The following is a 57,671-nucleotide window of genomic DNA, read 5'->3' on the forward strand; positions in this document are numbered from 1 at the left end:
TGGACTTCGCCCTCAAGGCCCTCGCGAACGCGGTGCCCCTGGACAGAGCGGCGTTGATGCGACGGTTCCCCGGTGTGGACGTCGACGCGGTCTTCGGAGAACAGCTGGGAATCGAGAACAGGCTCGAAGGCTTCTTCGACCACGATTCCGGTACGGGGTTCATCCGGCCACGGCTCGGGATGGCCGAGTTCATCACCGTCGTGGCACACGAGTTCGCGGTGCACGGCCTTCAGCGACCCTCGTCTCTCGTCGTCGAAGGAGCGGCCGCGCGGGCTTGGGCCGACGTCCTGTTCGGCGCCGCCCATGAGTTCCAGGGGCGCAGCGGGGAAATCCTCGTGACCGACGTGCTGCGTGCCGAGGCGGAGAAATCGGTCATCCCCCAGGATTCGCGCCGCGGCGGGTGGGACCGGCCGCGGCTGTCGCCGATGGCACGGGACGTGGACCAGCTGCACCGCGTGATCGAGATCGAGTACGGCGCGCTCCCCTTGACGTACCAAGCCGCGTTGCTGCACCAGCTGCTGGCGATCGGGGTGAGCCACGAACGAGACCTCGCCCGGATTCGCGAAGCGGTGGCGAACGACGACGCGAAGATCCGCAATCCCGTCGCCGACGCGTTCGAAGCCGATCCGCGCGGATTCGCGGCCAGGTATCGCATGCCCGAGCCGCCGGAGGCACCGGAACCACCGCCGTCGTCGCCGGGCCCGTCGGGACAGCCGGATCCGTCCGGGCCGGTGACCCTCGGCGGACAGCCTCCGGAACCGAATGCGCCCGGCGGGACAACGAGTTCCGCCCGGTCCGCCGCCCCCGTGCCGCCGCCCGGCGTGACCGCCGACGTGTGGCAGGCGCTGACCCCGCGCCAGCAACGCGCGCTCGCGGACATCCAGTCCAGGGGACTCAACGCGGCAGGAACCTTGGCGGCCACAGTCGCCCAGGTCGGCAACAAGACGAAGGTCCCCAAGACCAAGAAGCTCCCCAAGCTGCTTCGCGACTTGAGCGCGATGCAGCGCGTCGAGCTGACCGAACGGCTGCAGACCTTCGCGGCCGGATCGGGAATGGCCGCCGATCCCGCCAATCTCCCCGCCGTGCCGACGAAGAACTATCTCAGCCCGTCGGCCGACCTCGCGGGCCCGGCGGAGTTGACGGCCACCGACCAAGAGAACCTGGAGCGGGTCGTCGCGCTCCACCGGGAAATCGGCCGGACCCGGCTGAACCCGCGGCGACGCGCGCTGCTGGAGAACGAGATGCGCGGCCTGCTCGGCGCGCTCGGCCTCGATCCGAACCAGCCGGACTACGTCTACCGGGCGGTCACGCTGGCCGGGCATCCAGCCGGACCGGTGGTGTGGCGGTATCTCCCCGCCTTCAACGATGCAGCCGGCATCGCGACCACCAGGAACAACCTGGCCAATCAGATGCGCACCGGCTTCTTCCCGGTGGCGGCCCCGAGCCTGACCTTCGTGGCCGTCGGCTTCCCGTCCAGCGGTGTCGCGTACGCGGTCACCGGCCTCGTCGCTTCCGTGGTGACCGGGCTCCTCGCCCGCGGCCACGAGATCGGGGACGACGCGGCGGTCGCCGAACGCAAGAAGCACCAGGACGCGCAGCGGCAGTTCGAGAACGCCGTCAAACCCGTCGACCGGTGGCGCGCCCGCAACGCTCGCCTCGGCCTGCCGCCGGACCATGGCCCGGACCTGGCCGCCGAGGAGCGTCCGGAGGGAACCGAGTCCGCCGGTGTCCAGCCGTTGCCGAAGTTCTACCGCCGGTACGGCCTCCCGCCGACGATCGGCACCACGGTGGGCATCATGGCGACCCTGGAGTACGGCCCCGCGCTGGGATTGCACCTGCAGGCGTCGACGTCGTTGGGCATCGGTTTGAGCGGAGCCGCCGCGGCCGTCCTCATGCCGCTCTTCCAGTGGAAGCGCGCGAAAGCCAAGGCGAAGGCCGAGTTGATGGCGGCCGAGCTCAGCATCCGGGCACTGGACGAGAAGGCAGCGCGCGCCGACGAGCGGTTCGACCTCGCGCTGGAACAAGCACTGACCGGTCGCCCGATCCCCGAGCCGGACCGCACGGGCACCGGATCGGCTGCCTCCCGGCCGTCGCTTCCGGTGGCGGCCAGCGCCACCGAATCCGTCGACGGGTTCTCCCAGATCGCGAAAAGAGCACCGACGCCCGGATCCGGCAAACTCGATCCCGACGCCCCGCTGGACCTCAGCCTCCACGCCGCCTTGCTCCTCTACGGCGTGATCCGGGGCTTGGTCACGCTTCCCGCCGTGCTGTTGACCAGCGGACTGGACAACACCGAACTGGTCAACAAGCTGGGCAGAAGCCACGTCGACCGGCAGGCCCTGCACGAGGCGACGCAGGCACTGCTGCAGGTGCCGCGGGCCGAACTGCTGGCCGCGGTGACGGAGGCGCAGCGGAACGCGGAGGCGCAGCGCAAGCCGGGCTTGCTCCGCCGTCTGTTCGGCGCGCGACCCGACCAGGCCACCCCGGCACCGGATCCGGTGGGGGAAACCGGGATCGTGCCCTCGCCACTGCCGTCCAGCAGGCCGGGGTCGGCGTCGGAAGCGGAATACCGCAAGACCACCACCCTCATCGCGGCCATCGGTGGCGCCGTCCCCGCGGTGGGGATCGGCGTGCTCGGGCTCGATCCCGCCTATCTGGTGGCGCTGCTGGTGAGCGCGCTCCTCGGGCCGAAGGTCGGCGAGCACAAATGGCGGCACCGGCAGGTCGAACTGGCCGCCAGGAACAAGAAGGCCGACGCGGACGCGGTGGCGGCCCTCGCCGCGTTCGGCCAGGAGGCCACCGCCTTGACCGAATTCCTCACCACCCGGCTGACCGAGCCGTTCCAGTCGGTGGCGGCCGAGGCGAAGCGGACCGGGCAGTGGGGTGCGCTCGACCTGCTTTCAGGCCTGTTGGAAGGGTTGAACCGGGCCGGGCTTCCGTTGCCCGGCCTCCGGAACGAGGCCGGGACACCCCCGGCTTCGGCACCCTTCGAAGAAGTCGCACCGCTTCGGATCGACGGCGACCAATGGGCGACTCCGGCCGCCCGGGACGCGCTACGTGCCGCGTTGGACGACGTCCGGCGTTCGACCGAGGCGGAACAGGACAGGTTGGCGGGTCCCTGGGCGGCTTGGTCGACACTGGGCAAGCGAGTGACCATGCTGGCCTCGGTTCTCCGGCTGGTCAGCCGGGCCGAGACGCACCTGGACGGCTACCACCGGTCCGGTGCCGGACCGGTGCAGGTGACGGTCGCCGGCCTGAACCGGGCCGTCCACGACTATCAGCAGAGCGGCCCGCTGCGGCGTGAGCCGGCCGAACAGGTCAAGGCCGCCCGAGAGGCGTTGTCCAAAGTGGACGGCGCGGTGGACCGTTATCTGTCCAGGAGCGACCCCGGACGGCGTCGTCCCCGTGCGAGGGACCTGCGGGCCGCACTCGACGGCGTGGACGAGGCCGTCCGCGACTACCGGCGCCCGAGTGCCCCTGACCGGCGCTCGACCGGCGACGAAGCCGCGGTGCACAAGGCGATCGACCGCTATCAGGACCTGCAGAACCCGAACCGTCACGAGCCGAGGACCGAGGTGATGAGAGCGGCGCTCACCGAGCTGAAGAACGCGACCGCCCACCATCGTGACCAGACCGGCGCGGGATGGCGCAGGCCGGACTCCGCGACCGAAGAGGTCCGGAAGGCTTTGACCGCGCTGAAGGACGCCATCGACCGGCATCAGCAGTTCAGCGCGCCGTTCGGGCACGAACCCGGCGCCCGGAAGGTCAGTGCGGCACTCACCGAGATCGAGCAGACCGTCGACCGCTACCGGCGGCTCAGCGCTCCGCGGTGGCGCGAACCCACCGGCCACGAAGCCAACGTGGCCGAGGCGGCACTCAGCCAGGTGCTCGCCGACCTGAACCGGGCCATTCACCACTACTGGCAGGTGAGTAACCCGGACCGGGCGGCGCCGGCCCATCGCGGCAAGGCGATGAAGGCGGTGGACACGGAGCTGCAGCGGGCGATGTACGCCTGCAAGAAGCTGGATGTCCCGGGGATGCGCGAGGCGCCCATCGGGACGGCTCCGGTGCCCTTGCCGAGGGAGCACGCGCTGAGTACCGGCGAACTCGTCTGGTACGCGCCGTCCGGAATGGCGGTCGGTCCCGCGATGGCGACCCGCAAGGCACACCTGCGCACCATGCTGACGAACCGGCCGGATCCCGCGAGCCCGTACGTGGTGACGCTGCACGACGACGGCGCGCTTCCCAGCCCCGAGGAACTCGCCGAAGTGACCCGGCGAAGCGAGTACTACCCGCCGGGCCGTCCGGTGCGACTGCACTCGTGCGGCTCGGCGTCGTGGGCGCGGCGGTTCGCCGTCGCGCTGGGCGCCCCGGTGGTGGCCCCGCTGGCCGACCTGCACGTACTGGGACGCCGGACCGAACTGCCGGACGGCACCGTGCTGCCGTTCGGGCAAGAAGTCGTCGAGGGCTACGCCGTCGGAGGTGGCTGGGCGGAGTTCCCGCCGGACGGGAAGAACCCGATCGTGCTCCGTTCTCCCGCCGGCTCCCGTCCGATCACCCTCGGCGAACTGGCAGGCGCGAACCCGGTCGCGCTGGGGGACTTCCCGGAACCACAAGGGAATGCCAAACCGCCGGAGCGGCATCCCGCCTACCTCAGGTACCCGGTCTCGCCGGGATCCGGGCACGGGGACGGCTCGGGATTGTTCCGCGCGACACCGCTTCACGCGCTGCCCGCGATGGACGCGGACACCGTGGACGGCCGCTGGAAGGACGCGGTCGCCTTCGTCACGGCGCATTTCCCCCAGCTGCCGGAAACCAATCCCGGCTACTACGCGCCCTGGGCCGACCAGCTCGGTTACCGGACGAACTGCACCAGGTCCGTCGTGCATTACGTACGCCGGTCGCTCGGCGAGGAAACCACCGCACCGCCGGTTCCCATCGCACTCATGAACGAACTGGCCACCCTGGGTTATGTGATGGACCAGCTCGGCGGGAAGTGGGTGGAGATCGACGACGCGAGCTACGACGGCGTCATCTCGGCCATGCTCGCCAGACCACAAGGCGCGCTGGCCGCGGTGAACTTCCTTTACGAGGGCGACAGAGGGACGATCGGCTCGCATGTGGCCCTGGTCGCGCACCACCGGGACGGAGTCGTTTTCCTCGATCCGCTGACCGGCTGGCTGACGTTGCTGGAAGAACGCCCTCTGCAGATCATGCTGCTCCCCTTTCCGGAAGAACGAGGCTGGTAGTGGAAGCGCAGGAAGCGGCCGCGAGGGTCGGGGAATGGCTGGCCGGTGGCGAGCACGCGGTCCGGGTCGATCACGCGAACGTCGTGCGGGTGCCGGAGGGCTGGTTCGTGCCCTACGACACGGTTCGCGCACTGGACGGCGGCGAATGGATCGCTTCGCTGGTACCGAAACCCGCACTGATCGTGTGTGAGGACGGCGAGTTGCAGCGGCCGGACGCCGGACGGGAGGGTACCGGCCCGAGCAGTCCGGTGCCCGTGGCCGGGAGGGACGAGTGGCGGGAGATCCTGGAACCGGAGTTCCGGGAAAGCGGCGTGGCGTACCTCGGCGTCCACTCCGCCGCCGTGATGGCGTGGCGGAAATTCACCCCGGACGGCGCCGCGACCGGCGAGGTCCGGGTCAACCCCGGTTACCGTCCCGGCCCGCGACGGCTGGGCCACCGGCCCATGGACACCCCGCTGGAGCACCTGCTCGGTTACCTGGCCGCCGGACAGCATGACCGCGGGCGCTACCTCGCCGGTCTGCTGTCCTCGGAGGTCCTGCTCCCGGTCGACTTCCGGACCGAACGGCCGCTTCCCTCGCTCCGGCAGGAAGAACCACCTGCGCTGCGGGTGTTCAGCTCACGGAGGAGACTGCCGCCCGGGACGGCGAAATGGGTGCGGGCCGGCGTTCTCTCCCTCCTCTCGGAGTTCCCCGGTGTCGGTTTGTCGATCAATCCCGGCTCGGACCTGCCGGACGTCGTCAGCGCCGCCGAGCTCGCGGCGGCGGTGTCGCGGTGGCCGAAGCTGCGGAGTTCCACCCGGGTAGTGGAAGTCTCGCCGGAGTACTCGGAGTCCGTGTCGCGCACCGCCGAGCGGATCAGGGCCGACTTCGGGCTCGCCGGGCCCATCACCGGACTCCCGGAAGCCGCGGCGAAGGCCCGCTCCGCCGGATTCGAGCTGACGGCCCGGGAATGCGAGCGGTTCCTCCTCGGCCGGGCCTGGGAGCAGCGCAACGGCGTCACCCCGGCCGCTTTCGAGTCCCCGCACGACGACCTCACCGGGCACCGGTGGCCGGACGACCTCCGGGCCAACGGGCTCACCGCCGGTCATGACGCGGCGGGCCGGGTCCGGCCGCACGCGGCGACCGGCGGCAAGTTCTTCCGCCGTGACATCGACTCCAGGCACAGCGACGGCGGCGACTTCGCCTGGCACCGCGTCACCGGCGCGTTCGTCGGATCAGCCCTCGGTGAAGCACTCGGCACCGGACTGGCGGGCGTTCTCGAGATCGGCCCGCTCACCCGGCACCTGCTGTTCTGCACCGAAGGCCTGCTGCGGGCACTTCCGGCTCCGTACCGGGGTTCGGTGCCGAGCGGGTTGATGACGATCGGCGTACAGGCCAGGCGGCGCCAGTACACCGGGAACGACGGCTGGCTCTCCCGCGTCCGGGGACCAGGCACGGTCCCGGCGGACGAGCCGGGTGCCGTCGGTTTTCTCGTGCCGGGCATGGTGGCCGCGCTGTGCGGCGGCCGCACGGCCGCGCGCGTCGCGCGTCTGCTGGCCACCGGTGACGGCGCCGACGAGGTGACCGCCGAGGCGGCGTCGGTGGTGGCGAACTTGTTCAGCCACCTGTTCCAGCGAGCCGATCCTCCGCGGGTGGTCGTGCAGCGGCTGCTCGACTCCGGCACGACCTCCGGGCCGGTGGCCGAGGCCCTGGCCACCGCGCTGCGCGCCGGTGCCGGGGAGTCCGGCCGCGGCGCGTTCACGGGGGCGTTCGCCGGAGCCGTCGCCGGGTCGAGGGCAGGGATCCCCGGCCTGCCTCAGGAATGGCTCGACCGGCTCGGGGGGCGTGATCTGGTGGAGACCGTGGCCGGTGACGCGTTCTGGCACTTCTCGGCCCAGCCGCCGTCGGGCGACGGACGTTACGCCGCCGGGTGGGCCGTCCGGTATCCGCGTGATCTCTGAGGGCTCAAAGCGTGTCCGGCAAGGCGAAGTGCCGAAGCACGTCGGAGAGTTGCTCGTACGGGGGACGGCGTCCACCGTTCAAAACGCACCAGACGGCGCTCCGGTCGCCCGAACCGAAGCCCACCACTCGGGCGGCCGGTGCCTGTCCGGCGTGAACCGTCCCGCGCGCGGCGACCATCTCTTGTCCGACAAGGAGTCCGTAGGGCAGGGCGGGACGGCTGGGTTCGCTGGATCGGACACCTCCCCGCCTGCCTGGATGGACGGCGACGAGCATCATCCGCGCGGAGGCGGCGAGCCGTTCGGCGAGGGCATCGGCTTGTTCCGGGCGCAGTGTCCCGACGGCGGGGCCGCTGAGCTTGGTCTCCTCGATCGTCCCGGCGTCCGCGGGCGACACGTGCACCTGCCCCACCACTCCGTGCCCGGCCACGATGACCTGGGTGCGCCCCGGCGCCCGGTTCCGGCAGTGCCAGGTGAGCTCGTCCGCCGACCATGGCCGGGTGACGGGTTCGGCGTTTCCCCAGCCGGTGGGCTCGCGACCGGTGAGCGCCCGTAGCGCGGCTTCGGCGCCGGCGCCGAAACGGACCGGTTCCGCGGCCGGATGCACGGTGGTGATCCGCACTTCGAGGTCACCGGAGGTGATCGCGGATTCCGCCGGGGGCGGGGACGGCCGATCAGGGTCGCGGACGAACCGCGTTCCGTTCCATCGCGAAGGAACGCCGTCGAACCCGCGGCGAAAGCGCTCGTCGTCCTCCTGCACGATCCATTCGGCCCCGGCGTCACGGAGCAGCAGTTCCATCGGATAGGTGAGCCCGCTGTGCTCGGGGGTGAGCAGTTGAAGCACCCTCGCGCTCCGAGAGGCGGAACGAGCCGCGTCGATCAGCCAGGAGGAAGCGGGGACCACGCCCCGGGACTGCTCGACGACCAGCGCGTCCGAGGTGGCCCAGTCCGCGGCGGGATGCCCGGTCACCTGCTCGACCACGACAACCCTCCGGTGACGGCCACGAGGGCGTCGGTGAACGCCCTGGCGACGGTCTCCGCCTCCGGATCGTCTTCGGGGGCCCGGCACTCCACCCACCACACCGGATCGGGCACTTCGGCTTCGCCGCCGATGCCGAGCAACCGGTGCACCTCGCCGGGAACCCCGATCAACCGGGTCTCCTCGATGCTCAGCAACAGACGGCCGCCGGGATGGAACAGCTGCACCAACGGGCGGCCGTCCACGGTGGACGCGGTCAGCCCGCCGCACAGCGGCAGGACCGCGCCGACCGCCACGCCCTGGTCCGGCGATTCCGCGCACAGACCGATGATGTCGAAGGTCACGAAGGTCATTAGACGTCCGGTCCGATGGCTGTTCCCGCCACTGGCCGGAACCTGCCGTCAGTAAGGCGCCATCCGGTACCCCGACCCGCGCACCGTATGGATCAGCGGCGGGTCCTTGAGCTTCCGCCGCAGCCGCGCGATCACGACGTCGAGCACGTTCGACGCCGGATCCGCCATCTCGTCCCACGCGTACCGGATCAGCTCCGGGCGGGAGACCGGCCGCCCAGCCGCGGCCATCAGCCGTTCCATGACGAGATACTCCTTGCGGGTCACGGTGAGGAGCACACCCGCCCGCGAGATCTGGTGCCTTCCGGTGTCGAGTTCGACGTCCGCACAGCGCAGCACTACCGCTTGCCCCGCCATGTCGCGGCGGCACAGACTCCGCACCCTCGCCACGAGTTCGGGCATCGCGAACGGTTTGACCAGGTAGTCACCGCCGCCGACGCGCAGCCCGTCGATCCGGTCGGCGACACTGTCGCGCGCGGTGAGGAACAGCACGGGCATCGGCCACCCCACGCCGCGCCGGCCGCGCACGTACGCCAGCGCGTCACCCGAGGGCAGCATCCGGTCGAACACCGCGCAGTCGTAGGCGTTCACCATCAGCGCCTCGTCCGCGGCAGGCAGGTCGGCGGCGGTGTCCACCGCGAACCCGCCACCGCGCAGGGCGAATTCCAGCGCTACCCGTAGGTTCTCGTCGTCTTCGGTCACCAGCACCCGCACGCCTTCACGTTAGCGCTCCGCGGCGACCACCAAGTCGGCCACGTGCAACCCGCGCAGTTCCCCGACGCTCGGCATCCGGCCGAGCAGCCGCAACCGTTGCGACTGCGCCTTGCGCGCGCCCTCGAACAGCCGTCGCGCGTCGCGCGCGTTGCCGAAGTTGACGCCGCCGGAGACCCTTCGGAAGTATTCGAGAAGAACGAGGTCAGCGCTCTGGTCGAGTTCGTAGTCCCCTGCGGCGGCCATCCGGCCGAAAATGGACAGCAGCTCGTCGGGGCTGTAGTTCTCGAACTCGATCGTTTTGCCGAAACGGGACGCGAGGCCCGGGTTGGCGGCCAGGAAGTCGACCATCTCGCCGGTGTACCCGGCCACGATCACCGCCACCTCGTCGCGATGCTCCTCCATCAAGGGGACCAGGGTGTCGATCGCCTCCTGGCCGAAGTCTCCGCCGGACCCGGCGAGCCGCGAGAGTGTGTACGCCTCGTCGATGAAAAGGACGCCGCCCTTGGCTTCCTCGAACACCGTCGCGGTCTTTTCCGCCGTATGGCCGATGTACTGCCCGACGAGATCCCGGCGGGAGACCTCGCGGAACTGACCTCGCGGCAGAATCCCCAGTGCCTTCAGCAGTTTGCCGTAGATCCGCGCGACCGTGGTCTTCCCGGTGCCGGGCGCGCCCGCGAAGATCAGGTGGTGGGCGGCGGCGCCGATCGGCAGCCCCGCCCGGCGCCGCCATTCGTTGACCTGCAACTCGTCGACGAGCGCGCGCACCTCCGCCTTCACCTCGGGCAGGCCGATCATGGCGTCGAGTTCGGCCAGCATCTCGTCGAGTTCGATGTCCCCGGAGGAACCGGGGGCCGCCGGATCCGCCGCGGTGACGATCGCCGTCGCGCTCTCGGCGATCGCGATCCCCGGTTCGGCGGTGTTCACGACCCGGCACGCGGTGACCGAGCCCCCGCAGCCGGACCCGAACACGATCCCGGAACCCCGCACGTCGGTGACCGTGCACCGCTTGAGCTCCGGTGTGCTGTGGTGCGCCACCGCGATGCCCTCGTGGCCGGTGTGCGAGACCACGCAGCGCTCGATGACGGGCCTGGCGTACTGATAGACGTAAAACCCCCGCAGCCCGCAGCCGGTCACGGTGCAGTCGCGGATGACCGGATCGGCGCCGAACCCGATGGTGATCCCGTCACCCGCCACGTCTTCGACGGTCGTGTCCTCGATCCGGCCCGGCGCGCCGTCGACGACGATCCCCTGTTCCGCCGCCGAGATCACGCAGCCTGTCAGGGCGAACGGTGCCGAACCGCGGAGCGCGATCGCCGGCCCGCGACCACCGGAGACGGTGCAGCGGTCCATCGTCAGTTCGGTGTCGTCGGTCACCACGGCGGACGACGTGTCGGCCAGCAGCTCGATCCCGTTCAGGACGAGTGCTCCCCCGGTCGCGCGGAGCACCGGGCGATCGGCGCCGCGGCCGTCGATGATCACGCCCGCGTCCTTCGCCGCGGCCAGGGTCACCCGCAGCCCGGTCAGTTCGACCGTCTCCGCGTAGTCACCGGCCGCGATGGTGATGACGGCGCCGTCGGTCGCTTCCAGCAGGGCCTCGCCGATGGTCGGGTAGGCGCCGGGCCGCCGGGCGACGAGGAGGGCGCGGCCGGGGATCGAAGTGGTCATCAGCCCGCCTTGGCCATCAGCCAGCCGCGATCGGCGGCCTTGGCCCCGGCCTGAAACCGGCTGCGGGCACCGAGCCTGTTCATGATGTCGGCGACCATCCGGCGCACCGTGCGCACCGAGATCCCCAACCGGGCGGCGGCGGATTCGTCCGTCGTCCCGGACACGAGCAGCGTCAGCAGTTCGCGCTCGCGGCACGTCAGCATCGAGGCGTCCTCCTGTTCCGGGAGGTCCAGCGGGACGAGCGGGGCGGCGGCCTGCCAGATCCGCTCGAACAGGCCGACCGTCGCGGTGACGACGCCGGGCAGCCGGAACACCGCGGAACCGGTCGTCCTGCCCTCCGCGGGCAGGACGACCGAGGTCCGGTCGATCACCAGCGCGTCCATCGGGACCTCGGCGTCGGTCCGCACCTCGGCACCGGCACGCGACATCCGGTTGAGCGCGCCGGACATCCGCGCGGAGTCGGGAAAGAGCACCTTGCAGCGCACGCCGGGGCGCACGTTCGCGAGCGCGATCCGCTGGAAGGCGGAGTCCGTTCCCGTGCTCATCACGAGCACCTCCCCGGTCGCTTCCGCGAGCAGTTCGCCCAGCCCCGCCCGGTCACGAGCCGGGCCCGTTCCCATCACCAGGCTGAGCTGGCCGGTCTGCACGGTCATCGCAGGTACCTCCCTCTTCCCCGGCGCGGTGCCGACGACGTCCTGTTCATGCCAGTTACCGCCGTCCGGGCGGACCGGGACGCCCGACGCGTTAGCGTTCAGGGGCACCACGGCCGTCGCGGCGGGCCGGTGGAACTGCATGCGTCTACTTTCGCTGTCCGAACATGAGGTTTTGATGACACGGGTGATGGTCGTCGAAGACGACGAGAATCTGCGGCTCGCGCTGGTCACGCAGCTGCGTGCGGCCGGCTTCGTCGTCGACGAAGCCGGCGACATCGCGACAGCGGACCGGCTGCTGCGCGGAACGCACCACGACTGCGTGGTGCTGGACCGGATGCTGCCCGACGGCGACGCCATCTCCTACGTCCACATGCGACGGCAGCTGGGCTGGCGGGCACCGGTGCTGTTCCTCACCGCCCGCGACGCGCTCGCCGACCGGGTGGCCGGGTTCGAGCACGGCGGCGACGACTACCTCGTGAAGCCGTTCGTGATGGCCGAGCTGACCGAGCGGGTGAGCAACCTGTGCCGCCGGTCCGCGTTCGACCGGCCATCGGTACTGCACCACGAAGACCTGGTGATGGACTGCGCACGGCGCGAGGTGCGCCGGGCCGGTGTGCTGCTCACCTTGACCAACAAGGAGTACGCCGTGCTCGAATACCTGCTGACCAGGGCGGGGCTGCCGGTGCGGCGGGCGGATCTGATCGAGCACTGCTGGGACGAGCAGGCCGATCCGATGTCCAATGTGGTCGATGTGGTGGTGAAGCGGTTGCGCCGCAAGTTGAAGGAGCCCGAACTGATCCACGCCGTCCGCGGCCTCGGCTACCGGCTGGGCGTCCGATGAACACCCATTCCTCAGCCGATCGGCTGCGCAGGTTGCGCTGGACGCTGACCGCGTTGTTCGTCGTGATGAACACGCTCGGGCTGGTCGTCTTCGCGTGGCTGCTCATCAACGAGGACGGTGACCAGGGGGAGCAACGGATCGACGCCGAACTGACCCAGGTCACGTCGTCGGTCAGCAGGCTGGTCGCCTTCGACGGCACCATCGACTTCGGCTTCGTCAACACCGACGTGCTGAACGACCGCTGCCCGCAGTTCGCGATCCTGCCCGGTGGCGCGCCCTCGTTCCAGGCGCACCTTTCGCGGGCCTCCTGCGTCCCGATGAGCACGCAGTTGCTGAACGGGCTCGCCACCGAAGCGGTACGGACCGGCAAGCTGGTGCAGGGCTACCAAAAGGGAACCGGCGGCGAAGTGGTCAAGGTCCGCGCCGAACCGTTGCGCGACTCCGACGGCAAGGCGTTCGCGGCCGTCGTCGCGGTGAAGTCCACCGAGGCCGACGACGCCGCGCACACCCAGTTCACGCTGCTGGTGATCGGCGGCACCGTGCTCCTGATCGCGGTACTGGGTTTCGCGGGCCACCTGCTGTCCGGCCGCTCGATCCGGCCCGCGGCCGCGGCCCTGCAGCAGCAGGAAGTCCTGCTGGCCGAGACCGCGCACGACCTCCGCACCCCGGTCGCCGCCCTGCGCGCGCTCGCCGAAACCGCGATGGCCAACCCCGCCCAGTCCGCGGAACTCCTGCCGCGGACCGTCCGCCTCGCCGCGAGAATGGGCGGGATCATCGACGACCTGCTCGTCCGCGCCCGGCTCGCCGCCGGTGTGGAACAGCTGAGTATCCAGCCGATCTGGCTCGACCAGCTCGTGGTGGGCATCGTCGAGGACACCGCGACCGACGGCGCCGAAGTCACCGTCACCGCCGCGCCCACGAAGGTCGACGCCGATCCCGCGCTGCTGCAACGGGCGATCGGCAACCTTCTCGACAACGCCGTGCGTTACGGGCGCCAACCGGGCGCGGCGAAGGCGTTCGTGCACCTGACCGTCGCCGGCGGCACCGTGACCGTCGCGGACCACGGCCCGGGTATCGACACCACGATGGCGGGCGACGCGTTCGACCGGTTCGCCAGCACCGGCGGGTCGTCCGGGCTCGGGCTGTCCATCGTGCGGTGGGTCGCGCAGGCGCACGGCGGCACGCTCGCGGTGTACAACGCGGATGAGGGCGGCGCGATCTTCGAGCTGAGGCTGCCCGTCAGCGGCTCGTGACCGCCGTCCGGGTTGGCCGCCGGATCGGCGTGATGGCCGCCGGGGTGCGGGAAGTCCGCACCCGGCGGCCCGGACCGCGTGTCCCCTCAGCCACCCAGTGTCTGGCGCCGGGCCGCCGCCGGATCCAGGCTCGGTCCTTCAGGCAGCCGCGCCACCAGCCCGGCGGGCATCCGCACCGGACGCGCCGACGGGTACCCGAGCATCTTGAGGACATCCGGCGAAGCCAGCGGATACCGCCGCCCCATGTCGGTCACCACGGTCAGCGTCCCGGCCGGGGCCTGCGCCGACGGCATCGCCTCGACGACGATCGCGCTGCCCGGCGGCACGTGGACGCGGTCCGCGAGCGGGGTCCCGGCGGCGGTCCGGCGAGCCGTGGTGGACATCGGATCGGCGGGCGGCAGGGCGGGATCGACGGCCAGTGAAGGGGCCGCGGCGCCATCGCCGAAAGTGGCGCAGACGGTGGCGTCCTGGTCGCGCAGGCGCGCGATGGCCGGACGCGTGGCCGGCGCCGCGCCCGCTTCGGCCCTGATCGGGTCCAGTTGCCGGGACATGGTCGCCAGTGACGGCGGCAGCGGCAAGGTTTTGGGTTCGGCGCCGGGATAGGCGGCGAGCATCTGGGCGCTCGCGCGCTGGACGTCGTACTGCAGTTCGGTGATCGGCCGCAGGGCGTCCCGTTCGGCGAGGTAGTGCTGCCTGCCGCCGCCGGAGGTCTGCACCATCAGCAGCATCCCGTTCCGGATGTCGGTCCGGCCCGGCACCGCGGTGGACACCTCCCCCGCCGCCGCCACCGGCAGCGGGCCGATCGGCGCGCCTTCCGGGAGCACGTCGAGCCACGCCCGGCCGACCCTCGCCCACGGCTCGGCGGTGAGCGCGAGCCCGGTTCCGACGGCTCCGTAGTCATCGATCTTGTGCCGGTGGCCGCGCCACACCAGGAACCGGTCGCCGGTCGACGTCGATTCCACCAGCAAGGCCCCCTCGCCCAGTTCCGCACCGCCGGACGGCGAAGCTCCCGCCAGCAGCACCGACTCCTCGATCCGGCCGCCCGCGAGATCGCTGGCGGGCGCCGAGCACAGCGACCACGAGCCGGTCAGCAGCTTTTTCTTGTCGGGCAGGGCGTCCGGCGCGTCGGCGATGCCGATCCTCGGCCCACGCGGGACTCCGGCGAGCGAGTCGCGGGAAACCCGTTCCGTGGCACGGTGATCGCCGAGCAACAGCAGCGCCGACGTGTAGTTGGCGACGGGGTGCAGCCTGCCGTCCAGGAAGACGTACCTGGTGCCGGTCTCCTTTTCCAGGATGACCGCGGCATCCTTGCGCCAGGCGTTGTTCCCGCCGGGCACGATCATCCCGTACACCCCGACACAGGCCAGCGCCACGATCGCCAGCGCGACACTGGCGAAAGCGGCACCGGAGGGACGGCGGAACGGCGGCTGCTCCGGATCGGTTTCCCTGGTCACCAGCGCGGAAATCGCGCGCTGCACCAGGAATTGGTACGCCTGCAGCTGATCTCGTTTGGACGCCATGGTTTCAGCCCCCCAGTCCGCGCACGTAGCCGTACAGGCCGAGCACCGAGCACGCCACCGGGACGACGGCGATCATCACCAGGATCTCGAAGTACTCGGCGATCCTGCCGAGATACGGATTGGCGGCGCGAGTGCTCAGCACGACGCCGGAGGCGACCACGCTCGCGGCCACCGCCAGGGACAACGGTCCGGCCAGGACGAGCAGCATCGAGCGATCGGCCATGAGTGGCCCCGCGAGCAGGCAGCCGGCGCCGAAGATCCCGGTCACCAGTACCGGCAGCCGCTGCCGCAGGATCGGATACAACCTCGCCCGCACCAGGAAACCGGCCGCGAGCAGGGCGACGAGGATGACCGCCGCTTCACTGTCGCTGCGGATCAGCAGCAGCTGGCAGTACATGACGACGATCGCCGCGCCGCCCAGCATCCCGGTGAGCAGCGCGTCCGCTCTGGCCACGGCGGCGTGCACGAGGGCGAGCGGTGGCTGGGGATCGTCGCGGACGAGGTCCGCGGTCGAGCGCGGCAGCACCGGCATCGGCACCCGGCCGAGCCGCAACGCCAGCGGCGCGAACGTGGTCGAGAGCGCGAGCACGCCACCGCCGATCACGGCCGCCGACCGGTAACCCGCCAAGTCGTCGAAGGTGGCCAGCCAGCCACCGAGCACTCCGAGCAGGCCGATGGTGGCCGCGCCCGCGAACAGTTCGGGCGCGGCGGCCACCCCGAGCCGGCCGACGACGGCCGCGAGCAGCAGGGCCGCGCTCGCCACCAGCAGGTGACCGGCGGACAGCGCGCCGATCGGATCGTCACCAGCCAGCAGCAGACCGCCGCCGGTGAAGGCGAACGGAAGCGCGACAGCGGCGAGAACCGCACCGGCCCCGGCGTCGCGGAGCGCCCGCGCGAGCAGTACGCCCGCGGCCAGCAACAGCGCGGAAACAGCCAGTGCCCAGAACGCGGGGGTCGTCCACGGCGGACCGGCGCGCAGCACCGCGACCAGACCGAACGACAGCGCCACCGCACCGGCCGCCAGCCCGGCCTGCCGCGTGTGCCGCGGTCCCCAGGCCTTGCCGGTGCGGCCGGAACCGGTGGCGATCGCGTCCACGAGGTCGTCGTACTCGGGTTCGGGCCATTCGGCGCGGCGCGGCGTGAGATGGAGGATCTCCCCGTCACGGACCCGGTGCGCGCCCAGCGTCCGGTCCAGATCGAAGGCCGTCCCGTCGGCGCGGCGCAACTGCCAGCCGCCGCCTGCGACCCCGTCGTCGGCCATCCCCTCACCCGCCCGCGCGAGCAGGCCGGGGAGGATTTCGGCGACGGAGGCGTGTTCCGGCAGCGCCATGTCGATGCGCCGGTGCGGAGTGGTGATGGTGACCCTGACCAGGCCGGCAGTCTGCATGGGAAAAGGGTCGGCCAGCGACCGGGCCGCCGGGCCGCCACGGCAGGAACCTGCCGCCGGGAAAGTACGCCGGATCCAGCCTTCTTGCGCGACAATGGACGCATGAGCATCGAGGCAGGCGTCGGCAGACCGAGGCTGCTCGCCCAGGGCCCCATCGCCACCGTGTACGCGGGCCGGGATCCCGCTACGGGCAACGACTTCGCGGTCAAAATGTTCCCCGGCTCCTTCGACCGCGAGACCTCGGCCTGGCTCGAGCGCGAACGCAAAGCGCTGGCAGGCGTGCGGTCGACGCGGTCGGTCCTGCAGATCGACGACGTCACGGCGTATCCCGACGGCCGCTCCGGTCTCCGCCGTGAACTGTGCCAGGGTTCGCTCGCCGGACTCCTGGATTCCGGTATCCGGCTGGGGGTTTCCGACGTGCTCGCCCTCGGCGCCGCGGTCGCGTCGGCGCTCGCCGCGGCGCACGGAGCGGACGTCCTGCACGGCGGGGTGAGCCCGCACAACGTGCTGTACCGCGCGTCCGGCGAGTTCGTGCTCGCCGACTTCGGCGTGGCTCTGCGGCGGCGATTCCCGCGCGACCCGATGTACGCGGTCGAGTACACCGCTCCGGAAACCCTGCGCGACGACACGCTTTCCCCCGCGTCCGACCTTTATGGACTCGGCGCGGTGCTCTACACCGCGTTGACCGGCGCACCGCCCTTCCCCCGGCACACCGGGCAGCAGCCCGGCGAGCGGATCCTGCAGGTGCTGCGGGAACCGGTGGCGCCGATCCAGGACGCGGGCGTCCCGAGGGAACTCTCCGGCACGATCCTCCGGTTGCTGGCCAAGGAGCCGGCCGACCGGCCGCAGGACGTCGCGTCACTGGCGCGGCTGTTCACGAAGCTGCGCCGTCCCGGCGGCGAGGTCGTCACCGGGGAATCCTCTGACGTGTCAGGCGAAGAAGAGGACGTCGACGTCGAGTTCGACGACTTCGCCGAAGTCCACCGGCCCGCCACGCCGGTACCGGCGCTCCTGGCACCGGTCCAGGTGGTGCAGGCGCCGCCGTCGGGCGGGCGCACCCTGATCCGCGAGTTCAGCGGTCCCCTCAAGTCCGGGCGCGGGGTGCACTGGCGGCCCCTCTCGTTGGCGGGCGCGGGAGTGCTCGTCGCCGGGCTGGCCGTGGTGCCGCTGTTCCTCGGTCCGGCGGAGATCGGCGGGCAGGCCGTCCCGATGGCGGCCGCGATCCCGCCGCCGTCACCGGCTTCCGTGCCGGCACCGGACGTCAAGCTGGCCCTCGCGCCGCCGCGGGATCAGAGCGACCACGTGCAGCTGACCTGGACCGCGGAGGGCGAACTGGACTTCGTCGTGGTCATGGCGGGCGAGCGGCTCGAGACGAAACAGCTCGTCGCCCACCGCCGGCGCAGCCTGGACGTCCCGGTCGACCCGGCACGCCGGTACTGCTTCCAGCTGAGGGCGACCGACGGCCGTCACGTCTACACCACCGACCCGATCCCGATCCGCGGCGCCCGCTGCAACCCCTGAGCTGAAGGGGACTTTCCCCGCATGTCACGCGGGGCTCGGCAATCCGGATCCGACCCCGTCAACTATCCAGGCGGGTAGCGGCGAGGAATTCGCTTGAGGGGCAAAGGCGGCGCGTCCGATGTTCGGTTGAATTGTCCGATGGCTAGTGTTTGACGCCTTCTCAGGTACAAGAAGGCGTGAAGGCCTCCTTCCCTACTTTCAGGGCAGGGCTCCGGCAAAGTCGCGCAATTGCCGTTTCGGTGTCGCGAAAGCCACTTTCGGGACCTCTGGTGTCGCGAGAGTGGCTTTCGTGACACCGGGGGGGCGGCCGCGCTTGACGTCTGAGTCACGTTTGGTCGGGGGTGGGTAAGTCGGGTGGGGGCGGATCGGTAGTTGCTTGCCCACGTGAATCAGCCCGACGGGCGCGGGGCCTCGGGTCTTGATTGACGGAGGATGGGGGACACTCGACGTCCCCGATCCTCCGTCGATCAAGGTCAACTCGGTCGAGTGGGGAGGATGACACCGTTTTCAGCCAGTAGGCAAAACGGGTCGGGCAGAAACCGAATCGCCACTCACGATCCGTTTGACCAGCTCTGCGACCCTGCCTTCAGGGTAGGCAAGGAGGCCTTCACGGACCAGAGCCTGCCCTGCGGGGAAGTCCCCTTCAGCCCCCTTCGCGAGACTTGATCGGGATCAGGGTCCGCGGCTCGAGTGCCGCCAGCACCCGAGCCGCGAACGGTCTGGCGGCGAGGCCTTTGCGCACCTCGCCCACTTCCTGCCAGGCCCGCCGGACGGCGCCGTCGCCCACCGGGACACCGGACCACAGCGTCACGTCCAGCACCTTGGCCAGCCGCGCGACCGGCTCCCTGATCTCTTCCCCGGCAAGCGAACCCGCCGACTCCGCGAGATCGCGCGGGGTCATCCCGATCCGGAACGGCACACCGTGCGCGCGCAACCGATCACGGATCTCGTCCCAGGCACCGAGCACGCCTTCGGCACCCGACCGGCGACGCCGCCGTCGAGCTCGGACGACCTTCGCCAGCGGGACCCCGAAGAGCCAGAGGAGTCCAAAAAGGACGATCAAGGTGGCGAGCGCGAGCCACCACCAGGTCGCACCGGCGTCGGCGCTCTGGCCCTCGGCGGCGTCCGGTGGCGTGCCCGGTGGAAGCTGCGGCGGCCGCAGCTCCTGCTCGGCGGGCAGCTGGGCCCTCGCCCGCGCGACAGCCTTGCCGGGACCGCCTTGCCCCTGCTTCGCCTTGCCCGCCGTGGCGGTCGGGTCGAGCGCCACCCATCCCGCCCCGGCGACCGCGACTTCGGGCCACGCCAGGACATCGCGGTTGCGGACGACGTTCATCCCGCCGTCGGTCTCGGCCGAACCGCGGAAGCCGACGACCAGCCTGGCCGGAATACCGCTCATCCGCGCCAAGACCACGTACGCGGCGGCGAACTGCTCACTGGACCCCCGCTTGCTCTCCACCAGGAAGTGCCGAAGCTGCGGCCAGCCGTGCCCGGTCGGCAGGTCCTCCTTGCCAACCGCGACCTGATAGTTCGTGCTGAGGAAACGTTCCAGCTGCAACGCGGACTGGAACGTCGGGCGCAGACCCCGCACGGCGTCCTTGGCCATCCGCTCGATCTCGGGCGGCACCGCGCCGAGACCGCTGAGACCGCCCGGCGCCCTCGCGTCCACCTCACCGGTACCGAGGTCGACGTCGGGTGAGGACCAGGTGAGCCGGTACTCCCGCGCCGGCCCCGCCGAAGGCGATTCCATCAGCAGGGTGCCCGCGGTCTCGTCCACCAGCGGTGTCAACCCGTCCACACCGGTGAGACCCGGATGACTCGGCAGCCACGGTCCCGCGAGTCCGCGCACCCGCAGCTCGGCGCTGCCACCCGCACCGTCCGGCGCGCCGTCGAGACCCGCGCCGAGCCGCCGGAGCCGGGAATCGGCCAGCCAGTTCGCGCCGTCGAAACCGTTCAGCACGATCAAACGCCACTGGTCGACCGGTGTGTCACTCCGGTAGCGGAAGACCTCTTCGTCCGGCTGTGTCAGCCGCTGCGCGATCTCGTCCAGCGGATTGCCGAGCCTGCCCTTCGGCGGCGGCGCGGCCTGGGTGTCCTTGAGTGTCAGCGGATCGCGGCCGACCGGGTCGAGCCCGGCGAGCGCGACCGACCCGGCGAGCAGCGCGACCACGGTGGACAGTGCCGGCCACACCGCCGATCCCGTCACCCGCCACGAGAACCGCGGCCCGCCGGGCACCCGGCTCACCGATCGGGTGCGACGTCCGGTCCAGAGCAGGAGTCCGGCAGGCAGTGCGTACGCCAGTGCCGCCGCCACCGCGCCGATGCCCGTCAGCGCCTGATACGCCTGCGCGAGTCCGGCGACGGCCAGGCTCGGCACGAGCGCCACCAGCGGTTTCTTCAGGCGCAGCACCAGTTCCAGTCCGACCACGACGGCGAGCAGCACCGACAGCGGGACGAACAGCAACTGTTCGGGGACCGGCCGCGCTGGCCAGGTGGACTGCAGGGTGAGCCGCCAGCCCTCGGTGAGGCCGCGTGCCACCCCCCGCAACGACGCCCCGGTGGGGAGAGCGGCGAGCGTGGTCGAGGTCAGCACCGTCTCGATCAACCCGAGCAGGCAGGCCAGCGCCACGAGCAACGGCCTGAAGGGAGTCAGCTTGGGGAACTTCGCGGTCAGCTCGACGCAGCCGTAGCCGACGAGGACGACCACGAGCACCGGAACGAGCAGCGGTTTCCAGCCGAACACCGGCGTGAACAGCAGTCCGGCGACCCCGGACGCGCCGAGCAGCGCGGCGACCGCGATCCGGTCGAATCTCGCGCTCATGCCTTCCCCGCCAAGGAATTCCATCGTGCCACGGCACCGGTCGCGTCGACCGCGATGATCAGGCCGTTCGCCCCGGCCGACGGCCTGAGGTCACCGAGCCGGAACACGGTGTCGGGTTGCCAGCGCGCGGCGTGGCCGAGATCGGCGTCCGGCCCGGTGATCACGACGAGCACGCCACCGGGACGCGACGCGGCGGCCAGCGCCGAGGGCAGCAGCGGTGCGTCGTCCGCCGCGTCCTGCGTGACGAGCGCGAGTTCGTCCAGCAACGTCCTCGCCGCGCGTACCCCGCTGTCGGTCAGGGTGTCCGCGCCGGTAGCGGTGATCAGGCGGCAGTGCTGCCCCGCCGACGCCGACGCGTAGAACAGCGAGGCCGCCACCTCGACGGCCTCCTCGAAGACGGCCGGGTTCATCGACGCGCGCCGCGTGTCGAGTACGGCGGTGAACCGCGGCTGGGCCGGATCGGCGTACTCGCGCACCATGAGCCGTCCGGTCCTGGCGCTCGCCTTCCAGTGCAGATGCCGGACCTCGTCGCCGATCACGTACTCCCGCACCGCGCGCAGATCCGCCGACCCGCGCAGTGGCGGGTCGGTGATCGGGCCTTCGTGGTGGTGCCGTGGATGGCCCGCCTGCGCCGCGCGCACCGCGTGCCGTCGCGGATGCACCCACAACCACGCGGTGCCCCCGACGGTCAGGTCGCCGCGGGCGAGGTCGAACAGATCCGGCCGGTGCACCACGAGCGGCCCGACCCGCAGCTTCCCGCGGGTCGTCGTCGGCAGTTCGTAGTGGTACGTCGCCTCCGCTCCGGGGGCGAGCGGGCGCACGCGCAGGTGATGCGTTTCGGTCCCGATCCCGTCTCCCGCGGCGAAACCGCCGTGACGGCGCGAACCGGTGTTGCGCACCACGAGCGAGGCCAACGCGGGTTTCCCGCACTCGACCCGGTCCGGCTGGACGGTCCGGCCGATCTCCACCTTCGGCCGGAACCTGGTGGTGGCCAAGGCGATCAGCACCGCGCCCGCCGCGATCCCCGCGAAGGCACGGAAGAACGTGTACCCGGCCAGCTCGCCGAGGGCGTAGAACCCGGCGGCGAAGGCGAGCACGATGACGCCGCGGCGGGTGAGCCGCACGCCTACCTCCCCATCGCGGCCATGGGCGCGGCCGTCGCGCCCAGGAGTTCGTCGACGATGTCGGCGGTCCGCCGCTGGTTGAGTTCGGCGTCGGGCGTGAGCACGAGACGGTGGTCCAGCACCGGATGCGCGACGTCCTTGACGTCGTCCGGCGTCACGAAGTCACGGCCGAAGGTGGCGGCGAGCCCCTGTGCCGCCCGGATCAGCGCGATGCTGCCGCGCGGGCTCGCGCCGTAGCGGACGTCCGGATGCGACCGGCTCGCCGCGGCCAGCCGGACCGCGTAGTTGACGATCTCCGGTGCCAGATGGGACTTCCGGACCTCGGTGATCACCTGCTGGACATCGGCGATGCCCAGCACCGGCTTCAGTTCGTCCGGGGTCACGCCCGCGCAGTCCCCCATCACCACCCGCATCTCGGACTCGAGATCCGGGTAGCCGACCGAAATACGCATGAGGAACCGGTCCAGCTGCGCTTCGGGCAGCCGGTAGGTGCCCTCCAGCTCGATCGGGTTCTGCGTGGCGACCACGAGGAACGGCCTCGGCACCGCCTGGCCGACCGAATCGACGGTCACCCGGCGCTCGGCCATCACCTCCAGCAGCGCGGCCTGCGTCTTCGGCGTCCCCCGGTTGATTTCGTCCGCCAGCACGACGTTCGCGAAGATCCCGCCGGGGTGGAACTGGAAACGCTCGGCGTTCTGGTGGTAGACCATCACGCCGGTGATGTCGCCGGGCAGCAGGTCGGGGGTGAATTGGATCCGGCTCCACTTGCCGCCGATACTGGCGGCGAGGCAGCGCGCGATCGTCGTCTTCCCCACGCCGGGCACGTCCTCCATCAGCAGATGCCCTTCGGCGAACAGCGCCGCCACGGTGAGCCGGACGACCTCCGGTTTGCCGCGCACCACCGATTGCACGTTCTCGGCGATCTGCTCGTAGGCGACCCTGGGTGTGAGCGTCACAGAACTTCCTCGTCCTTTCGTCGGCCGGTCACGACGGCACACCCCGCCAGGTGTCCGTGGCGGTACCCGCGGAGGTCTTGATGTACGCGGTGATCGTGATGGCGCCGACCCAGGCGACCTCCGGAATGACCAGGGTCGTCGCCCCGGAACAGGCCACCGGGTTGGTCTTGCCGAAGAACTCCGCCTGGCAGGTCGCCGGCGCGCCCTTGCCGTCCGCGACCACCGAAACGAGCAGCGAACCGTTCTTGCCCCGTACCTGGGTGATCGTGATCGTCGGCGGCCCCGAAGCCACCGGCACGGTGACCTTCCTGCTGCCGGCGGCCCCGGTGAGCGCGGATCCCGAACCGAACTTCGTGACCGCGCGGACCGTGATGGTGGCGGTGCCGGTGACCCCGGTGAATTCCGTGGACGTGGCCGAAAGCTTGCGCTCGCCCTGGCCCGTCGCGCTCACCAGGTAGTGCACCAGCGTGCCGCCACGGAGGTCGGGCTGGGTCCAGCTCACCGACACCTTCCCGTCGGCACCGGCTTTCGCGGTGACGACCGGGGCCGCGGCGGGTCGTGACGTCGGTCCCGGGACGACCGCCTTGGCACTGGCGCCCGCCCCGACACCCGCCGAGTTCTCCGCGACCACGGTGATCACGTACGCGGTTCCGTTCTTCAGCCCGGAAACGGTGGTCCCTCGTGCCGATCCGCCCACCCGCGTCGAACCGCCGGGCCAGGTCAGCCGGTAGCCGGTGACCCGCGCGCCGTTGTCGGCGGCCGGGCTCCACGAGACCTTGATCGAGCCGTCCCCCGAGGTCGCGCCCACGTTCCTCGGCGCGCCGGGCGGAGTCGCCCTCGCCACCGGCGGCGGAACGGGCTTGCGGGTGCTCGGGGGCGCCTGCTGCTGTTGCTGCTGTTGCCGCTGCTGGGGCGGGGGTTCCTCGCCGGGCGGCGGTTCCGGGGCGGACGACGGCTCGCTCGCGGTCTGGCTGTTGGCCGCCTTGTCGACGTCGACGTCGAGCACCGCGCCGTTCTCGCCGTTGACGACCAGCACATGCGAACCGTCGGCACTGTCGACGTAGATTCGGTTGTCCTCGCCCTTGGCCAGCCTCGGCGGAGTCCCCTCACCAGGCACCTTCGCGGTGGACTTGAGTGTGCCCGCGAGATCGTAGGTCAGCACTTCCCCGCGGGTTTCGTCGACCATGGCGACGACGTTCGACGAGGAGACCGGGCCGTTGAACCGGCTGCCCTTGGTCAGCTCGACCGAAATCGGCTTCGCGGACGGGCGGTCCTGGTCAAGCCCGCTGATGTCGATCAGGTGGAGCTGGTTGCGCTCCGGGTCGGCGATGGCCAGCCGGTCACCGACGGCGCTGTTGGCCACCTGGGCCGACGGCGAGAGCTTGATGCCGAGCGGGAGGCCTTCACCGAGCCCGTCCATGCCGGCCCGGTGGAGGCTGTCGCCGGTGGTGTCGAGCACTACCGGCCGGTCACCGACCAGCGTGAGCCCTCCCCCGTGCGTCGGCGGGAGGTGCGCGGTGCAGGTCAGGACGGCGGCGCCCTTGGGCAGCTCGCAGATCGCGCCGTTGTCGACGCGGTGCACCCACACCGTGCCGTCGAGGGTCGCGACCGGCCGGGACAGTGGTCCCCCTGCGGGCACGGTCGCGGCCGGATCACCGAGGCGCACGAGCTGACCGGCGTTGCGATAGACCAGGTACGGCCCGCCCGCGATCTCCATCACGAACGGGGCCTCCGGCGCGGGCGGCGGGGTGGACTCCTCCACGCTCAAGGTCGACTTGTCGAACTCCGTGATGCGGTTCCGCTCGACCACGTAGCCCGAATCGTCCCCCTGCACGACCTGGCTGCCGCGTCCGGCGCTGGGCACGTTCGCGCGCGCGTCGACGCGGTTCGTCGAGCCGTCGACGTGGAACGCGGCCTGGGCGGCGTCGTTGTAGACCCAGTGGCCGACCTGGACGAACTCCAGCCCTTCCGGGGTCGACGCCTGCCCGGTCACGGCCAGGCCGACCAGCGCGAGGCAGCCGGAGACCACCAGCGCCACGGCCATCCTGGTCCTGGCCACCACGCTGAATCGCTTCGCGCCCCGCTCGTCGGTGTTCACGCGATCAAACTAGAGAGCGACCATGAAATTTCGATGAAACAGCCCGTCCAGGGCCTGACGGCCCCTGTCATCGAAACCTCATGTTCGCGGGGCACGCTGGGGCGCACACCCGGTTGAGGAGGCACGACGATGACCGATCCCGGCGCGGCCAGGACGGGCGGACGGTTCCCCGCGCCGCCCCCGCCGCTTCCCCAGGCGGCACCGGCCGTACCGCGAGCCGGTGCCCTGCCCGACCCGCTCGCCTACGCCGCGCCCGCCGCGCGAGCCGCCGCACGCGAGGCCGCGCTGGCCGCACTGACCGCCGCTCGCCAGGCGGAGCAACTGCCGCGATGGTCCGCGCAGGTGCCCGCTCCCACCCCCGTGCCCAGTGCGCCGCCGTCGCATCCACCGGTGCCCGCTTCAGGACGGCGTCCTGGCCGGTTCGGCGGGATCGGGGTGCTGCAGATCGTCTGCTGGCAACTCGTCCTTGTCTCGCTCGTGCTGGTGGCGGGACGGCCTTGGCCCTTGGCGGCCGTCGTGGTCACCGCGGCCGTGCTGGTCGTGGCGCTGGCCGCCGTGCGGATCCGGGGACGCTGGCTCTACGAATGGCTCGGTTCGGCGTCGGGATACCTGACGCGCGACCGCGACCGGGACCTCCGGAACGCGGGTGAGGCCGGCCGGGCGCTGCTGCGCCTGCTGTCGCCCGAAGCGGCGGGGACCACCGGCGAGATCGGCGGCGAATCGGTGTTCATGGTCAGCCGCGCCGACGGGATCACCGCTGTCCTGCAACCGAAATCGGCCGCGCGGGAGCAGCCGATGCCGTCGCCGCTGACGTTGCTGCCGCCGTCGCGGGAACAGGCCTTGGACGTCGCCGCGCAGGTCATCCACCACGTCGGCGCGGACCGTTCGCGGCCACCGCGTGGCTGGGTCGCACTGCAGGCCCTGCGCACGGTCGACGTCCACCGCGACGCCGATGTGCGGCAGGCGCTCGGGAACACGGTCCGGCGTGTGCGGCGCCAACTCCGTCGCGACGGGCTTCCGGTGCGGGCGCTCGCCGAGAACGAGGTCCTCGGCGCGCTCGCGTCACTGGCGCACGTCACGGCTGGCCGGGCCCGCATCCGGGAGGAATGGCGGTTCTGGCACAGCGGCCCGATCTGCCAGGCGACCTTCCACCTCGACGGCTGGGCCGCGCTGTCCCCGGTGCTCGCGGCCCAGCTTTCGCGCCGTCTGCTCGACGCCGCGCCTCGGGCCGCGGTGACACTCGCCGTGACCGCGCGCCGCACCGCCGCCGAGACCGAACCGCGGGTCAGCGCCGCGATCCGGGTCGCCGCCGCGGGCGCTCAGGCGACGGAGCACGCGGTACGGGATCTGGAACTCGCCGCGCGCCGGGGCGGGCTCACCTTGGAACGTCTCGACGGCAGGCACGCCAAAGGGGTGGCCGCCACGCTGCCGATCGGGGTCAGTTGAGCACGACGATCGCGAGGTTGAGCGCCGTCGCGTACAACGTCCAGACGAGGTACGGCACCAGCAACGCGGCCGAAACCCGGGAAGACCGGCGGAAGTGGAACGCGGTGACGACGATGGCGACGTCGAGCAGGACGATGTCGGCCAACGCGAGCGCGTAGGCACCGCCGGCGAAGAACAGCGGAGTCCACGCGGCGTTCAGGACCAGTTGCACCGCGTACCAGACCAGCCCGCGACGCTCGCCGCCGGATTTCCAGTACAGCCAGCCGGAAACCGCGATCCCGAGGTACAGGACCGTCCACACCGGACCGAACAGCCAGGCGGGCGGCGCGAACGGCGGCAAGTCAAGTCCACTGTAGACGGAGCGAGCGTTCGCGGCGGCCAGCCCGCCGACGACCGCGGCCAACGCCACGGCGGCCAGGAACGGCACCAAGGCCAGTGACGTACGACGTCGCTGGGGGATCGTGGTCATGGATCGAGCGTAAGGCCGTGGCCAGGGTCTCGCGCGCTCAAAAACCCTTGACGCACGCCCGTAAGATCGACTGTGTCATGAACGACGAGACCTTCCTTGCGCACGTGGCCGGCACCCTTGCCGCGCTGCCAGCCGTACACGCCGTCACCCTCGGCGGATCCCGCGCCCAGAACACGCACGATTCCGGCAGCGACTGGGATTTCGCCGTTTACTACCGCGGCGGCTTCGACCCGGCGGACCTGCGGGACGCCGGCTGGGAGGGCGAGGTCTCCGAGATCGGCGCCTGGGGCGGCGGGGTGTTCAACGGCGGCGCCTGGCTCACGATCGACGGCAGGCAGGCCGACGTCCACTACCGCGACCTCGACTCCGTCGAACACCACCTCGCCGAAGCGCGGCAGGGCCGGTTCCACTGGGAGCCGTTGATGTTCCATCTCGCCGGGATCCCGAGCTATCTGGTGGTCGCCGAACTCGCCGTCAACCGGGTACTCCGGGGTGATCTGCCTCGGCCGGACTATCCGGAAGCGTTGCGAGAGACGGCTCCGGCGATGTGGCGGGGCCGCGCGGAACTGACACTGCGGTACACCCGGGGCGCATTCGTCCCCCGAGGGCAGACCACGGAGGTCGCGGGCGCGCTGGCCGTCGCCGCCATGGAGACCGCGCACGCGGTGCTGGCGGCCCGCGGCGAATGGGTCACCAACGAGAAGCGGCTGTTGCGGCGAGCGGGCTTGCGCGAGATCGACACGATCGTCGTCGGCCTGCGCGCGGATCCCGGCGTCCTCGCCAAGGCCGTGGACGAGGCGGAAGCCCTGTTCCGCTTCTGAGCACGCGAGATCGGCATTGGCGGACGGACCGGGAAGGTCGTTTCGCCACCAAGTAGCCGGATTGTCGAAGTGGTCCGGCAGGGATCGGCGGGCTCTGGTTGCCGCCATGTCCACGACCGATGCCTCCGCCCTCGCACGGACCACACTGGCGGCGCACCAGTCGTTCTCGTGCTGGAAGAACGGGGCTGGTCCCTGGCCGCGCTCCGGCGTGACCCGGTGGGCTCGGTCATCGTCTCCACCGGTTCACCCGCCGACCCGTCCTCCAGGCGATGGTCCGCGCCGAGACGCGTCCAGCACGCCCACGACCTGCTCGTGGCGAAGGTGCCGTACGCGGCGCCGTTCCTGGATACGGACCTCGCGGCCGACTGTCACCGGACCGTGTGGCGGGCGTCACGGAATGACCGTCGATCTTCAACGCTACAGAGAGGTGAGACCCGTACTCACCCAAGGGAGTGACATGTCCGCTACCGCCACGCCGGAAGAGACCGCTCTGGCCGTCCCCGCGCTCGACGACTTCGACTTCCCGCTCACCGACGGAGCCGCTTGCCGCATCGACGACCCCGACTGCGAAGCCTGCCAGTAAGTACAGGAAGGCCCCCTTCCTCGCGCTAGACGCAAGGAAGGGGGCCTTCCTGTACTTGGTCCAAAATCACCGTGGGTCGGCGAGCCGCCCACGCAGGTCGTGCAGGATCTTCGTGAGCAACCGCGACACGTGCATCTGGGAAAGGCCGACACGCTCGGCGATCTGCGACTGGGTCAGACCGTCGAAGAACCGCATCGTGACGATCGCCCGCTCCCGTTCCGGCAGCCGGTTCAGCAGCGGGACCACGGTGTGGCGGTCCTCGATGAGCTCGAACCGGGCATCCAGCTCCCCCACCACGTCCGCCAAGGGAGCCGAGCCCTCGCCGTCGTTGACCGGCCGGTCGAGGGACGAGGTCTGGTAGCTGTTCGCGGCGAGCAGGCCCTCCCGGACGGTGTCGACGTCCATGTCCAGGTGATCGGCGAGTTCACTGGGGGTCGGGGCCCGGCCGAGGACCTGCGTGAGTTCCGTGGTCCCCCGCGAAAGCCGGGCACGCAGCTCCTGCATCCCACGCGGGACGTGCACCGCCCAGCCGGTGTCGCGAAAGAAGCGGCGTACTTCGCCCATCACCGTCGGCACCGCGTAAGCCACGAAATCCACACCCTGGCCTGGGTCGAACCGGTCCACGGCCTTCATCAGCCCGATCCGGGCCACCTGGATCAGATCTTCCCGCGGCTGACCTCGTCCGCTGAACCGCACGGCGATGTGTTCGGCGATCGGCAGGAGTTCGAGAATCAGTCGTTCGCGCAGGTGTCGCCGATCCGGGTGATCGGCGGGCAACGCCACCAGCTCGTCGAAGAGGGGGCGGCAATGCGAATAGTCGTCACTCCGCCGTGTCCTTCCAGCCCGCGGGGACGGCACAACGCCCTGGTCGTCGACCAGGGATGAAGTGCTCACCACCGGCATGACTCTGCTCCCGTCGTCATGCTCGCTAGTACCCGGAGTTCCGGTCCGGCAAACATCGACGGGAGCTACTCGGCCATCTTCAGCGTCGACAGCAGACCGGTGAGTTCGATGGCCCGGTGCACGACCTTCGAGGGGGCGATGCTCAGCTCGATGCCCGACTCCGCGCAGTGGCGGTTCAGCTGGATCAACACGGACAACCCCGAGGAATCGCAAAAGCCGACTCCGGTCATGTCGATCACCGCGACGCGGGCCCCGCCCGCCAGCAGAGCGCGGGTCTCCGCCAGGAGCCGAGGACTGGTCGAAATGTCGATATCGCCCGCTACTCCGATGGTGACGGCATCGTGCGAACGCTCCGCCTCGGTCACGGCAAGTGGAGCAGGTTGCCCGAGCTCGGTGTTGAACGCCATTTCACGAAGGTAAGAGTCCACAGGCCGGACCGCAACCGCCGGGCGGCGAAGTCGATCGCTCACGACTTGAGAACCTGCTTAGTGATCTCCTCCTTGTCCATCTTCGACGTACCCTCCACACCCGCGTTGCGGGCCTGAGTCAACAGTTCCTCCCTGGTGGCTTCGCCGGGCCGGTCACCGAGGTGGGAGGTCCGGCTGGCCACGAACGCGTCACCCAGCTCGCGGCGCCGGGGATCGTCGAGCTCCCGCCGCATTTTCGGCAGGATCGTGGACTCTTCTTCCTTCACGTGATGGGTGACGGCCTCGACCAGGTCGGAAAGCACCTTGTCGAACTTCTTCGAGGCGGGGTCGGCGGCGTTCAGCTTCGCGAGCAGCAGCTCGGCTTCGGCGTGCTCCTTCTGACCGTGCGCGACGTCCTCGGCCTCGGCCGCCTCGCTCTTCGCGGCCGGGTACACCTCGGCCTCCTCGGCCCGGCTGTGCGCGGTGAGCAGCGACGAGAGCACCGGCACGAGCAGTCGCCGTTTCTCCGGATGCTTCTCGAGTTCATCGAACAGCCGCTCCACTTCCCGGTGGTCCTGCATGATCAAATCCACGACGTCGCCTGTCACGGCCGTCTCCTCGGTTCGGGATCGCTCTTCGCCGGGGGTATACCCACGTCTGGCCGGTTCACTCCTCCCGGGCTCGGGAGTACCGGTTATCCTCGCCGCATGGCCTGCCGTATCACCGAACTCGTACTCGACTGTGCCGATCCGGTCCGGATGGCGGCGTTCTGGTGCGAGGTGCTCGGGTACGTCGAGCTCGGCAAAGAGGACGACGACATCGAGATCGGCCCACCCGGAACCGGGTTCGGCGGTCCGCGGCCCACCCTGATCCTGAGCCGCAGCGACGACCCGAAGCCCGGCAAACTGCCCCTGCACCTCGACGTGAACCCCACCGACCGCGATCAGGACGCGGAGCTGCAGCGTTTGCTCGCCGCCGGCGCGCGGCCCGCCGATGTCGGCCAGACCGGGACGGAGTCGTGGCACGTGCTCGCCGACCCCGAAGGAAACGTGTTCTGCCTCCTTCGCAAGCGGCTCGACCCCTGACGGACCGTCCACTTCGGACTCTCGGGCCGGTCCGGAAGGAAGGCCGGTTCTGTCGTCGCCCTCCAGCGGCTAAGCTCGACGCGATCCGTTGAGCCCGAGCGGTTCGTCGCGGGACGACCGTCGGTGGCCGGCCCCGCTCAACCGGTGCAGGGAACGGAGCGGACCACGATGACCGAAGAGTCCCCGATGAACGGGCAGCTGGACGAGCTGGCCTCCGCCGTGACGGAACTGGCGCGCACGTTCGAAGCCGATTCCCACGACGGGGAGATCCTGGCGACCATCTGCGCGGAAGCGGTGCGCGTCGTGCCGGGCGCGGACATGGCCAGTATCACCGCCATCGATTCCGGAACGGCGGAGACCGCCGCGAGCACCGACGACCGCGCCGTCCGGATCGACCGGATCCAGTACAGCACGGGTGACGGCCCCTGCCTGCAGGCGGCACGCAGCGGGAAGATCGTCCGCCTGTCGGTCGGCCCCGCCCAGCGGATGTGGCCGGACTTCACCGAATCGGCACGGGCGCTGGGGGTGGGCAGCTATCTCGCCGCGCCTTTGCACGTCGACGACCGGCTCAGTGGCGCGCTGAACCTCTTCGGTTTCGGCGACCACGGATTCCGCGACAGTGACGCGCACCTCCTGAACCTGTACACCTCGGTCGTCACCTTCGGGCTGCATAGCGATCGGCGCTATCGCGACGCCCGCTCCCTCACCGTGCAACTCAAGGAAGCCATGCGAACGCGAGGCGTGATCGAACAGGCGAAGGGCATCCTCATGGCCGTCCACCGGATCTCCGCCGACGCCGCCTTCGAGCGGCTGGTCACCGAATCGCAGCACAGCAACACGAAACTCCACGACGTCGCCGCCCGCTTCGTCGAGGAGGTCACCGCCGGGGAAAGCGACGCCGCGCCTCGGACCATGTGAGAATCGCCGGGTCACTGGGTATCCGGTGAACACGGAAACCTACTGAATGGTCACTGATGGCAGACGAACGACTTTGGCAGCGTGAGAAGGCCGACTTCATCTCCGGCACGAACGGGTCCGCAGGGCCGCTGTCCAAGCAGTTCGTGGAACTCACCCGCCTGCTGCTGGCCGCCTCGACGCCCGCTCAAGTCCTCGAGCAGGTGATCGCTGCCGCGTACCGGGTGGTACCGGGCGCGGATCTGGTTTCGGTCACCCTCCGCGCGCCAGACGGGACTTTCTACACCCCCGTCTCGACCGGTGAGGTGGCTTTGGAACTCGATGAGGTGCAGTACCGCGCCGGGACCGGCCCCTGCGTCGATACTGCCGCAGACGGGAGCCCCGGTCACGTCCGCAGTGACGATCTGACGACCGAGCAACGGTGGCCGGACTTCTCCCGTGCCACCGTGAAGCACGGCTTCATTGCCATCCTGTCCACCGTGCTGGTGCCCGACGCGACTCCGCCGAAGCTGCCAGGGGCACTGAACATCTACAGCCGCCGCCCCGACGCGCTCGGTGCCGTCGCTCAGGACACCGCGCTGCTGCTGGCCACCCACTGCTCACTCGCACTGGCGAGCACCCAGGCCGTGAGCCGGGCGGAACTGGAAGCGAGCCACCTCCGGCAGGCCATCGAATCCCGCGACGTCATCGGGCAGGCGAAGGGGATCCTCATGCAACGACGCGGCCTGACCGCCGACGAGGCCTTCGACCTGCTTCGCCGCACTTCCCAGGACCTCAACGTCAAGCTCGCCGAACTCGCCCGCACCCTCGCATCCCGGCACACCGAACTCGACATCCCCGACTGACGGTCCGGTTTCGCGAGAATCAACTGTGGGTAGCCGGTGACCGGGGCATGACTTACGTGAGATGAGTTATGACAACGACCGGAAGAGCCGCGCGGAACCGCATCGACACGGCCGACGTCGGGCAACTGGAAACAGCGGTCGACGTCCTGCGGGCGCTGGACTACCGCCAAGGCGGGGGCTTCAGCCGGGACGCGGTGCATGTCGTGAAAACGGTCAGCCTCCTGCTCCACTGGAGCGCCGTCCCCGCCGTACTCCGGTCGCGGCTGCTGACCGTGCTCGCCGAGCTGCACAATCTGCTGGGCTGGACGGAATTCGACATCGGCCACCGGACCCCGGCCACCCCCGTGATCCCGCTCGCCCACGCCATCAGGCGAACTCGCGTGATCAGCTGGACATCTCACGTGATCAGGTGGACATCTCACGTGATTAAACGGACAACACGCGAGATATCCGTCCAATCACGCGAGTTGTCCGTCCAATCACGCGAGTTACGCCGACAGCGCCCGGGATCGCACCGCAACTAGAGGACTAAACGCCGTCCGAGCAGGACCGCGGTCGCCGCGAAACCGAGGCACAGACCCGTCCAGACTCCCCAGCCGCCCCAAGCGAACACATAGGCGCACAGGACCATGGCCGGCACACCGACGACCCAGTACCCGACGAGAGTGCAGCGGAGCCCGGAAGCGGTGTCCCCGAGCCCGCGCAGCAAGCCGACGAGGATGTTCTGGGTTCCCTTGCTGTACTGCTGCGCGATGGCGAACAGCACTAAGGTCGACGCGGTGCCGAGTACCACCGCGTCCGCCTCGTCGTGCAGGAACGGCCACAACAGAAGCTGAGGCACCACCAGGTAACCCAGGCTCACCACCGCCATGAAGGCCCACGAGAGAGTGAGTGCCTGACGTGCGATCGCGGGTGCCTGCCGTCGTTCGCCATGGGCGACCGCGCGGCTGACCAAAATGGACGATCCCTGCGACAGCCCGATGTTGACCTGGTAGACGATGTAAGCGAGCTGGTTCGCGACGTTCGACGCGGCGAGCATCGCCGGGCCGAAAGCACCCATCAGCACCGTCGCGATCGAGGTGATCGCGGCTTCCGATCCGTAGGTGAAGCAGATCGGCGTCCCGTGCCGGACGATGTGCCGCACCACCGCCGGATCCGCGCGCCAGAGCGCGAGCGAAACCATCGGCCGCAGCCGCGGATCCCGGCGGACGGCCGAGGCGAACACGGCGAGGGTGAAGAACTGGACCAGCGTCGTCGCCAGGCCGATTCCGGTGACACCCAGTTCGGGCAGGCCCGCCCAACCGTAGATGAAGGCGGCGTCGAGGGCGGCGTTGACCGCGATCGACACGCACGTCACGGCGAGCAGGGAACCCGGACGACGCAGTCCGACGGCGAACTGGCGCAACACGTTCAGCCACACCATGGGGAACAGCCCACCGGCCAGCGCGAACATCATCGCCCTGGCGAGCGAGACGATCTCCGGCTGCTGGCCGAGCAGCGGCAAAGCGGCCGCGAGTCCACAAAGGACGCCCGCGCCGATCGCCGCGGTCAGTGTCGCGACGAGCAGCGCCGACCGCAGGAGCGACCGGATCTCGTCCCGCGCCCGAGCGTCGAGTTCGTCCGTGCCGGTACGGAGTTCACCCGCCCCGGCCGCCGTCGCCACGAGGTTCCCGACGCCGGTGACCATGCCGACGCACATGGTGCGGATCTGGTTGTACAGCAGGATCGCCAGTCCGCCCGCCGCCACCGCGGTCACGCCGAGCAGCCCGAGCATGGCCAGGTCGACGCTGGTGAGCGCCACCTGCGCCAGCTGGATCCCCGCGATCGGCGCCGCCAACGCGACCAGCGCCCGATATCCGCGCGTCGCCACCGGCGTGCTCACGCGCTCACCGCCACCGGCGCCGAACGAGCCCGCCTGTCGCGCGTGGCCACGCGCACGGACTCGGCATACGTGGTGAACCAGCGGTCCATCCGGCGGTGGGCCAGCTCGTCGAGCACTCCCCTGGCACGCAGCCACTCGTCGTCGTAGACCGAGTCGAGGTACTTCTCCCCGGAGTCGTTGCACAGCACCACGACCGTGCTTCCGGCCGGGTAGGAGTAGAGCCGTCGGAGCGCGACGTGGATCGCGCCGCCGGTGGTCCCGCCGACCAGCACGCCGGTACGCCGCGCGACGACGCGGGCGCCGGCGAAGGCGTCGCTGTCGGACACGCGGTGGGCTTCGCCGATCACGGACCGGTCCACGTTGTCCCCCACCGGGAAACCGGCCGGGCTGCCCGCCCCGGTCTGGTGGTAGATCCCCGGCGCGCCACCGAAGATGATCGAGCCGACGGGCTCGACCGCCACCGCGTGGGTGCCGGCTCCCGCCGCGCGCAGGGCACGGGCCGTCCCGCACAGGGAGCCGCCGGTGCCGATCGCCGCGACGAGCACGTCGACGTCGCCGAGCTGCCGCACCAGTTCCCGTGCCAGCCCGGTGTACCCGTTGCCGTTGCCGGGATGGTTGTGCTGGTCGGGATGGTAGGCACCGGTTTCGGCGGCGATGCGGGCCGCGACCCGCCTGCGCTGGACCGAACTGACCCCGCCGTCCGGCGGGCACTCGACGAACACCAGTTCCGCGCCCAGCGCCCGCAGCATCCGGAGTTTTTCCCTTGCCGCGTGGTGATCGACGACGGCGGTGAACCGGTAGCCACGCTCCAGCGCGACCAGTGCGAGCCCGTTCCCGGTGTTGCCGGAGGTGGGCTCGACGATATGCCCGCCGGGCCGCAGAAGGCCGTCGAGTTCGGCCTCGTCGATCATCTGCCTGGCCATGCGGACCTTGCACGAGCCGGTCGGGTTGAGGTGGTCGAGTTTGAGCAGCAGGCGGGTCCCGGTACCGGTGCGCGCGAGCTCCAGCAGCGGCGTGTTCCCGATCAGATCGGACGCGCGCTGGACGATCGTCATCGGATCTCCTGGATCGGGTGGTCGGTGTCGAGATGCCAGCGGTCACCGTCGAGCACGACCTTGGGCGGGAGGGGAAGCTGGTGGAAGCCGCTCTCGTTCTTGTCCATCTGGTAGCCGGCCGTGTTGGGGTACACGAGCAGGTCGCCGGTCTTCGGCCGCGCGGGCAGTTCCACCGCGCGCCAGGTCAGCACGTCGTACTCCATGCAGCTGGAACCCCCGACGATCGTGCGCACCGGCGTGCCGCCCGGACCGTCCTGCCGTACCAGGACCGGGTCAGGCAGGAACTCGCTGCCCTTCCACTGCTCCGAGAGGCTCATGGACAGACCCGCGACCGTGGTGATCAGGTGCTCGTCGGCGGCTTTGCAGCCCAGCACCGGGAACACCGAGAAGCCGGCGCCGTCGACAAGAGCACGGCCCGGTTCGAGCAGCAGCTCGATCCCGGACGCGCGCAGCAGATCCGCCAGCGGTTTCCCGGCGATCTCGTGCCGGAGGATGGCGGTGACCATGGCCGCGCCGGTCGGCGACTGGTGATACGGATAGGTCCGCGCCGGGTTTCGGCAGGCGTGGAACCAGCCGTCATGCCTGCCGGACTCGAACCGGGCCCAGTCATCGGCGTCCACATAGGACACGGCGATTCCGCCGCCGATGCTGATCTTGGACGCGGGATGCCCGAGCGCGCGGGCGTCCCGGCAGAGGCCGATCAAGTACGCGGCGAGTTCCGCCCGCGGCACCGGGTCGTAACCGTCCAGGTGGAACGAGAACCCACGCAAGACGACAGGGCCCGCGCACTGCCGCACGGCCGCCGTCAGCGCGTCGGCGGCGAAGCCGAACCTGCTCTCCGGCGCCGACGGCGGACGCACCCGCAGCAGCACCTCGGCGGTTTCCCCGATCTCCGTGGCCAGCCGCGTGACGCGTTCCAGTTCGTCGGCCGCGTCCACCGCGATGAGACAGCGATGCCGCAGGGCGAGCCAGAGCAAACCGTCGGGCTTGGCGGCACCGGTCACGCCGATCGACTCGCCGCGCAGACCGTTTCCGAGGGCGTGCACCAGTTCGGGCACGCTCGCGACGTCGACCCCGGTGCCGGGCCGGGTGCATTCCCGCAGCCATGCCGCCGCCTTGTTCGCCTTCTTCCCGTAGTAGACGGTGCCGTCAACACGCTCGGCGGCGAGCGCGGCGACCATTCCGCCGAGGTTTTCGGCGAAGGACGCCGGATGGACCACGTGGAACGGGCCGCCGCCGATACCTCGGGCGATCTCCCACAGCGTCTCCGAACCACGCAACCGGTGTGCCCAAGGACGTTCGAGTGCGGGCAGGGGCGGGGACAGCGTGTCGATCAGGTCCACAGAGCCACCTCGCGGCCTCGGCCTGCCGCGATGGCGCGGGCGGCCAGCGCGTGCGCCACCGGGATGTCGGTGATGATCATGCCGCTGCTGAACGCGAACACCCGGTCTTCGTCGCGGTGGCGGCCCGGTGCACGACCGGTGAGGATGTCGGGTAGTTCGGCGTCGATGCGGAACACGCCGTCCGGGCCCGCCATCCGCTGCCCGGTCACCTCGACCTGCGCGCCGTTGGTGGCCACGGTGTAGTCGGCTTCGGCGAGGGTGCCCTCCTGGACTCCCTTGCTGGCGACGGAGATCAGCAGCCCGCCCGGCGGCAGCCAGCCGAGCCGGATCTTCGGGTGCGCGGCCCTGCCCGAGGCGGCGACCACGATGTCGGACTCGCGTGCGGCGGCCTCGACGTCGTCGACGAGTTCGACCTCGCGGTCCGGGAATCGATCCTTCACCGCGGCGACGCTGTCACGGAGGCCGTCGGGATGCGTGCCGAACAGCCGCAGCCGTTCGAGGTCCGGCAAGGCGGTGAGCAGGTACGGCAGGGTCCGGATCCCCTGCGCGCCAGTGCCGACCATGAGCGCGGTGCGCGCGCCCGGCCGGGCGCAGGTACGCGCGATCAGCGCGGTGCTGGCGGGCGTGCGGGTGGCGCCGACGCGATGGCAGTCCATGAGCGCGAACGGCAGGCCGGTGCTGTCGTCGTAGAGGGTGATCGTCGTGTAGTACTTCTCGGCCGACGTGCTGCCCTGCCGAAAGCTCGTCTTGAACGCGACCTGTTCGAGGGAACCGTCGTACCCGAGCATCGAGTACGCGACGGCGTCCCGCGTGGGATCCGGCATCGGCACCATCAGCTTCGCCGGGTTGCGCGACGCTCCCGACGCGTAGGCCAGGTAGCCGTCTTCGACCATGGTGATCGCCTCGTCCGGGGCGAGTTCGAGGTTTCGCAGATCCGTTCGCGTGAGGATGTGCAGCGAGGGGCCGGAGTTCATGAACGGTCGACCTTTCTTGTGGACAGGGTGGGGGACGGTGCGACGAGCGCGTCCCGGATTTCGAGAACGCGATCGGAGCACGCACCGACCAAGGGCAGGTCATGGCTGATGAAGAGCACTCCGAGGCCGTCGTCCGCGGCGCGGCGCACGGTCGTGACGACGGCGGCGGTCGTCGCCGGGTCGAGGGCGGCGGTCATCTCGTCGCACAGGAGATAGCCCGGTTCGCCGGCGAACGCGCGGGCGATCGCGGCCCGCTGCAACTGCCCGTCCGACACCTGGCGCGGGAACCGGTCGAGCAGGCCGAGCGGGAGATCCGCTTTGGCGCACAAGCGTTCCCAGTCGACGTCCTGATCCGCCGCGCAGATCTCGATGGACCGGCGCAACGTCAGGCGAGGATCAACGGACCGGCGTGGGGACTGAAAGAGCATCGCCACCCGGCCATCGATGCGCACCTCGCCGTCGAGCGGCCGGTCCAGTCCGGAAAGGACACGCGCCAGCGACGTCTTGCCGCAGCCGGACGGACCGACGAGACCGACGATCTCTCCCGGCTCGACGTCGAGGTCGACACCTTCGAGTAACGGGATACGGCCGCGACCGACCGCGACAGAACGAGCCGAAAGCATGATCAGCCCCCATAGCGGTAGTCGGCGGACAGGTTGACGAGGTCAGGAGTGGGATGTGGCAATGGATGCAGCCCGTTCTCGGGAAGCGCGGCCAGCAGGTCGCGGGTGTAGGCGTGCCGCGGCGCCTTGAGGACCTCGTACGCGAGACCGGTCTCGACAATGCGCGAAGCGAACATCACGGACAGGTCCACGTCGTCCGGCAACGCGTCGATGTCGTGGGTGGCCACCAGGACGACGCGTTCCCTGCCCAGCCCGGTGAGCAGCGCGACGACGTTCCTTGAACGTTCCCGGTCGAGCGCGGACGTCGGTTCGTCCGCGACCACCACCGGCGGATCGCCCGCGAGCGCGGCCGCGATCGCCGCCCGCTGCACCATGCCGCCCGAAAGCTCGTGCGGGTACTTCCTCAGCGCGTCGGTTTCGAGGCCAACGAGGTCGAGCAGCTCTTCCGGCCCGCGTTCACCGCGAAGGTGGCGCACCGTTTCCGCGAGTTGCCCACCGAGCCGCCGGACGGGCGTGAAGCAGGTCATCGCGGACTGCGGCACGACCCCGACGACGCTCCCCCTGCGCGGTTCCTGGTGACCGTCGACCGCGACCTTCCCGGTCAACTTCGCCGTACCGGGGAGAAGTCCGGTCACCGCGGCGCACAGGGTGGACTTCCCCGAACCCGAGCCGCCGATCACGAAATGCGGCCTGCCGGGGACGGCGACGAGGTCGACGTCGGTGAGAGCGTGGACTTCACGACCGGGGCCGACGGGGATCCGCACCCCGACGCCTTCGAGCGACAGCGTCACGCGATCACCTCCGGACGCCGGGTCAAAGACCGGCCCAGCGCGGAAAGCGCCAGGGTGACGGCGACGATCGCGCCCGCCGGGAACACCAGCCGCCACCAGTGCCCGAGCAGCAACGCTTCCCCGGACTCGGCGAGCAGCGTGCCCAGCGAGGCCTGGTGCGGCGGCAATCCGACGCCCAGGAACGACAGCGTCGACTCGTGCCAGACGGCGTGGGCGACCAGCAGTACCGCGGCCACCCCGGCCTGGCCCGCCGCGACGGGCAGGAAATGGATCCGTGCGATCTTCACCCCCGGCAATCCCCTGAGCCGCGCCACCTCGACGTACTCGGCGTTGCGCGACGAAAGCAGTTCGGCGCGGACGACACGGGCGGTCGCCGTCCAGTGCGTGAGCACGAGCGACACGACGATGGCGATGAGCGAACCCCGGAACAGGGTGACGATGAGCAGCGACAGCAGGAGACTGGGGATGGCCGTCATCGCGTCGGCCACGCGCATCCCGACACGGTCCCACCAGCCACCGAACGCACCGGCCGCGATCCCGACGAGAAGCCCGACGATCGTGGACAGCACGGCGGTGGCCAGCGAGATTCCCAGCGATACCCGCATTCCCATCGCGACCAGGGTGAACAGGTCGCGGCCCGAAGTGTCGGTGCCGAACCAGTTCCCGGCGCCGGGGCCCTGATCGGCCGCCGCGAAATCCGTGATGGCCTCGTCGATCGGATGCACGAGCGGGGTGATGATCGCGTAGGCGGCCAAGACCACCACGGCCGCGCCTGCCAACCAGGTGGCGTGTCCGCGGTCAGCCATCGGCTTCGATCCTCGGGTCGACGGCGATCGCGGCGGCGTCCGCGGCGAGGTTGCCCGTCACGACCAGCCCCACCATGAGCACGGTGACGATCGCCAGCAGCGGGAAGTCCAGTGCTCGCGCGGAGTCCACGGTCGCGTCGCCGAGACCGGGCCACGCGAAGACGGTCTCCACCACGGTGGCCCCGACGAGCAGCTCCGGCAGCCTTCCGCCGATGAGGGCGAAGAACGGCGCCGAGGCCATCGGCAACACGTGTCCACTGTGGACGACACGGCGTGGAAGACCGCGGGCGTGGGCGCCCCGGACGGCGTCGCTTCCCAGGGCTCCGGTGATGGCTTCCCGCAGCCCCAGCGCCAGCCACGGCACCTGCGAAACGCCGAGGACCAACGCGGGCAGGACGAGATGGCGCGCGGCCGAAGCGGCCGTGATCGGCTCTCCCGGATCCGTGAGCCCCGAAGTGGGGAACAGGCGAAGCGTGACGGCGAACAGCAGGACGGCGCCCAAAGCGATGATGAACGGCGGAACCGCCTGCAGCACCACGGCGGTCCCGCTGATCACGCGGTCGGCGAGACCACCGGCCCGCAAACCGGCCGTGACACCCAGAGCGCACGCCAGCACCACCGCCACCACCGAACCGGCGAAGCCCAGCAACGCCGTCCATCCCAGCCGTTCGGCGAGTACCTGCGCGACAGGCTCGTGGTAAGCCCGCGAGTAGCCGAAATCGCCGGTCACCGCGCCGGAAATCCAGTGCCACCAGGCCGCGATCCAACTCTGGTCGAACCCCAGCGTGTGGCGGAGCACCTCGCGTTCGGCCTCGGTGTAGCCGTCGCCCGCCCCGCCGAGATAGGCATCCAGCGGGTCGAACGGACTCGCCGCGGCCAGCGCGAAAGCGGCCATCGAGACGATGAGGACCAACGGGACGCCGAACAGCAGGCGGCGTACGGCGAGACGACCGATCCGGGCGCGGCGCGACCGCGTCACTTCCGCGTCCAGCGCGCCAGGGAGTACCACGGTCCCCAGGCAACCCCGTGGCTGTGCGGTTCCAGTGCGGTGGCCCCGAACTGCCAACCGTTGTCCCGCACCACGTACACGTGGTTCTCCGAGACGAGGGCGAGCATGCCGGGCGCGGCGTGGTAGGCGGCCTGGAAATCCCGGTAGAACTTGGCTCGCTTGGCCGGATCCCGTTCGACACGCGCCGCCTCCAGCGCCTTGTCGACTTCGGGGTTCACGTAGTCCGAGGCGTTGTCCCACTTCGATCCGGCACCCGGGGCCGCGTACCGGGAGTGGAACTTCGGATACAGCTGAGTGTCCACTGTGTATGGTTGCCCGCCGCCGCCGAGCAGGAACGCGGTGCCCGACAGATACTGCGGGGTCATCGTGGACTTCTCCACGGCCACCGGCTTCATCTCGATACCGACCTTCTTGGCGTCGGAGACGGTGGCCATCGTCAGATCACGACGCAACGTCTCCGTCGGGTAGTAGGCGACGTCGAACTGCGCCCGGCGGCCATCGCGTTCGCGAACACCGTCCGCGCCGACGCGCCATCCGGCGTCGTCGAGCACCTTCCGCGCGCGGTCCGCGTCGAAAGTGAAGTCCTGCGCGGAATCATAGGCGTCGCCGAACAGCGGAGTGACCAGCGTCGAAACCGGAGTCCCTTCGCCCTGCAGGATGTCGCGCACCATCGCACCGCGGTCGACACCGAGGTTCAGCGCGAGCCGGACGGCCGCGTCACCGGCCACCGGGTTTCCACTGGGAAGCGTGACGCCGAGCCAGTCGTTGGCCTTGCTGACCACCGTGCGGTAGCCGTCCTTCGCGACGGCGCGAGCCAGCGCGGGGGACAGACGAGTGCCGTCGGCACTGCCCGCGAGCTGGGCCGCGCGCGCCTTTTCGTCGTCGGTTCGCCGCACCACGAAGGTCTTCACCTGTGGCTTGGCGCCCCAGTACCCGTCGCGCGCGGTGAGGACGACCTGATCGGGCCGCAGCTCCGTCAGCGCGTAAGGGCCAGTCCCGATCGGGCGGTCCCCCAGCGGCAACTTGTCCGCCGGTCCCGGCGTCGCCAACGACTCCGACGGCGCGATCGAGAGGAACAGCCTGTGCGGCACATCGCCGTACGCGCCGTTGAGCCGGAAATCGACGGTGTCCGGACCGGTCACCTGTGCGGTGCGGAGGAAATCGAAGTTCGCGGCGATCGGCGACGCGAACTTCGGATCGACGACGGCGTTGTACGTCGCCGCGACATCCTCGGGCCCGAAGGGCGTCCCGTCCGAGAAGCTGACGCCCTTCCTGGTCCGCACTCGCCAGTGGCCCAGGTCGCCGTCGACAGGTTCGGGCGCCCCCTCCGCGAGCACCGGCACCGCGTCCGGGATCCGGTCGTCCTGACCTTCCGCGACCCGGTACAGGCTCTCGTAGATCTTCGACTCGCCGTTGCCGCCGTGTCCGGTCAAGGGATTGAACCGGCCGAGTTCCTCCGCGTCGATCACGACGAACCTATCCGGCGCACCCCCTGACGCTCCCGGAGCACCGCAGCCCACGAGGGCGGCGGCGGAGATGGTGATGAGTGAAGTGGCGAGCAGGCGCCGAGGAAGGAAAAGCACGGCCGCAGCTTAATGAAAATGATAGTCCTTATCGTTAACTGTGAGCCATGTCACCCTTCGATCCCGGTCCGTGAGAGCCCCCTTGCCCACCCTGAAGGCCCCTTTCCTGCACCTAGGCGCAGGGTCCCGGCGAAGTCGAGGTCTTGCAGTTCAGGCGGCTCTTCGTCGCTGCGCGAGCTGACGATGGAGGAGTTGGGACGTTGAGTGTCCCAATTCCTACATCGTCGCGGGATCACACCGCTGCGAAGCTTTGATCAACAGAGGTTCAGGGACATGCCTCCCTCCGGCACGCCCGAGCGGGGAAGATTTCGGACGTTCACCGTTCCGAATCCTCCCCACTCGGCCCCCGCAGGCACCAGAGACATCAAGCCCGGACTACCACCAGCAGAAGGAGAACTTCACCCTGGAGCCATTCGGGGGAATCCGGCGGCCGGTGACCCGCACCCATCCGGCCCCGTTCTCGGCGTGTCCTCAGCGGTTTGTACGCATTTATTCTTGTATCCGTAACAACTTTTGGCTTCCTCGCGCCATACGGGACAGCTGCCGCGTTCTTTCGGTCCCTGCGCAGGAGGAGTTCGTGTGATGAGTTCTCGTCGTTCACCGTTCCCACGAAGATCACGACGCACGCTGGCGGTGGGCGTGGTCGCGCCGCTCGTCGGCGCCCTCGCGGTCGCGCTCGTCGCCGCGGCACCCGCCGAAGGCGCGGTGCCCGCCGGTTTCACCGACACGGTGGCGATCGGTGGGCTCAGCTCGCCGACGGCCACCGCGTTCGCGCCGGACGGCCGGGTGTTCATCGCGGAGAAAAGCGGCCTGGTCAAGGTCTTCGACTCGCTTTCCGACACGACCCCGACGGTCTTCGCCGATCTGCGCACGCAGACGCAGGACTTCTGGGACCGCGGCCTGCTCGGGCTGGCCGTCGACCCCGCTTTCCCCACCAGGCCGTACGTCTACGTCTCCTACACCCTCGACGCGGTGCCCGGCGGTACCGCGCCGCGATGGGGTGACACCTGCCCGACCCCGCCGGGCGCCACCGGCAGCGGCTGTGTCGTCACCGGCCGCGTCTCCCAGCTGACGATGGGTTCGGCTGGCACGGCCGTCAGCGAGAAGCCGCTGGTCACGGGTTGGTGCCAGCAGTTCCCCAGCCACTCGGTCGGCTCTCTCACCTTCGGACCGGACGGCGCCCTGTACACGGGCGGCGGCGACGGCGCCAGCTTCAACTTCGCCGACTACGGCCAGGTCGAAAACCCGTGCGCCGACCCGCCCTCGCCTGCCGGGACGAATCTCACACCGCCGACGGCCGAAGGCGGCGCGCTGCGCTCGCAGTCACCGCGACGCCCCGCCGGGCAGCCGGTGCTGCTCAACGGCGCGTTGCTGCGTCTCGACCCCGACACCGGTGAAGGCGCACCAGGCAACCCCTACGCGAGCAGCGCCGACGCCAACGCCCGGCGCGTGATCGCCTACGGCGGGCGGAACCAGTTCCGGTTCGGCTTCCGGCCGGGCACCCGCGAGCTGTGGGCGGGCGACGTCGGCTGGGACACCTGGGAGGAGATCAACCGCGTCGCCGACGTCGGTGACGGCGTGGCGGAGAACTTCGGCTGGCCCTGTTACGAGGGCAACGCCAGACAGGCCGGTTACGACGGCGCGAACCTCGACCGGTGCGAGTCCCTGTACACCGCAGGCGGGCAGGCCACGCCGTACTACGCCTACAACCACAACGCCAAGGTGGTGGCGGGCGACCCGTGCCCGACCGGTGGCTCTTCGATCAGCGGCATCGCCTTCGAGTCCGGGAGCAACTACCCCGCCGAATACGACGGCGCGCTGTTCTTCGCCGACTCGTCCCGGGGTTGCATCTGGGCCATGCAGACCGTCGCGGGCCAACCGAGCCCGAGCCGTCTGGTGCCCTTCGTGACCGGCGTCAACGTTCCGGTGCAGGTGCTCACCGGCCCGGGCGGCGACCTGTTCTACGTCGCGCTGGGCAGCGGCGAACTCCGTCGCGTGAGCCATCCCGGCGGTACCAACCGGCCGCCGGTCGCGGTGGCCACGGCGAGCCCGGCGGGCGGACCGGCGCCACTGGCGGTCCAGTTCGACGGCACCGGCTCCACCGACCCGGACGCCGGGGACACCCTGACCTACGCCTGGGACCTCGACGCCGACGGCGCGTATGACGACTCGTCGGTCTCCCGCCCGACCTGGACCTACACGGCGGCCGCCGCCGTCGACGCCGGATTGCGGGTGACGGACTCCCACGGCGCGAGCGCGACCACGACGGTACGGGTGACCGTCGGGACCCCGCAGGGCCTCGATCCGGTGCCGGTCATCGACAACCCGGCCGGCGCGCTGACCTGGTCGGTCGGCCAGACCGTGCCGTTCTCCGGGCGCGCGGTCGATGCCCAGGACGGGCAGCTCCCGCCGTCGGCACTGTCCTGGCGGCTCGCGATCCGGCACTGCGCGACCAACGGCACCTGCCACACGCACAACGTCCAGGACTTCCCCGGCGTCGCGTCCGGCTCGTTCGTCGCGCCGGACCACGAGTACCCGTCGTACCTGCAGCTGACCCTCACCGCGAGCGACTCGAGCGGCCGCACCGGCAGCAAGACCGTCGACCTCCAGCCGAAAACGGTGTCGCTGGACTTCACCTCCAATCCCGGCCAGGCGATGCTCACCGTCGGCGGAACCCAGCAGCGCACGCCGTTCTCCCGGACGGTGATCGCCGGCTCCACCAACTCGATCAGCGCGGACAGCCCGCAGAACCTGCCTCCGCTCAACCTGAAGTACGCCTTCACCACCTGGGCGCACGGCGGCGCGCGGACGCAGAACATCGTCGCGCCGGGTACGTCGACGACCTACCGGGCGAACTACCGGCTCTGCTGGCTGTTGCAGCCCTGCTGACCCGTCGCCTTCCGTGTCCCGGTCGCTTCTCGCGGCCGGGACACGGAAGGGCGGACAGTCCTTTATGGACGAAAGTGCACGGTAGGCCCGGCGGGCGGATATGACGAGTAGCTTGATCAATCAGTCGCCGACCGTCGAACACCGCCAGGTCCCTACCGTGCGTGGAGTCGCCCAATGCCCGACCCTTGCCTGCTGGCCGTTTCGGCCCGACTGCCGCCTTCCCGATGGTCGACGGCCGAGCTGACGGACGCGGCGGGCGGCCGGTTCAGCGACCGCTTGACCACGATGCTGGGCGGCCTGGGTGTCGAGAACCGGCACTCGGTACTGGCGAACTACCCGGAGGTGCTGTTCGCCGGAGCCGAGCCCGAGGTCGAGGTCGCCGCGTCGGAACTGGCCGCCCGCGCCGCGCGGGACTGCCTGGCGAAGGCCGACGTGGATAGCGCGTCCATCGGCCTGGTGCTCGGTGTCTCGAGCAGTCCCGGGCGATTGCTGCCGAGCCTGGCGTGTGACCTGTTCTCCTTGATACCGGAGATTCCGCGCGAAGCCGTGGCGCTGAGCCTCGAGTACCTGGGCTGCTCGGCCATGGCCAAGGTGGTGGACACGGCGCGCTGGTTTCTCACCGTAGAACCGGACAAACGCGTCCTGGTCTGCTTCCTGGAGGCGATCACCCCGCTCTCCCCTCCGTTGCCCGGCGAATTCGCGCACTTCAGCGAGGTGACGGACGGCGAGCGCCAAAGCACCGTGAACGCGATGCACGGCTTCCTCTTCGGCGACGCCGCGGTCGCGATGCTGCTGGGCGCCGAGGGTGCCGGGCCGACCTTCGGTCCGGTGGCGCACCTGACCAATGAACGGCCGGAGGACGCGGAACTGGGCACCGTACCGGACGGCGGCTCGGACATCCCGGTCGTGCACGGGCGGCGGCTGTACACGCTCGGCCCGGAAGTCACCGCGCGCGGAACGCACTACGCGGTCAGCACCGTGCGGTCGTTGCTGGCAGGCGGAACGAACGGGCTGACGTCGGCTTCCGAGGCGAGCCTGGTGTTCCTGCACACCGGCAGCGGCCGGATCCTGCGCGGGCTGTGCGCCGAGTTCGACGTCGACCCGGCCGGACCGGAAGTCGCGTCCTCGTACCGGATCCCGCGCGAGTACGGGAACACGCTGGGCTGCTCGGTGCCGCTGATGTTCGCCGACCCGATCCGCCGCGAGCCGGGAACCGGGCTGGCGGTCGCGTTCGGGCTCGGCGGTTCTGGTGGACCGGCATTTGCCTACCCACTGGCTTCGATCCACGGTCAGGTACGCCGGGGCGGGGCGCGCCTTGGCTCCGAGACCGACCTGACCTCACGACCCCGACAGCCACCGAAACACCGCCACCGGACTCATCGAGGTCTCGCCGGGATGGGCCGAGTGGCTGGCGGAACCTTTAGACGATCCTGGCCACACGTGCGTAGGCAAATAGCGGCCCGCTCCAACCGTCCTCAGCACTCACGAGACCCGACCTATGCGGTCCTGTCGCGCGGTTGCCCACCTGAAGTACAGGAAGGCCCCCTTCCTTGCGCTAGGCGCAGGGTCCCGGCAAAGTCGGGATCTCGCAGGTCAGGCGGTTATTCGTCGCTGCGTGAGGCTGACGATGCAGGAATGGGGACGGTGAGTGTCCCAAATCCTCCCCACTCGACCCTGGCAGGCGCCAGTGATGCCGAGTCCGGATTACCAAGAGCAGCGCTGACCAGCAGCTCTGCGACTTTGCCTGGACCCTGGCGGAGGCGCGAGGAAGGGGGCCTTCCTGTACTTGGGATCGAGTTCCTTCGGCAGAGCCACGTAAAGGAGTCCTTCAGGGACCGCGATCCTGACTCATCCACCGTACCTAAGACACCCCTGGCTCCAGCCGTCCTTGCCACTCACAAGACTCAGCGCGGTCAGCCACCTACGCCGAGGTCACGAGACCGGATTCGAGGTCGTGCTCGTCTTCCACCTGCGACCGCGACACCATCATCGTGACCAGGTCGAAGATCGGCGTCGCCTCCTTCGGGAAGGAATCCCCCTGCTGGTGCGCGCTTTCGGCGATCATGGCCTGCTACTCCTCAAGAGTGACGACTACATCGACCGTTCACACTAACGGCCGAGCCACGGTGACGGGCCGTATTCGAAGTTTTCGTGCGAGCGAGTCAGCGAGCCGGCGGCTGATGGTGCTCACAGTCCGGCTTCGGACATCTAGCGGCGTTCCGCGGATCCCAGGCCGCGACCATCGACTCATCCCGCTGGGGGAACTGGGCGTCTCGCCGTGCACGCCACACCGAAGCCGGAATCCGCTGCACGAAGTAGACCGTGGACGACCCGGCGCGGCGATCGGCGCTCCGGGCCCGCCGGCCAGGGACCACTCCCCAAACCGGTGTGTTACCAACGGGGCATGCCGCGATCGAAGACTCGGAAAGCCAAGAAGACACGACACCGTCCTCCCCCGAAAGACTCGCGGCGGCCCGCGCACACCCCGCTGGCCGAGGGCGGACTGGTATCGGCCGACGAGGTCGCGAAAACGACGCCCCCGCCACGATTCCCGGCCGATCCTCAGTCTCCCCGCCACTCCGCGGGCGAGCCGCGGGCACTCCGCGACGCCGCCGCGGTCGACGAGCTGTATCACGCGCTGCTGCGTGCGGTGGACCTGCTGAGGAATGGACACGACCCTCAGCTGATGCGGGCTTTCGAGGAAGGGCGCCGCGTGGTGCTCGGACTGCTCAAACCATGGTGGCGAAAGATCTTCCAGCCATCACGTGCCACGTACCTGCACGCTCTGCGCCCGGCGCTCAACGCGCTGAACAAGGAATTGGAGCGCCGCCGTTCGCCTGAGCGCGATCTGCTCGAACGGCGGGCCAAAGCGGCTCCGATCGCCAGCCCGTGCCTGACCACTGACGGATGTGAGAAGTGCGGGACTCGCACCGAACGCCTGCTTCCCATCGTCGAGGACTGCGCGATCGGTCCTCCGCTGGGGTTGCGCCTCGCCTGCGCGACACTGTGCCGGAACTGCAGTGGCACCCCGTTCAAGAACCTGTTCGGACCGGCGGAAATCTCCAGGCGGATCAGGACGCATTCGACCCACTGACCAGTAGCGCTGGCGCCGGATCGCCGAGCAGCTGGCCAAGCTGGCACCGCACGAGGGCTGGGCGCCCAAGAAGGCCGGGCACCTGGTCGCCGGGGTCCGCGACCGGCTCGCCAAGGCCGGAGTGCCCGGCCTCACCAAGGAGGAGGGCGGCGAACCGGTGGGCAACGCGCTGAACACTCACCTGATCGGCGAACTCCTGCACCCCGCGACTCTGGACCTGCTCGAACCGCGCGATCGGCTCTGATGTCGCACGAGAAGACTTTGCCGAGAACAGGAAATCAATGAGGATAGGGCCCGGTTTTGGGCTCGTGGCCACTGTGGGCGAACCCGTGGCGGTGGAAGCTGGAGAAGGAATCTCCGAAAGGACATCGGCTACCGGCTGACGTAGCCTCTGACCTGCTGCTTTCCACCATCGTCGAGGTGCCGCGACTCGGCCGCCCCCGTTCCGGAGGCACAGCCGGAATTCGTTCGAGCGACCGTGCTGTCGCCCACACGGGATTCACCTACATGGGGCGTTCCTGGTTCAAGGGTCGGTGAGCGGGCAACCTGGACAAAACCGGTGACCGGAGAAGGTGAGGATCGCGATGACGGCGTGGTGGGGCGCGGCTGGCCTGCTCGGGCTACTCGGCTTTTACGGTCTCGTTCGTTTCCGTCGGCGGAATGACGTTCGACGTGAGGGGCCGGTCGCGGACGTTTTCGCGCGGTATCCCACCGCCTGTGAACCGGCGTTGCCGAATGCCGACGCCGCGCACACCCCGCTGATGATGCCCGCGATCACCCCGGAGACAGTCGCCGACCAGCGGCAGTGGCAGACTCCTCGACCGAATCAGGGCCAGCCACCCAGGCCGGCCCCGCCTGCCCAGCCTGCCGCGGTACCGGCACCGTCCGCGCGACCCCGGCCGGTTGCCGCAGACGCGCGTCCGCCGTCCGAAAGCTCGGTTTCGGTATCACAAGCCGTCCCGAGCCACGAGTCTGCTCCTGCCACGTCGTCGGAAACGAAGAGCCCTGAATCTCGGCCCGACGCTGTGGTGCCGGACCAACGGTCCGCGGAGGCGGGAGCGATCGCCGGAAAACTGGTCTCGGAGCCGCAACCCGACGAGCTGCCGGATACTCAAGGCGAGGTACTGCCCAGGCCCGCGGAACCCGCCTCGCAGAAGCAAAAGCGGTTCCACCCGCGACGCCTGATCGATCCGGTGGTCGATAAAGCCAAGGCAGTTCTCGGACGTGGCTGATCACCACCCATGGTCATGCCCCCGGCGAAGCATCAGATGCCCACACCGCGCGACCGTTTTCGGCACGGCAGTCACATTCAGATAACTCACTGACTCGGCAGTCAGCAGCTATTTTTCTGAACCTACCACCGGGCCCGCCGTTGCTGAACGGGCTGACCAGGGGCACATCGGGAACCAGTTCCCGCATCATCCGGCGGCCGCTCCGGCGAGGAGTCGTCGGCGTCATCGGCCTCGTCATCGACGCCAGAAACATGACCCGCTGACCGATCCGCATTCACGGGGCGATTTTGGGTGCCCGGCCGCGAACTCGGTAATTTCCACGACGTGCGTCCGGTCGCCTTCCCGCTATATCTGGGAGACCGTTCCTGTCCCGGAACGGTTCTTCCGAGAGGACATGCGCAATGATGCGTGGACCATCGTGGGTCGCCGGGGTGCTCGGTGTGGTGACCGCACTTCTTGTGGCGGTACCGGGAATGTCGGGTACGCCCGTCGCCCACGCCGCGTCGGTGGCTGACAGTGAGAACCCTTATGCTCGCGGCCCGGCTCCGACGAAGGAAAGTGTCGAGGCGGCCCGTGGGTCGTTCCTGACCGCGACCGAAAAGGTCCCTGCCGGGCAGAGTTTCGGCGCCGGGACCATTCACTACCCGACCGATACCGGCCAGGGCACCTTCGGCGTGATCGCGGTCGCTCCCGGTTTTCTCGAGTCGGAGGGTGCGGTCGCCTGGTACGGACCGCGGCTGGCTTCCCAGGGCTTCGTCGTCATCACGTTCTCGACCAAGAGCACCTTGGACACCCCGGAGGCCCGGTCCGACCAGCTGCTCGCGGCGTTGCGTTACGTGACGAACACGAGCCAGGCCAAGAACCGCGTCGACCGGGACCGGCTCGCCGTCATGGGCCATTCGATGGGTGGCGGCGGTTCCCTGATCGCCTCCCAGAAGGCACCCACGCTGAAGGCAGCCATCCCGTTGACCGGCTGGAACCCGAAGACGACGTTCTCCGATCTGAAGGTCCCGACATTCGTCGTCAGTGCCCAGAACGACTTCATCGCGCCGGACGGCGCGCATTCACGCCCGTTCTACCAAAGCCTTCCGGCATCGCTGAACAAGGCGTACATGCTGCTGGCGGGAGCCGGGCACATGGTGCCGACGACGCCGAACGTGACCATCGCCAAGTACAGCATCTCGTGGATGAAACGTTTCGTGGACAACGACACCAGGTACGACCAGTTCCTGTGCCCACTGCCGGCGAATGACCCGAAAGTCGCCTCGTACCAGGGGAAGTGCCCGATCGGCTGAGGGTCTGGCCTCGCCTGCGTCAAGCCGCTGTGCCCCTGAACCTCCTCAGGGTCACAGCGGCTCGGCCTTGAAGACGGTGGTCCCCTTCTGTTCGACCCAGACGGCGAGCTGGGTCCGGTTGACGAAGTCGAGCTTGTGCGAGATGTGCTGCAGATGTGTCTCCACGGTGCGCCGTGCGATGACCAGCCGCGACGCGATCTCCCGGTTACTCAGTCCCGCCGCGACCAACCGCGCGATCTCCGACTCGCGCGGCGTCAGTGGCGAAAGTACGGCCGGCGCGCCGGTGGTCAGGTCTTCATCGCGCGCTCGCTGGCCGGTCAGCGCGTCGTGCGGGTCCCGCTGCCGCCCCTCGGCGAACGCGGCGTCGAACTCAACGGTGCCCAGCGCTTTCCGGGTGGCCCGCTGAAATCCCGAATGGGCCACGGAGACTGCCACATCGGGCTCGGCGCCACAACGATCCCAGAGCGTGGCGGCGGTTCCGAACAGTTCCGCCGCGCGGGTCCACTCCTCGCGCCGTGCGGCCACCCAAGCCAGACCGTCCACTCGGTACGCCGCGGAGAGCACGTCGGACCCGCGCAAGTCGATCTCGAGCGCGGCGCGGACACATCGTTCGCCGTGGTCGAGATCGCCGCCGAAGCAGACCTCGGCGACGCCCAGCCCGAACAGCGCCATGGAGCGATACCGATATTCCCCCGCCGCCTCGCACACCCGGCGCATCGAATCCAGCAGTATCCGTGCTCCCGGCAGGTCCCCCCGGTAAGCCATCGCGACGCCCTGGATGAACATCGGATGCATCTGACGCCGCACATCGCCACGCTCGCCGAAGAGCCGCACGGCCTCCGCCGCGTGAGTCATCGAGTTCGGCTCGGTCGACAACATGATCACGAATGCCCGCGCATGGGCGATGTACGGCCGGGCGTCATCGTCCTCGATCGCCTCGGCGGCGATCAAGCGCTGCCGAGCACGGAGCAGGTCCGCGTGCAACGCGGCGCAAAGGGCCGCTATCGCGAGGCCCCTCGCCCGGCCCGGGGCGTCCGGTTCGACCGCGGCCAGTGCGCGATCGATCCAGTCGCTCAGCTCCCAGGCGGCACCGCGGGCCACCCAGTATTCGATCGTCTCCGTGGACATCGCCAACGCCACCGAGCCTTCGCCGGGAGTGCGCAGCGACCACGACAGCGCTTCACGGATATCGGCGTGCGCGGCAGTCAAGCACTCGAACGCCTCGTCCTGCCCCGGCCCGAACCAGGTGCCTGCCGCCTGCCGGATCAGCCGAGCGTAGTGATCACGGTGTTTCTTCGTCACGGCGGGCGCATCACCGGAATCGATGAGCAGCCCGCCGCCGAATTCACGAAGGAGCCGGAGCATTCGATAGCGCACCCTGTCCGTGCCGTCGACGCGGACCAGCACAGACTTGTCGACCAAGCCGTCCACGGTGTCCAGCACGGTCGCGGGGTCCAGTCCCCCGTCCTCTGGCTGGCCGCAGACGTCCTCGACCGCGGCCATATCGAACTGTCCCGCGAACACCGAACACCGCGCCCAGACAGCTCGCTCGGTCGCCGTGCACAGGGAAAGGCTCCACTCGATGGTGGTGCGCACCGTCCGATGCCGCTCGACGGGCATCCGGAGACCTGTGGCCAGCACACCGGAACTCTTCTCGACCCGGTCCGCGATCTGTGACGGCGACAAAGCACGGATACGGGCCGCGGCGAGTTCGATCGCCAGCGGCAAGCCGTCCAGTTGACGGCAGAGCCGCACGACAGGCACGACGTTGCCGTCCGTGACCCGGAACGAGGGCAAGACGCCGGCAGCGCGCTCCGCGAACAGCCGCACCGAGGGAAAGGCGAGCGCACCCTGAGGTGTCGTGGTCTCCTCGGGCGGCACGGCCAACGGCGCGATCGTCAGCACGTGCTCCCCGGCAAGCCCCAGCGAACAGCGGCTGGTGGCCAGGATCACGAGGTTCCGGCAGTCGTGGAGAAGCGCGTTGATCAGCTCCGCGCAACCGGCGAGAAGATGCTCGCAGTTGTCCAGTAACAGCAACGACCGCCGAGGGCTCAGATACGCCACCACGGTGTCCAGATCCGTGCGCCCCGCCGTGTCGTGCAGAGTCAAGCTGTCGGCGACCGTGCGCGCGACGAGACGTTCGTCCCGCAACTCTCCCAGCCCGACGACCACCACCCCGCCGGGGAAATCCCGGGTGAGTGAACTGGTCACCTTGGCGGCCAACCGTGTCTTGCCCACCCCGCCGGGACCGGTCAAGGTGACCAGGCGCTCCGAGCCAAGCAGCCGCCGTACCTCGTTCTCGTCCGCCAAGCGGGCGATGTAGCTCGTCAGCGCTCGCCATGGGACCTCGTTGTCCGTCATCTGTCTCACCGCCCATAAGTGCCGTCGGCCGAACACCTGTGATCAGACATCGAAGCATGCTCGTGAATTCGGCGCCCTCCTCGGGGACGGCACCTGGGTCTACGTAGTTTCGACGATGCGCGTCGCGGCACTTGACCGGCACAGTGTCGCCGACGTGGCTTCAGCGCCACACCCGTGTCCGACGACTCCAGGAACCCCCACATGCGAAAACACATCATGTCGGTGCTCAGCGTGGCTCTGGCATTCGTTCTGGCTGCCCCGGCCGCTCCGGCGCAGGCGGCACCCACCCCCGTCACCGATTCCTACTGGGCGCCGGGCCCGCACACCACGATCAAGTTGCGTGGCGGGCCCGATCACACCTTCTACTATCCGAGCGATCTCACCGCCGGCTCCCGCCATCCGGTCATTCTCTGGGGCAATGGCACCGGCGCGACACCCGACGCCTACGACTTCCTGCTCCAGCACCTGGCCTCCTGGGGATTCGTGGTCGCCGCGGCGAACACCAAAAACGCCGGATCGGGTTCGGAAATGCTGGCGGGGGCACGATTCCTCATCGAGGAGAGTAAACGACCCGAAAGCAGGTTCTACCAGGCCATCGACGAAAACGAGGTGGGCGCGACCGGACATTCACAAGGGGGTGGCGGCGCGATCGTGGCGGGCGCCGACCCGATGGTGACCGTCACCGCGCCGATCCAGCCCGGCCCGCAAGGCGACGTCCGCACGCTGAGGGGACCGAGTCTGCTGGTCGCCGGACAGACGGACACCATCGTCCCGTCCGTCTACGTCCGAGCCAGGTACTACCAAGCCGCCCAGATTCCCGCCGTCTTCGCAGAGCTACGGAACTCCGACCACTTCTTCTCCAACGGCGGAGCAAAACGCCTCGTCGGGGCGATGACCGCGTGGTTTCGATACTGGCTCGCCGACGACCAGCAAGCCGCGCCCCTCTTCTTCGGGCCGAGAGCTTCTTGTGGTCTCTGCCGCCAGAAAGACTCCTGGTCGACGGTCGAACGCAACACCAAGGCCCGGCAAATACAGTCTGAATAACCTTCGCGCGCGAACCGGCGCCACCTCGCGGGCCACGGAATAGAGGATCTCCTCAAGGTACGCGAATGAAAAGTTCTTTACGGTCTTGTAAAAGTCCAACCGGTCGAGTTGGTTATGCGGGGACAACGGAAAATGACGAGGTCGTCGTCGAGCGGTCCAAACCACCGTCAAATGCTCGACTCCCTGGCCGAGCGATACGCATCCGCCTTGAGTGGACCGTTCCGGCGACATTTGACGGCAAGACTGTCGCCACCATACTCGCCGATACTGACGTCAGCTCACAATTGTGACGACAGCCAAACCGCCATCCATACCAGGCATCCGAGCGCCCCACCGACTCCGAACGCGAGCAGCATCCGCCGGGCGGCGGCGATCTCTCCGGGCCGTCCGACCGTCTCGGTCATCCCGGCTCGTACTGTCGTCATCTCCGTCATGCCGATGAACTTCCCGGACAATCCCCAGTTCACACCCGAACTTCTGCCGCTCAACCGAATGGGTGCTACATCCGTCCCTTCCGCGAACGTCGCGGAAGGTGCGGTGTGCAGTCCGGGCAATGCCTGGAATTACTCTCGTAACCAGCATTCGAAGCCGCCCCAACGAGGGAGAAACATGGGGCTTCGGACCTGCGAAAACAGCGGAAACGCCTGGTCAGGTCTGGTTGATCTTCCTTGACACTGAGGAGGCGATGGCCTTCGAAGCGGTCTCAAGCCGTCCCCCAGCATCGTCCGCTCAGTCAACGCGAGCGCGACCGACCCGATCCACCGGTCTCGAAAGCTTGCAGGTGACAGTCGGCAAAGGCGGGTCAAGGTTTGCTCGCGAAGACCCACCTGTTGCTCGCCAGGGCGTCGTCCGGCTCGGGCCGGGGGCCGCACCCGAACTCGCGGGTGAAGTCGAAGGGTGTCTTGACCTCGGTGATCCACCCTCGGCTCTCGAGGTCTCCGATGGAGTCGGGGCGTGGTTCCCGGTCGAACAGGGTGAGCAGGTCAACCCCGATCCGCTGTTTCGCCGAGGTGTAGACGGCGTTCGCACGTACTTCGGGGCGCTCCACGCCGAGTTTGACCTCGAACGCCAGCGAACTGCCTTCGGTGCTCAGGCTGTCCACGGTGGAGATGAGGCTCCGCTCGGCGGCACTGGACAGGTAGAGCAGCAGGCCTTCGGCCAGCCAGACACTCGGCAGGGCCGGGTCGAATCCGGCGGCGATCAGGGTGGCCGCCCAGTCGCCGCACAGGTCGCCCGCGATCGGTACGCGTCGTATTTTCGTGGTGGCGCTCAGGTCGTCGAGGACGTCCTGTTTGAACCCCAGCACGGGTTCCCGGTCGATCTCGAACAGCACACAGCCCGCGGGCCAGTCGAGCCGGAAGGCCCGCGAATCCAGACCCGCGCCGAGGAGCACGACCTGACGTCCTCCGGCCCGCGCCGACCGGAGAACGAAGTCGTCCAGGACCCGGGTTCGCAGGCCGAAGTAACGCCCGAGCCTGCCCCACAGAGGATCGGCGTCCCCGGCAGGCACCTGCTCCATGCGCAGCGGCCACGGGTCGCAGGTCCGGGCGGCACGCACGAAATGCTCCGCGTAGCCGTCCTTGGCGAGCGAGTCCGGGCGGTGGGTTTCGATCGCACGGGCGGCCGCGACCATGAGCGCGGTCCGGCCGACACCCAGTTCTATCGCGCCGTCGTCGTGTTTCGCATCGGCCAATGCTCCTGCCTTTCGGGCGATGACCACGCTTCCGGGTCGTCGAGGGTGGCCAGACGAGCGCCGTAGACAGTGCTCATGAAGCGCAGGATCGTGTCGTCGGGCAGATGAAGACTCGTCGTGCAGTCGGTCAGGACGGTCACGTGGAACCCCTGCTGGAACGCCGTCCGCGCGGTGGAGTCCACGCAGACGTCGGTGTAGAGACCCGCGAACACCAGATGTCCGACACCGTTGCGGACGAAATGGTCCTCGAAACCGTTGGTGAGGAAGGCGTCAAAGCGCGCCTTCTTGGTGAAGACACGTTCGCCGGGGCCCGGCGAGACCCGGTGGAATTCCGCACCCCAGGTACCTTCCCGGCATTTGGGTCGTTTGCCGAGCGACAAATCCCGGTGCCGCCAGCTCGGTCCCTGATGTTCGGCGTCGCCGTGGAACCGGACGAAGACGACCTCGGTGCCGCGAGCCCTCGCCACGTCCACCGCCCGCACCGCACCGGCCGTCGCCGCGTCCACTGTGGACAGATCGCCCGCATACCCGGCCGCCACCACCGGTCCGGTGCAGAAGTCGTTCTGCAGATCCATGACGACCAGCGCCGTCCCGGTCATCCCTCCACTGCCGAGACGGCGTCGGCGGGCCGTCCGGGTTGCGTCAGCAGGTCCACCACGGCGTCCGTCACCTCCGTAGTCGAGTGAGACCCGCCGAGGTCCGGCGTCGTGATCTCCCGGCGCCCGGCGGACTCGAGAGCGTTCTCCGTGCTCTTGATCGCGCCCGCGCAGCCGGCGTGCCGTTCCGCGATCGCCGCCGCGGCCCGGATGGTCGCCACGGGATTGACGATGCCAAGGCCCGCCAGATCGTCGGCGGAACCGTGGACGGTCTGGTACTCGACCAGCCCGGCGACGTCGGGATGCAGGTGGATGTTCTCGGTGTAGCGGTTCTCCTGCCGTTCGGAGCCCAGCCGGTCCAGCAGGACCACATGCATGATGTCGGCCCATTCGTTGGCACCGATGATCACCGTGTGTCGCGGCAACCCGTGCTCGATGAGGTTGCGGTTGACCGTGTCCGGCTGGGCCAGGGCGATCTCCACGCCGTGCCGTGCCGCGATCTCCGCAACCCAGTCACCGAGAGCGCCGTCGAGCAGATGGAACTTGTAGGCCATCACCACCTGTTCAACCTGCTCATCGGGCCACTGCCGCCGGGCCTGTTCCAGTGCGGCGGCGACCACTTTCCCGGTGATCTCCTTGCTGAACCTCATGGTGCGGTGAACGACACCGGGACCGTGGCTGTTCTCACCGGTATAGAAACCCTGGGCTTCGTCGCGCACCATCAGCAGCGACGAGTCCGGACCCTCGATGAGGTCGACCTTCACTGCCTGCAGGCGCTCGCGGACCAGGTACAACGACTGGGCGTTGATCGCCGTCCGGAAGACGGCGGTGGTGCCCACGAGTGCCTGAGTGCGGCAGAACC

The 57,671-nt window shown here is 69.7% G+C and carries 47 protein-coding genes (2 of these 47 only partly in view); 18 read left to right on the forward strand and 29 right to left on the reverse strand.

The genetic code is table 11. The features are described 5' to 3' along the window. Together ACM6LR_RS30140 and ACM6LR_RS30145 are read left to right on the forward strand one after the other, a co-directional pair. Positions 1–5,249, forward strand: the 3' portion of a protein-coding gene (locus tag ACM6LR_RS30140) for a toxin glutamine deamidase domain-containing protein (protein WP_414945015.1). 3,703 nt of this gene lie to the left of the window's left edge; the window shows 5,249 of its 8,952 coding nt (coding positions 3,704–8,952); its start codon lies off the left edge, out of view; it ends in the stop codon at positions 5,247–5,249. Next, positions 5,249–7,189: a YrhB domain-containing protein gene (locus ACM6LR_RS30145; RefSeq protein WP_414945016.1), complete on the forward strand. Its 1,941-nt coding sequence runs from the start codon at positions 5,249–5,251 to the stop codon at positions 7,187–7,189. The genes ACM6LR_RS30140 and ACM6LR_RS30145 overlap by 1 nt, the downstream gene beginning before the upstream one ends. Before the next feature lie 4 nt (positions 7,190–7,193). On the opposite strand, the gene ACM6LR_RS30150 is transcribed toward ACM6LR_RS30145, so the two are convergent. The 5 genes from ACM6LR_RS30150 to ACM6LR_RS30170 are packed head-to-tail and all read right to left on the reverse strand — an operon-like array spanning position 7,194 to position 11,688. Beyond that, the gene (locus ACM6LR_RS30150) at positions 7,194–8,168 is read right to left on the reverse strand and encodes a DUF6177 family protein (protein ID WP_414945017.1); all 975 of its coding nucleotides are present in this window, start codon (positions 8,166–8,168) and stop codon (positions 7,194–7,196) included. Beyond that, the gene (locus ACM6LR_RS30155) at positions 8,153–8,518 is read right to left on the reverse strand and encodes a hypothetical protein (RefSeq protein WP_414942052.1); all 366 of its coding nucleotides are present in this window, start codon (positions 8,516–8,518) and stop codon (positions 8,153–8,155) included. Before ACM6LR_RS30155 ends, ACM6LR_RS30150 begins: the two co-directional genes overlap by 16 nt. A gap of 48 nt (positions 8,519–8,566) precedes the next feature. Beyond that, a complete protein-coding gene (locus ACM6LR_RS30160; protein ID WP_414942051.1) occupies positions 8,567–9,229 on the reverse strand; it encodes a winged helix-turn-helix domain-containing protein in 663 nt (220 codons plus the stop codon). Between the two features lie 9 nt (positions 9,230–9,238). Beyond that, positions 9,239–10,894, reverse strand: a complete 1,656-nt coding sequence (locus tag ACM6LR_RS30165; RefSeq protein ID WP_414942049.1) for a right-handed parallel beta-helix repeat-containing protein — start codon at positions 10,892–10,894, stop codon at positions 9,239–9,241. Continuing rightward, positions 10,894–11,688 (reverse strand): LuxR C-terminal-related transcriptional regulator, encoded by a 795-nt coding sequence (locus ACM6LR_RS30170; RefSeq protein ID WP_414942047.1) that lies wholly within the window; start codon positions 11,686–11,688, stop codon positions 10,894–10,896. Before ACM6LR_RS30170 ends, ACM6LR_RS30165 begins: the two co-directional genes overlap by 1 nt. Before the next feature lie 34 nt (positions 11,689–11,722). Here ACM6LR_RS30170 and ACM6LR_RS30175 point away from each other — a divergent pair, with 34 nt between their 5' ends. Then, complete coding sequence (locus ACM6LR_RS30175) at positions 11,723–12,388, forward strand: response regulator transcription factor (protein WP_414942046.1); 666 nt, start codon at positions 11,723–11,725, stop codon at positions 12,386–12,388. After that, positions 12,385–13,641 carry a sensor histidine kinase gene (locus ACM6LR_RS30180; RefSeq protein ID WP_414945018.1) on the forward strand — a complete coding sequence of 419 codons (1,257 nt, stop codon included), beginning with the start codon at positions 12,385–12,387 and terminating at the stop codon, positions 13,639–13,641. The genes ACM6LR_RS30175 and ACM6LR_RS30180 overlap by 4 nt, the downstream gene beginning before the upstream one ends. 86 nt (positions 13,642–13,727) lie before the next feature. On the opposite strand, the gene eccB is transcribed toward ACM6LR_RS30180, so the two are convergent. Together eccB and eccD are read right to left on the reverse strand one after the other, a co-directional pair. After that, positions 13,728–15,161, reverse strand: a complete 1,434-nt coding sequence (gene eccB, locus ACM6LR_RS30185; protein ID WP_414942043.1) for a type VII secretion protein EccB — start codon at positions 15,159–15,161, stop codon at positions 13,728–13,730. A 4-nt stretch (positions 15,162–15,165) separates the two neighbouring features. Then, a complete protein-coding gene (gene eccD / locus ACM6LR_RS30190) occupies positions 15,166–16,548 on the reverse strand; it encodes a type VII secretion integral membrane protein EccD (RefSeq protein WP_414942042.1) in 1,383 nt (460 codons plus the stop codon). Between the two features lie 102 nt (positions 16,549–16,650). Between eccD and ACM6LR_RS30195 the strand changes: the two genes are divergently transcribed. Next, a complete protein-coding gene (locus ACM6LR_RS30195) occupies positions 16,651–18,069 on the forward strand; it encodes a serine/threonine protein kinase (RefSeq protein WP_414942041.1) in 1,419 nt (472 codons plus the stop codon). Positions 18,070–18,712: 643 nt separating this feature from the next. On the opposite strand, the gene ACM6LR_RS30200 is transcribed toward ACM6LR_RS30195, so the two are convergent. Genes ACM6LR_RS30200 through ACM6LR_RS30215 form a run of 4 tightly spaced genes read right to left on the reverse strand, consistent with a single transcriptional unit; the run spans position 18,713 to position 25,065 of the window. Beyond that, positions 18,713–20,887 (reverse strand): transglutaminase TgpA family protein, encoded by a 2,175-nt coding sequence (locus ACM6LR_RS30200; RefSeq protein WP_414941355.1) that lies wholly within the window; start codon positions 20,885–20,887, stop codon positions 18,713–18,715. Further along, a complete protein-coding gene (locus tag ACM6LR_RS30205; RefSeq protein WP_414945019.1) occupies positions 20,884–22,011 on the reverse strand; it encodes a DUF58 domain-containing protein in 1,128 nt (375 codons plus the stop codon). The genes ACM6LR_RS30200 and ACM6LR_RS30205 overlap by 4 nt, the downstream gene beginning before the upstream one ends. A 2-nt stretch (positions 22,012–22,013) precedes the next feature. Continuing rightward, complete coding sequence (locus ACM6LR_RS30210; protein WP_414941357.1) at positions 22,014–22,967, reverse strand: AAA family ATPase; 954 nt, start codon at positions 22,965–22,967, stop codon at positions 22,014–22,016. A 28-nt stretch (positions 22,968–22,995) separates the two neighbouring features. Beyond that, positions 22,996–25,065 carry a fibronectin type III domain-containing protein gene (locus tag ACM6LR_RS30215; RefSeq protein ID WP_414945020.1) on the reverse strand — a complete coding sequence of 690 codons (2,070 nt, stop codon included), beginning with the start codon at positions 25,063–25,065 and terminating at the stop codon, positions 22,996–22,998. Positions 25,066–25,194: 129 nt separating this feature from the next. Here ACM6LR_RS30215 and ACM6LR_RS30220 point away from each other — a divergent pair, with 129 nt between their 5' ends. Then, complete coding sequence (locus ACM6LR_RS30220) at positions 25,195–26,511, forward strand: type VII secretion protein EccE (protein ID WP_414945021.1); 1,317 nt, start codon at positions 25,195–25,197, stop codon at positions 26,509–26,511. Here the strand turns inward: ACM6LR_RS30220 and ACM6LR_RS30225 are convergent. Then, positions 26,504–26,980 carry a TspO/MBR family protein gene (locus ACM6LR_RS30225; RefSeq protein WP_414941361.1) on the reverse strand — a complete coding sequence of 159 codons (477 nt, stop codon included), beginning with the start codon at positions 26,978–26,980 and terminating at the stop codon, positions 26,504–26,506. The two genes, ACM6LR_RS30220 and ACM6LR_RS30225, sit on opposite strands and share 8 nt — an antisense overlap. Positions 26,981–27,057: 77 nt before the next feature. Between ACM6LR_RS30225 and ACM6LR_RS30230 the strand changes: the two genes are divergently transcribed. Together ACM6LR_RS30230 and ACM6LR_RS30235 are read left to right on the forward strand one after the other, a co-directional pair. Further along, positions 27,058–27,801, forward strand: a complete 744-nt coding sequence (locus ACM6LR_RS30230; RefSeq protein WP_414945022.1) for a nucleotidyltransferase domain-containing protein — start codon at positions 27,058–27,060, stop codon at positions 27,799–27,801. Positions 27,802–28,258: 457 nt separating this feature from the next. Beyond that, on the forward strand, positions 28,259–28,384 hold the full coding sequence (locus tag ACM6LR_RS30235; RefSeq protein WP_007031507.1) for a hypothetical protein: 126 nt from the start codon (positions 28,259–28,261) through the stop codon (positions 28,382–28,384). A gap of 66 nt (positions 28,385–28,450) precedes the next feature. On the opposite strand, the gene ACM6LR_RS30240 is transcribed toward ACM6LR_RS30235, so the two are convergent. The 3 genes from ACM6LR_RS30240 to ACM6LR_RS30250 all read right to left on the reverse strand — a co-directional run bounded on the left by ACM6LR_RS30240 (position 28,451) and on the right by ACM6LR_RS30250 (position 30,302). Then, a complete protein-coding gene (locus ACM6LR_RS30240; protein ID WP_414945063.1) occupies positions 28,451–29,242 on the reverse strand; it encodes a SigB/SigF/SigG family RNA polymerase sigma factor in 792 nt (263 codons plus the stop codon). A 110-nt stretch (positions 29,243–29,352) separates the two neighbouring features. After that, the gene (locus ACM6LR_RS30245; RefSeq protein WP_414941363.1) at positions 29,353–29,694 is read right to left on the reverse strand and encodes an STAS domain-containing protein; all 342 of its coding nucleotides are present in this window, start codon (positions 29,692–29,694) and stop codon (positions 29,353–29,355) included. A 59-nt stretch (positions 29,695–29,753) separates the two neighbouring features. Next, the gene (locus tag ACM6LR_RS30250) at positions 29,754–30,302 is read right to left on the reverse strand and encodes a hemerythrin domain-containing protein (RefSeq protein WP_414941364.1); all 549 of its coding nucleotides are present in this window, start codon (positions 30,300–30,302) and stop codon (positions 29,754–29,756) included. A gap of 99 nt (positions 30,303–30,401) precedes the next feature. Between ACM6LR_RS30250 and ACM6LR_RS30255 the strand changes: the two genes are divergently transcribed. The 4 genes from ACM6LR_RS30255 (at position 30,402) to ACM6LR_RS30270 (ending at position 33,063) form a co-directional block, all read left to right on the forward strand. Next, the gene (locus ACM6LR_RS30255; RefSeq protein ID WP_414941365.1) at positions 30,402–30,779 is read left to right on the forward strand and encodes a VOC family protein; all 378 of its coding nucleotides are present in this window, start codon (positions 30,402–30,404) and stop codon (positions 30,777–30,779) included. A gap of 168 nt (positions 30,780–30,947) precedes the next feature. Beyond that, entirely contained in the window at positions 30,948–31,697 is a 750-nt protein-coding gene (locus ACM6LR_RS30260) for an ANTAR domain-containing protein (protein WP_414941367.1), read from the forward strand. Between the two features lie 56 nt (positions 31,698–31,753). After that, positions 31,754–32,539, forward strand: a complete 786-nt coding sequence (locus ACM6LR_RS30265) for an ANTAR domain-containing protein (protein ID WP_414941368.1) — start codon at positions 31,754–31,756, stop codon at positions 32,537–32,539. Between the two features lie 68 nt (positions 32,540–32,607). Then, positions 32,608–33,063 carry a hypothetical protein gene (locus ACM6LR_RS30270; protein ID WP_414945023.1) on the forward strand — a complete coding sequence of 152 codons (456 nt, stop codon included), beginning with the start codon at positions 32,608–32,610 and terminating at the stop codon, positions 33,061–33,063. On the opposite strand, the gene ACM6LR_RS30275 is transcribed toward ACM6LR_RS30270, so the two are convergent. From ACM6LR_RS30275 to ACM6LR_RS30315, 9 genes are read right to left on the reverse strand one after another with little or no spacing between them, the layout of a single operon-like run. Next, positions 33,060–34,421 carry an MATE family efflux transporter gene (locus ACM6LR_RS30275; RefSeq protein WP_414945024.1) on the reverse strand — a complete coding sequence of 454 codons (1,362 nt, stop codon included), beginning with the start codon at positions 34,419–34,421 and terminating at the stop codon, positions 33,060–33,062. The genes ACM6LR_RS30270 and ACM6LR_RS30275 overlap by 4 nt on opposite strands. After that, positions 34,418–35,476 (reverse strand): cysteine synthase family protein, encoded by a 1,059-nt coding sequence (locus tag ACM6LR_RS30280; RefSeq protein WP_414941371.1) that lies wholly within the window; start codon positions 35,474–35,476, stop codon positions 34,418–34,420. The genes ACM6LR_RS30275 and ACM6LR_RS30280 overlap by 4 nt, the downstream gene beginning before the upstream one ends. Further along, complete coding sequence (locus tag ACM6LR_RS30285; protein ID WP_414941372.1) at positions 35,473–36,819, reverse strand: Y4yA family PLP-dependent enzyme; 1,347 nt, start codon at positions 36,817–36,819, stop codon at positions 35,473–35,475. The genes ACM6LR_RS30280 and ACM6LR_RS30285 overlap by 4 nt, the downstream gene beginning before the upstream one ends. Beyond that, on the reverse strand, positions 36,810–37,793 hold the full coding sequence (locus ACM6LR_RS30290; protein WP_414941373.1) for an ornithine cyclodeaminase: 984 nt from the start codon (positions 37,791–37,793) through the stop codon (positions 36,810–36,812). The genes ACM6LR_RS30285 and ACM6LR_RS30290 overlap by 10 nt, the downstream gene beginning before the upstream one ends. Continuing rightward, a complete protein-coding gene (locus ACM6LR_RS30295; RefSeq protein ID WP_414945025.1) occupies positions 37,790–38,416 on the reverse strand; it encodes an ABC transporter ATP-binding protein in 627 nt (208 codons plus the stop codon). The genes ACM6LR_RS30290 and ACM6LR_RS30295 overlap by 4 nt, the downstream gene beginning before the upstream one ends. Positions 38,417–38,418: 2 nt before the next feature. Further along, positions 38,419–39,207 carry an ATP-binding cassette domain-containing protein gene (locus tag ACM6LR_RS30300; protein ID WP_414941375.1) on the reverse strand — a complete coding sequence of 263 codons (789 nt, stop codon included), beginning with the start codon at positions 39,205–39,207 and terminating at the stop codon, positions 38,419–38,421. Then, entirely contained in the window at positions 39,204–40,013 is an 810-nt protein-coding gene (locus ACM6LR_RS30305; RefSeq protein ID WP_414941376.1) for an ABC transporter permease, read from the reverse strand. The genes ACM6LR_RS30300 and ACM6LR_RS30305 overlap by 4 nt, the downstream gene beginning before the upstream one ends. Continuing rightward, positions 40,006–41,022, reverse strand: a complete 1,017-nt coding sequence (locus ACM6LR_RS30310; RefSeq protein WP_414941377.1) for an ABC transporter permease — start codon at positions 41,020–41,022, stop codon at positions 40,006–40,008. The genes ACM6LR_RS30305 and ACM6LR_RS30310 overlap by 8 nt, the downstream gene beginning before the upstream one ends. After that, complete coding sequence (locus ACM6LR_RS30315) at positions 40,989–42,605, reverse strand: ABC transporter substrate-binding protein (RefSeq protein WP_414945026.1); 1,617 nt, start codon at positions 42,603–42,605, stop codon at positions 40,989–40,991. Before ACM6LR_RS30315 ends, ACM6LR_RS30310 begins: the two co-directional genes overlap by 34 nt. Positions 42,606–43,187: 582 nt before the next feature. On the opposite strand from ACM6LR_RS30315, the gene ACM6LR_RS30320 reads away from it, so the two are divergent. The 5 genes from ACM6LR_RS30320 (at position 43,188) to ACM6LR_RS30340 (ending at position 51,115) form a co-directional block, all read left to right on the forward strand. Beyond that, positions 43,188–45,494 (forward strand): PQQ-dependent sugar dehydrogenase, encoded by a 2,307-nt coding sequence (locus tag ACM6LR_RS30320; protein ID WP_414945027.1) that lies wholly within the window; start codon positions 43,188–43,190, stop codon positions 45,492–45,494. Positions 45,495–45,668: 174 nt separating this feature from the next. Then, positions 45,669–47,489 carry a hypothetical protein gene (locus ACM6LR_RS30325; protein ID WP_414945028.1) on the forward strand — a complete coding sequence of 607 codons (1,821 nt, stop codon included), beginning with the start codon at positions 45,669–45,671 and terminating at the stop codon, positions 47,487–47,489. A 409-nt stretch (positions 47,490–47,898) separates the two neighbouring features. Next, complete coding sequence (locus tag ACM6LR_RS30330; RefSeq protein ID WP_414941381.1) at positions 47,899–48,588, forward strand: hypothetical protein; 690 nt, start codon at positions 47,899–47,901, stop codon at positions 48,586–48,588. Between the two features lie 121 nt (positions 48,589–48,709). Further along, positions 48,710–48,832 (forward strand): hypothetical protein, encoded by a 123-nt coding sequence (locus ACM6LR_RS30335; protein ID WP_414945029.1) that lies wholly within the window; start codon positions 48,710–48,712, stop codon positions 48,830–48,832. Positions 48,833–50,221: 1,389 nt separating this feature from the next. Beyond that, positions 50,222–51,115, forward strand: a complete 894-nt coding sequence (locus tag ACM6LR_RS30340) for a dienelactone hydrolase family protein (RefSeq protein ID WP_414941383.1) — start codon at positions 50,222–50,224, stop codon at positions 51,113–51,115. A gap of 51 nt (positions 51,116–51,166) precedes the next feature. Here the strand turns inward: ACM6LR_RS30340 and ACM6LR_RS30345 are convergent, their stop codons facing one another. Further along, on the reverse strand, positions 51,167–53,476 hold the full coding sequence (locus ACM6LR_RS30345; protein WP_414941384.1) for an ATP-binding protein: 2,310 nt from the start codon (positions 53,474–53,476) through the stop codon (positions 51,167–51,169). 201 nt (positions 53,477–53,677) lie between these two features. On the opposite strand from ACM6LR_RS30345, the gene ACM6LR_RS30350 reads away from it, so the two are divergent. Beyond that, complete coding sequence (locus tag ACM6LR_RS30350; RefSeq protein WP_414945030.1) at positions 53,678–54,520, forward strand: acetylxylan esterase; 843 nt, start codon at positions 53,678–53,680, stop codon at positions 54,518–54,520. 278 nt (positions 54,521–54,798) lie between these two features. Here ACM6LR_RS30350 and ACM6LR_RS30355 read toward each other — a convergent pair whose 3' ends face one another. From ACM6LR_RS30355 to ACM6LR_RS30370, 4 genes are all read right to left on the reverse strand, one after another. Next, on the reverse strand, positions 54,799–54,987 hold the full coding sequence (locus tag ACM6LR_RS30355; RefSeq protein WP_414941386.1) for a hypothetical protein: 189 nt from the start codon (positions 54,985–54,987) through the stop codon (positions 54,799–54,801). A gap of 335 nt (positions 54,988–55,322) precedes the next feature. Further along, positions 55,323–56,213 carry an SAM-dependent methyltransferase gene (locus ACM6LR_RS30360; protein ID WP_414945031.1) on the reverse strand — a complete coding sequence of 297 codons (891 nt, stop codon included), beginning with the start codon at positions 56,211–56,213 and terminating at the stop codon, positions 55,323–55,325. Continuing rightward, positions 56,180–56,812 carry a cysteine hydrolase family protein gene (locus ACM6LR_RS30365; RefSeq protein ID WP_414941388.1) on the reverse strand — a complete coding sequence of 211 codons (633 nt, stop codon included), beginning with the start codon at positions 56,810–56,812 and terminating at the stop codon, positions 56,180–56,182. The genes ACM6LR_RS30360 and ACM6LR_RS30365 overlap by 34 nt, the downstream gene beginning before the upstream one ends. Then, a protein-coding gene (locus ACM6LR_RS30370; RefSeq protein WP_414941389.1) for an isocitrate/isopropylmalate family dehydrogenase crosses the window boundary here: on the reverse strand, positions 56,809–57,671 show its 3' portion. Its footprint extends 220 nt past the window's final position; 863 of the gene's 1,083 nt are visible here — the last part of the coding sequence; its start codon lies beyond the right edge, outside the window; it ends in the stop codon at positions 56,809–56,811. Before ACM6LR_RS30370 ends, ACM6LR_RS30365 begins: the two co-directional genes overlap by 4 nt.

This window comes from Amycolatopsis sp. cmx-11-32 (assembly GCF_047608695.1).
Lineage (GTDB): Bacteria > Actinomycetota > Actinomycetes > Mycobacteriales > Pseudonocardiaceae > Amycolatopsis.

Bases quoted from the DNA above. Each gene is read 5' to 3' on its own strand.
- ACM6LR_RS30325 (WP_414945028.1), top strand. From the start codon at position 45,669: ATGCCCGACCCTTGCCTGCTGGCCGTTTCGGCCCGACTGCCGCCTTCC.
- ACM6LR_RS30270 (WP_414945023.1), top strand. From the start codon at position 32,608: ATGACAACGACCGGAAGAGCCGCGCGGAACCGCATCGACACGGCCGAC.
- ACM6LR_RS30175 (WP_414942046.1), top strand. From the start codon at position 11,723: ATGACACGGGTGATGGTCGTCGAAGACGACGAGAATCTGCGGCTCGCG.
- ACM6LR_RS30170 (WP_414942047.1), bottom strand. From the start codon at position 11,688: ATGCAGTTCCACCGGCCCGCCGCGACGGCCGTGGTGCCCCTGAACGCT.
- ACM6LR_RS30350 (WP_414945030.1), top strand. From the start codon at position 53,678: ATGCGAAAACACATCATGTCGGTGCTCAGCGTGGCTCTGGCATTCGTT.
- ACM6LR_RS30235 (WP_007031507.1), top strand. From the start codon at position 28,259: ATGTCCGCTACCGCCACGCCGGAAGAGACCGCTCTGGCCGTCCCCGCG.
- ACM6LR_RS30330 (WP_414941381.1), top strand. From the start codon at position 47,899: ATGCCGCGATCGAAGACTCGGAAAGCCAAGAAGACACGACACCGTCCT.
- ACM6LR_RS30200 (WP_414941355.1), bottom strand. From the start codon at position 20,887: ATGAGCGCGAGATTCGACCGGATCGCGGTCGCCGCGCTGCTCGGCGCG.
- ACM6LR_RS30280 (WP_414941371.1), bottom strand. From the start codon at position 35,476: ATGACGATCGTCCAGCGCGCGTCCGATCTGATCGGGAACACGCCGCTG.
- ACM6LR_RS30345 (WP_414941384.1), bottom strand. From the start codon at position 53,476: ATGACGGACAACGAGGTCCCATGGCGAGCGCTGACGAGCTACATCGCC.
- ACM6LR_RS30165 (WP_414942049.1), bottom strand. From the start codon at position 10,894: ATGACCACTTCGATCCCCGGCCGCGCCCTCCTCGTCGCCCGGCGGCCC.
- ACM6LR_RS30225 (WP_414941361.1), bottom strand. From the start codon at position 26,980: ATGACCACGATCCCCCAGCGACGTCGTACGTCACTGGCCTTGGTGCCG.
- ACM6LR_RS30260 (WP_414941367.1), top strand. From the start codon at position 30,948: ATGACCGAAGAGTCCCCGATGAACGGGCAGCTGGACGAGCTGGCCTCC.
- ACM6LR_RS30265 (WP_414941368.1), top strand. From the start codon at position 31,754: ATGGCAGACGAACGACTTTGGCAGCGTGAGAAGGCCGACTTCATCTCC.
- ACM6LR_RS30195 (WP_414942041.1), top strand. From the start codon at position 16,651: ATGAGCATCGAGGCAGGCGTCGGCAGACCGAGGCTGCTCGCCCAGGGC.
- ACM6LR_RS30220 (WP_414945021.1), top strand. From the start codon at position 25,195: ATGACCGATCCCGGCGCGGCCAGGACGGGCGGACGGTTCCCCGCGCCG.
- ACM6LR_RS30245 (WP_414941363.1), bottom strand. From the start codon at position 29,694: ATGGCGTTCAACACCGAGCTCGGGCAACCTGCTCCACTTGCCGTGACC.
- ACM6LR_RS30340 (WP_414941383.1), top strand. From the start codon at position 50,222: ATGATGCGTGGACCATCGTGGGTCGCCGGGGTGCTCGGTGTGGTGACC.
- ACM6LR_RS30305 (WP_414941376.1), bottom strand. From the start codon at position 40,013: ATGGCTGACCGCGGACACGCCACCTGGTTGGCAGGCGCGGCCGTGGTG.
- eccD (WP_414942042.1), bottom strand. From the start codon at position 16,548: ATGCAGACTGCCGGCCTGGTCAGGGTCACCATCACCACTCCGCACCGG.
- ACM6LR_RS30290 (WP_414941373.1), bottom strand. From the start codon at position 37,793: ATGAACTCCGGCCCCTCGCTGCACATCCTCACGCGAACGGATCTGCGA.
- ACM6LR_RS30320 (WP_414945027.1), top strand. From the start codon at position 43,188: ATGAGTTCTCGTCGTTCACCGTTCCCACGAAGATCACGACGCACGCTG.
- ACM6LR_RS30180 (WP_414945018.1), top strand. From the start codon at position 12,385: ATGAACACCCATTCCTCAGCCGATCGGCTGCGCAGGTTGCGCTGGACG.
- eccB (WP_414942043.1), bottom strand. From the start codon at position 15,161: ATGGCGTCCAAACGAGATCAGCTGCAGGCGTACCAATTCCTGGTGCAG.
- ACM6LR_RS30155 (WP_414942052.1), bottom strand. From the start codon at position 8,518: ATGACCTTCGTGACCTTCGACATCATCGGTCTGTGCGCGGAATCGCCG.
- ACM6LR_RS30230 (WP_414945022.1), top strand. From the start codon at position 27,058: ATGAACGACGAGACCTTCCTTGCGCACGTGGCCGGCACCCTTGCCGCG.
- ACM6LR_RS30365 (WP_414941388.1), bottom strand. From the start codon at position 56,812: ATGACCGGGACGGCGCTGGTCGTCATGGATCTGCAGAACGACTTCTGC.
- ACM6LR_RS30295 (WP_414945025.1), bottom strand. From the start codon at position 38,416: ATGCTTTCGGCTCGTTCTGTCGCGGTCGGTCGCGGCCGTATCCCGTTA.
- ACM6LR_RS30255 (WP_414941365.1), top strand. From the start codon at position 30,402: ATGGCCTGCCGTATCACCGAACTCGTACTCGACTGTGCCGATCCGGTC.